At 32.0% G+C, this 57671-nt stretch carries 51 protein-coding genes and 3 tRNA genes (1 of these 54 cut by a window edge); 17 read left to right on the top strand and 37 right to left on the bottom strand.

Going from position 1 to position 57671, the window contains the following annotated elements; genetic code table 11:
* Positions 1–917, bottom strand: the 5' end (the start) of a protein-coding gene (locus tag ABWP78_RS02125) for an Ig-like domain-containing protein (RefSeq protein WP_353168485.1). The gene continues 1153 nt to the left of window position 1, outside the view; the window shows 917 of its 2070 coding nt (coding positions 1–917); the start codon lies at positions 915–917; its stop codon lies off the left edge, out of view.
* Between the two features lie 32 nt (positions 918–949).
* Positions 950–1483 (bottom strand): RNA methyltransferase, encoded by a 534-nt coding sequence (locus ABWP78_RS02120; protein WP_353168483.1) that lies wholly within the window; start codon positions 1481–1483, stop codon positions 950–952.
* 308 nt (positions 1484–1791) lie between these two features.
* On the opposite strand from ABWP78_RS02120, the gene mutS reads away from it, so the two are divergent.
* From mutS to ABWP78_RS02100, 4 genes are all read left to right on the top strand, one after another.
* On the top strand, positions 1792–4359 hold the full coding sequence (gene mutS, locus ABWP78_RS02115) for a DNA mismatch repair protein MutS (protein ID WP_353168556.1): 2568 nt from the start codon (positions 1792–1794) through the stop codon (positions 4357–4359).
* 136 nt (positions 4360–4495) lie between these two features.
* Positions 4496–4568 (top strand) — tRNA-Gly (locus tag ABWP78_RS02110).
* 107 nt (positions 4569–4675) lie between these two features.
* Positions 4676–4761: transfer RNA gene (locus tag ABWP78_RS02105), tRNA-Leu, on the top strand.
* A 74-nt stretch (positions 4762–4835) separates the two neighbouring features.
* Positions 4836–5201, top strand: a complete 366-nt coding sequence (locus ABWP78_RS02100) for a DUF1508 domain-containing protein (RefSeq protein WP_353168482.1) — start codon at positions 4836–4838, stop codon at positions 5199–5201.
* A 266-nt stretch (positions 5202–5467) separates the two neighbouring features.
* Here the strand turns inward: ABWP78_RS02100 and ABWP78_RS02095 are convergent, their stop codons facing one another.
* The 6 genes from ABWP78_RS02095 to ABWP78_RS02070 form a co-directional block, all read right to left on the bottom strand.
* The gene (locus tag ABWP78_RS02095; RefSeq protein ID WP_353168481.1) at positions 5468–5680 is read right to left on the bottom strand and encodes a hypothetical protein; all 213 of its coding nucleotides are present in this window, start codon (positions 5678–5680) and stop codon (positions 5468–5470) included.
* A 138-nt stretch (positions 5681–5818) separates the two neighbouring features.
* The gene (locus tag ABWP78_RS02090; RefSeq protein ID WP_353168479.1) at positions 5819–7984 is read right to left on the bottom strand and encodes a S46 family peptidase; all 2166 of its coding nucleotides are present in this window, start codon (positions 7982–7984) and stop codon (positions 5819–5821) included.
* A gap of 4 nt (positions 7985–7988) precedes the next feature.
* The gene (locus ABWP78_RS02085) at positions 7989–8327 is read right to left on the bottom strand and encodes a HepT-like ribonuclease domain-containing protein (protein WP_353168476.1); all 339 of its coding nucleotides are present in this window, start codon (positions 8325–8327) and stop codon (positions 7989–7991) included.
* Positions 8317–8625, bottom strand: coding sequence for a nucleotidyltransferase family protein (locus ABWP78_RS02080; RefSeq protein ID WP_353168474.1), 309 nt, complete (start codon positions 8623–8625; stop codon positions 8317–8319). Before ABWP78_RS02080 ends, ABWP78_RS02085 begins: the two co-directional genes overlap by 11 nt.
* Positions 8626–8631: 6 nt before the next feature.
* Positions 8632–9081: a GNAT family N-acetyltransferase gene (locus tag ABWP78_RS02075; protein ID WP_353168472.1), complete on the bottom strand. Its 450-nt coding sequence runs from the start codon at positions 9079–9081 to the stop codon at positions 8632–8634.
* A gap of 2 nt (positions 9082–9083) precedes the next feature.
* Positions 9084–10334 (bottom strand): 3-deoxy-D-manno-octulosonic acid transferase, encoded by a 1251-nt coding sequence (locus ABWP78_RS02070; protein ID WP_353168471.1) that lies wholly within the window; start codon positions 10332–10334, stop codon positions 9084–9086.
* Between the two features lie 270 nt (positions 10335–10604).
* Between ABWP78_RS02070 and ABWP78_RS02065 the strand changes: the two genes are divergently transcribed.
* Positions 10605–11732, top strand: coding sequence for a DegT/DnrJ/EryC1/StrS family aminotransferase (locus ABWP78_RS02065; protein ID WP_353168469.1), 1128 nt, complete (start codon positions 10605–10607; stop codon positions 11730–11732).
* 70 nt (positions 11733–11802) lie between these two features.
* Entirely contained in the window at positions 11803–12816 is a 1014-nt protein-coding gene (gene galE / locus ABWP78_RS02060; RefSeq protein WP_353168467.1) for a UDP-glucose 4-epimerase GalE, read from the top strand.
* Here the strand turns inward: galE and ABWP78_RS02055 are convergent.
* Together ABWP78_RS02055 and fabD are read right to left on the bottom strand one after the other, a co-directional pair.
* Complete coding sequence (locus tag ABWP78_RS02055) at positions 12813–13490, bottom strand: peptidoglycan DD-metalloendopeptidase family protein (RefSeq protein WP_353168464.1); 678 nt, start codon at positions 13488–13490, stop codon at positions 12813–12815. The two genes, galE and ABWP78_RS02055, sit on opposite strands and share 4 nt — an antisense overlap.
* Positions 13491–13568: 78 nt before the next feature.
* Positions 13569–14441: an ACP S-malonyltransferase gene (fabD, locus tag ABWP78_RS02050; RefSeq protein ID WP_353168462.1), complete on the bottom strand. Its 873-nt coding sequence runs from the start codon at positions 14439–14441 to the stop codon at positions 13569–13571.
* A 228-nt stretch (positions 14442–14669) separates the two neighbouring features.
* Between fabD and ABWP78_RS02045 the strand changes: the two genes are divergently transcribed.
* Positions 14670–16298: a hypothetical protein gene (locus ABWP78_RS02045; protein ID WP_353168460.1), complete on the top strand. Its 1629-nt coding sequence runs from the start codon at positions 14670–14672 to the stop codon at positions 16296–16298.
* Between the two features lie 48 nt (positions 16299–16346).
* Here the strand turns inward: ABWP78_RS02045 and ABWP78_RS02040 are convergent, their stop codons facing one another.
* The 8 genes from ABWP78_RS02040 to ABWP78_RS02005 form a co-directional block, all read right to left on the bottom strand.
* On the bottom strand, positions 16347–16559 hold the full coding sequence (locus ABWP78_RS02040; RefSeq protein ID WP_353168459.1) for a putative antibiotic biosynthesis monooxygenase: 213 nt from the start codon (positions 16557–16559) through the stop codon (positions 16347–16349).
* 1 nt (position 16560) lies between these two features.
* A complete protein-coding gene (locus ABWP78_RS02035) occupies positions 16561–17274 on the bottom strand; it encodes a pirin family protein (protein WP_353168456.1) in 714 nt (237 codons plus the stop codon).
* A gap of 8 nt (positions 17275–17282) precedes the next feature.
* Positions 17283–17612, bottom strand: a complete 330-nt coding sequence (locus tag ABWP78_RS02030) for a DUF6370 family protein (RefSeq protein WP_353168454.1) — start codon at positions 17610–17612, stop codon at positions 17283–17285.
* Between the two features lie 15 nt (positions 17613–17627).
* Positions 17628–19493, bottom strand: a complete 1866-nt coding sequence (locus tag ABWP78_RS02025; RefSeq protein WP_353168452.1) for a peptidase U32 family protein — start codon at positions 19491–19493, stop codon at positions 17628–17630.
* Positions 19494–19641: 148 nt separating this feature from the next.
* A complete protein-coding gene (purT, locus tag ABWP78_RS02020; RefSeq protein WP_353168449.1) occupies positions 19642–20811 on the bottom strand; it encodes a formate-dependent phosphoribosylglycinamide formyltransferase in 1170 nt (389 codons plus the stop codon).
* An 11-nt stretch (positions 20812–20822) separates the two neighbouring features.
* On the bottom strand, positions 20823–21431 hold the full coding sequence (locus ABWP78_RS02015; protein WP_353168446.1) for a hypothetical protein: 609 nt from the start codon (positions 21429–21431) through the stop codon (positions 20823–20825).
* A 48-nt stretch (positions 21432–21479) separates the two neighbouring features.
* Complete coding sequence (locus ABWP78_RS02010) at positions 21480–22667, bottom strand: pyridoxal phosphate-dependent aminotransferase (RefSeq protein ID WP_353168444.1); 1188 nt, start codon at positions 22665–22667, stop codon at positions 21480–21482.
* A 58-nt stretch (positions 22668–22725) separates the two neighbouring features.
* Positions 22726–23823: a fatty acid desaturase family protein gene (locus ABWP78_RS02005; protein WP_353168443.1), complete on the bottom strand. Its 1098-nt coding sequence runs from the start codon at positions 23821–23823 to the stop codon at positions 22726–22728.
* 108 nt (positions 23824–23931) lie between these two features.
* On the opposite strand from ABWP78_RS02005, the gene rsmG reads away from it, so the two are divergent.
* Positions 23932–24561, top strand: a complete 630-nt coding sequence (gene rsmG / locus ABWP78_RS02000; RefSeq protein ID WP_353168441.1) for a 16S rRNA (guanine(527)-N(7))-methyltransferase RsmG — start codon at positions 23932–23934, stop codon at positions 24559–24561.
* 57 nt (positions 24562–24618) lie between these two features.
* Here rsmG and ABWP78_RS01995 read toward each other — a convergent pair whose 3' ends face one another.
* The 6 genes from ABWP78_RS01995 to ABWP78_RS01970 form a co-directional block, all read right to left on the bottom strand.
* Positions 24619–27921 (bottom strand): PA domain-containing protein, encoded by a 3303-nt coding sequence (locus tag ABWP78_RS01995; protein WP_353168439.1) that lies wholly within the window; start codon positions 27919–27921, stop codon positions 24619–24621.
* 89 nt (positions 27922–28010) lie between these two features.
* On the bottom strand, positions 28011–29354 hold the full coding sequence (locus tag ABWP78_RS01990; protein ID WP_353168554.1) for a deoxyguanosinetriphosphate triphosphohydrolase: 1344 nt from the start codon (positions 29352–29354) through the stop codon (positions 28011–28013).
* Between the two features lie 76 nt (positions 29355–29430).
* A complete protein-coding gene (locus ABWP78_RS01985; protein ID WP_291241755.1) occupies positions 29431–29652 on the bottom strand; it encodes a hypothetical protein in 222 nt (73 codons plus the stop codon).
* Between the two features lie 83 nt (positions 29653–29735).
* Complete coding sequence (locus ABWP78_RS01980) at positions 29736–32165, bottom strand: ribonucleoside-diphosphate reductase subunit alpha (RefSeq protein ID WP_353168437.1); 2430 nt, start codon at positions 32163–32165, stop codon at positions 29736–29738.
* Positions 32166–32332: 167 nt separating this feature from the next.
* The gene (locus tag ABWP78_RS01975; protein ID WP_353168435.1) at positions 32333–33310 is read right to left on the bottom strand and encodes a ribonucleotide-diphosphate reductase subunit beta; all 978 of its coding nucleotides are present in this window, start codon (positions 33308–33310) and stop codon (positions 32333–32335) included.
* Between the two features lie 267 nt (positions 33311–33577).
* Complete coding sequence (locus tag ABWP78_RS01970) at positions 33578–34144, bottom strand: DUF3109 family protein (RefSeq protein WP_353168433.1); 567 nt, start codon at positions 34142–34144, stop codon at positions 33578–33580.
* A gap of 101 nt (positions 34145–34245) precedes the next feature.
* On the opposite strand from ABWP78_RS01970, the gene ABWP78_RS01965 reads away from it, so the two are divergent.
* From ABWP78_RS01965 to ABWP78_RS01955, 3 genes are read left to right on the top strand one after another with little or no spacing between them, the layout of a single operon-like run.
* Positions 34246–34818: a MarC family protein gene (locus ABWP78_RS01965; RefSeq protein WP_353168432.1), complete on the top strand. Its 573-nt coding sequence runs from the start codon at positions 34246–34248 to the stop codon at positions 34816–34818.
* A 53-nt stretch (positions 34819–34871) separates the two neighbouring features.
* On the top strand, positions 34872–35066 hold the full coding sequence (locus tag ABWP78_RS01960; protein WP_291241761.1) for a hypothetical protein: 195 nt from the start codon (positions 34872–34874) through the stop codon (positions 35064–35066).
* 1 nt (position 35067) lies between these two features.
* The gene (locus ABWP78_RS01955; RefSeq protein ID WP_353168431.1) at positions 35068–35676 is read left to right on the top strand and encodes an NAD(P)/FAD-dependent oxidoreductase; all 609 of its coding nucleotides are present in this window, start codon (positions 35068–35070) and stop codon (positions 35674–35676) included.
* A 4-nt stretch (positions 35677–35680) separates the two neighbouring features.
* Here the strand turns inward: ABWP78_RS01955 and ABWP78_RS01950 are convergent, their stop codons facing one another.
* The 5 genes from ABWP78_RS01950 to fbp form a co-directional block, all read right to left on the bottom strand.
* On the bottom strand, positions 35681–36391 hold the full coding sequence (locus tag ABWP78_RS01950) for a BamP family beta-assembly machinery protein (RefSeq protein ID WP_353168430.1): 711 nt from the start codon (positions 36389–36391) through the stop codon (positions 35681–35683).
* Between the two features lie 85 nt (positions 36392–36476).
* The gene (locus tag ABWP78_RS01945) at positions 36477–38066 is read right to left on the bottom strand and encodes a S41 family peptidase (RefSeq protein ID WP_353168427.1); all 1590 of its coding nucleotides are present in this window, start codon (positions 38064–38066) and stop codon (positions 36477–36479) included.
* Positions 38047–38487, bottom strand: a complete 441-nt coding sequence (locus ABWP78_RS01940; RefSeq protein ID WP_353168426.1) for a deoxycytidylate deaminase — start codon at positions 38485–38487, stop codon at positions 38047–38049. Before ABWP78_RS01940 ends, ABWP78_RS01945 begins: the two co-directional genes overlap by 20 nt.
* A gap of 147 nt (positions 38488–38634) precedes the next feature.
* Positions 38635–39225, bottom strand: a complete 591-nt coding sequence (locus ABWP78_RS01935) for a HupE/UreJ family protein (RefSeq protein WP_353168424.1) — start codon at positions 39223–39225, stop codon at positions 38635–38637.
* 79 nt (positions 39226–39304) lie between these two features.
* Complete coding sequence (gene fbp, locus ABWP78_RS01930) at positions 39305–40312, bottom strand: class 1 fructose-bisphosphatase (RefSeq protein ID WP_353168422.1); 1008 nt, start codon at positions 40310–40312, stop codon at positions 39305–39307.
* A 234-nt stretch (positions 40313–40546) separates the two neighbouring features.
* Here fbp and ABWP78_RS01925 point away from each other — a divergent pair, with 234 nt between their 5' ends.
* The 4 genes from ABWP78_RS01925 (at position 40547) to ABWP78_RS01910 (ending at position 44308) form a co-directional block, all read left to right on the top strand.
* Positions 40547–41035, top strand: coding sequence for a GNAT family N-acetyltransferase (locus ABWP78_RS01925; RefSeq protein ID WP_353168419.1), 489 nt, complete (start codon positions 40547–40549; stop codon positions 41033–41035).
* 51 nt (positions 41036–41086) lie between these two features.
* Entirely contained in the window at positions 41087–42337 is a 1251-nt protein-coding gene (locus ABWP78_RS01920; protein ID WP_353168416.1) for an aspartate kinase, read from the top strand.
* 135 nt (positions 42338–42472) lie between these two features.
* Positions 42473–43300: a UDP-2,3-diacylglucosamine diphosphatase gene (locus tag ABWP78_RS01915; RefSeq protein ID WP_502905441.1), complete on the top strand. Its 828-nt coding sequence runs from the start codon at positions 42473–42475 to the stop codon at positions 43298–43300.
* 6 nt (positions 43301–43306) lie between these two features.
* On the top strand, positions 43307–44308 hold the full coding sequence (locus tag ABWP78_RS01910) for a glycosyltransferase family protein (RefSeq protein WP_353168413.1): 1002 nt from the start codon (positions 43307–43309) through the stop codon (positions 44306–44308).
* A gap of 142 nt (positions 44309–44450) precedes the next feature.
* Here ABWP78_RS01910 and bioB read toward each other — a convergent pair whose 3' ends face one another.
* From bioB to ABWP78_RS01870, 8 genes are all read right to left on the bottom strand, one after another.
* Positions 44451–45533 (bottom strand): biotin synthase BioB, encoded by a 1083-nt coding sequence (gene bioB, locus ABWP78_RS01905; RefSeq protein WP_353168410.1) that lies wholly within the window; start codon positions 45531–45533, stop codon positions 44451–44453.
* A 127-nt stretch (positions 45534–45660) separates the two neighbouring features.
* Positions 45661–46596 (bottom strand): bifunctional riboflavin kinase/FAD synthetase, encoded by a 936-nt coding sequence (locus ABWP78_RS01900; protein ID WP_353168407.1) that lies wholly within the window; start codon positions 46594–46596, stop codon positions 45661–45663.
* 76 nt (positions 46597–46672) lie between these two features.
* Positions 46673–48754 (bottom strand): T9SS type A sorting domain-containing protein, encoded by a 2082-nt coding sequence (locus ABWP78_RS01895; protein ID WP_353168405.1) that lies wholly within the window; start codon positions 48752–48754, stop codon positions 46673–46675.
* 87 nt (positions 48755–48841) lie between these two features.
* Positions 48842–49408 (bottom strand): aminoacyl-tRNA hydrolase, encoded by a 567-nt coding sequence (pth, locus tag ABWP78_RS01890; protein ID WP_353168548.1) that lies wholly within the window; start codon positions 49406–49408, stop codon positions 48842–48844.
* A gap of 158 nt (positions 49409–49566) precedes the next feature.
* Positions 49567–51672 carry a peptidylprolyl isomerase gene (locus tag ABWP78_RS01885; protein WP_353168403.1) on the bottom strand — a complete coding sequence of 702 codons (2106 nt, stop codon included), beginning with the start codon at positions 51670–51672 and terminating at the stop codon, positions 49567–49569.
* Between the two features lie 278 nt (positions 51673–51950).
* On the bottom strand, positions 51951–52493 hold the full coding sequence (lptC, locus tag ABWP78_RS01880) for an LPS export ABC transporter periplasmic protein LptC (protein WP_353168400.1): 543 nt from the start codon (positions 52491–52493) through the stop codon (positions 51951–51953).
* Positions 52494–52497: 4 nt separating this feature from the next.
* On the bottom strand, positions 52498–53751 hold the full coding sequence (bamG, locus tag ABWP78_RS01875; protein ID WP_353168397.1) for a BamG family beta-barrel-assembly machinery protein: 1254 nt from the start codon (positions 53749–53751) through the stop codon (positions 52498–52500).
* Entirely contained in the window at positions 53744–54478 is a 735-nt protein-coding gene (locus tag ABWP78_RS01870) for a type III pantothenate kinase (protein WP_353168395.1), read from the bottom strand. The genes bamG and ABWP78_RS01870 overlap by 8 nt, the downstream gene beginning before the upstream one ends.
* A 121-nt stretch (positions 54479–54599) precedes the next feature.
* Between ABWP78_RS01870 and ABWP78_RS01865 the strand changes: the two genes are divergently transcribed.
* Positions 54600–54672: transfer RNA gene (locus ABWP78_RS01865), tRNA-Phe, on the top strand.
* Positions 54673–55067: 395 nt separating this feature from the next.
* A partial coding sequence (locus tag ABWP78_RS01860) for a hypothetical protein (RefSeq protein WP_353168393.1) occupies positions 55068–57671 on the top strand: 2604 nt, incomplete at its 3' end.

Genomic DNA, 57671 nt, shown 5'->3' with positions numbered 1-57671 from the left:
ATCGGGATAGTAATACTAGTAGTTGTGGAAATTTGTAAAACAGGATCGCCAGGCATCCCTCCATATTCTACAATATAGCCTTTTGGTTGGTAATCCCCACTGGATGCACCAAAATTAGTCATATCATTCCAAGATCCAGGTTGTCCTACAACTGGTGCAGTAACATGAGCATAATCTTCATCACCTTGGTTGTTAGGTTCATTTGTGTTCCAAAAAGCAAAATTTGGAGAACTCCCATTTATACCGCCATTCCAAAAGGTTGTTCCTAATTCTGGACCTGTAACCCATTTCCAAACACCTTCATTCACTTCGTCTGAACCACCAATCCATCCGGCTCCAGTAACCTGAACACCAGATATTTGAACTTCTTCAACAGTAGTAATTGTAGCCAAATAACCTTGTAAACCATAATAAGTTGATGCAGCAGCTGCATTTTTAGCATTTGTCCAACTAATCCCAGTATTAGGAATATATTGATAGTAATGATCTGTAGATTCTAAATAATTTGCTTGCCCGACTGTAATAGAAAAAATACGTTGTCCGCTTGGACTAACTGCTGAATTTGTAAAGACAACCGATTCAATAGCGGTTATAAATTGCAAATAAGTAGGATTGCCACTTACACCACTTAAGGTTAATTTTCCTTCTGTTGCATTCCAAGAAGAAGTTATCGTAGGATGAATTCCGGTTAAAGTTAGCACATCTTGTCCAAAAACATAGCCAGACGAAATTTGAATGTACATAGCCGCAATTCCAACATCGTCAGGATCTGTAATCGACATATTAGTGACAATTGGCAAAGAAGTTTGAGGGCAATATATTTGATTTCCAGTTGCTTGTAACACAGGGGCTACATTTTGAGCAATTGCATTAGAAATTAAAAAAACCGAAATAAATGTTGTAATAATTTTATTCATCTTTCAAAGGTACTATAAGAAGGTAAAAATTATTAGTTTTTTAACATTTTTTGAAATAAATCCCAAATTACAATTCCAGCACTTACTGAAATATTCAAAGAGTGTTTGCTTCCCAATTGTGGAATTTCTATAACCCCATCAGAAGTATTAATAGCTTCTTGAGAAACACCTTTGACTTCATTGCCAAAAATTAATGCATATTTTGTTTCCTGTTCTGGTTGAAAATCATCTAACATAATTGCATTTTCGGTTTGTTCTATAGCATAAATTTTGATGTTTTCCGATTTTAATTTCGCTACAACTTCTAAAACCTCTTTCGCATATTCCCAAGTTACTGTATCTGTTGCGCCCAAAGCCGTTTTATGAATTTCCTTATTTGGTGGAACAGCCGTAATACCACATAAATAGATTTTTTCAATCAAAAATGCATCGGAAGTTCTAAAAACAGAACCAATATTATGCAGACTTCTAATATCGTCTAACACAATAATTAATGGTGTTTTTTTTGCTTCCGCAAATGCTTCTTTACTTATTCGATTTAATTCGGCGTTGACTAATTTTCTCATCTTACAAAAGTAATAATAATGTTCAGTTTTTCAATATGTCAATTTGCCAATTTTGAAAAAGCTATACAGATTTAAAAGGTGAAACGGATTTTTGACATACTTGTTTTTCAACGCAGATTGGAGAAATTTCTAAAATTTATCTAATTTTTTAGATCTGTATTCCAAACTTTTCAACTTAAAATTAAATTTTGAGATTCTAATTGCTATTGAATTTTGAATTTACTAACTTCGCCTTCACTAAATTTTACGTTGTGGCTAAGAAATCAGCATCCGAAATAAAAGATTCTACTCCAAAAGTATCTCCATTAATGCAGCAATACAATACCATTAAGGCAAAATACCCTGATGCGTGTTTGTTGTTTCGCGTGGGCGATTTTTATGAAACATTCGGTGATGACGCCATTCGAGCTTCTAGAATTTTAGGGATAACTTTGACCAAACGTGGAAATGGAAGTGAAAGTGAAACCGCTTTAGCCGGATTTCCGCATCATTCTATTAATACGTATTTACCAAAATTAGTCAAAGCGGGACTACGAGTTGCCATTTGTGATCAATTGGAAGATCCGAAAATGACAAAAACTATTGTAAAACGAGGCGTTACCGAATTAGTTACTCCTGGAGTTTCATTTAACGATGATATTTTACAATCGAAATCTAATAATTTTTTAGCGGCTGTATTTTTAGGTAAAAAAACCAATGGAATTACTTTTTTAGATGTTTCAACAGGTGAATTTTTAACCGCTGAAGGAAACGAAGAATACATTGACAAGTTGCTTCAAAATTTCAGACCAAGTGAAGTCTTAGTTTCAAAACAACAAAAGGCAGATTTCAAACAGCATTTTGGCGAAGATTTTCACGTGTTTTACTTAGAAGATTGGATTTATAAAGAAGATTTTGCTTTTGAAAGCTTAACCAAACATTTTCAAACGAATTCATTAAAAGGTTTTGGTATAGATGATTTCAATGAAGCCGTGATTTCTTCAGGTGCGATTTTATATTATCTATCAGAAACGCAACACAATAAAATTCAACATATTACAAACATTCAACGAATTGCAGAAGACGCTTATGTTTGGATGGACAAATTCACAATTCGTAATTTAGAATTATATCTTAGTTACAATCCTAATGCAGTAACTTTAATTGATGTGATTGATAAAACGCTTTCGCCAATGGGTTCGCGTTTGCTGAAACGTTGGTTGGCATTGCCGTTGAAAGACATCAATAAAATTAAAGGCCGACACGAAGTGGTAGCGTATTTAAAAGAAAATTCAGAAGAATTACACCAAATTCAACATCAGATAAAACAAATTTCCGATTTAGAACGTTTAATTTCAAAAGTAGCTACTGGAAAAGTTTCCCCAAGAGAAGTCATTCACTTAAAAGATTCGTTAGAGGCTATTATTCCGATTAAAACGTTGGCTTTACAATCCAAAAATGAAGCATTAAAAACCATTGGCGATAGTTTGCATTCTTGCGAATTGTTACGAGAAAAAATAGGAACAACTTTAAATCCTGATGCGCCAGTAGCCATTAACAAAGGAAATGCAATTGCAGTTGGAGTAAACACAGAATTAGATGAATTACGAACCATTTCTTCAACAGGAAAAGGCTTTTTAGAAGCGTTGGAAAAACGCGAAAGCGAGACTACAGGAATTCCATCTTTAAAAATCTCGTTTAATTCTGTTTTCGGATATTATATTGAAGTACGAAATACACATAAAGATAAAGTGCCTTCAGAATGGATTAGAAAGCAAACTTTAGTTAATGCAGAACGATATATTACAGAAGAATTAAAAGAATATGAATCGAAAATTTTAGGAGCAGAAGATAAAATTTCGCAACTAGAAAGCATGCTGTACGAACAATTGGTCAATTGGATGGCAACATATATCAAACCCGTTCAGTTAAATGCCGCATTAATCGCTCAAATAGATTGTTTACAAAGTTTTGCACAAATGGCAGTTGAGAATAAATATGTGCAACCTGAAATAGATGAATCATTTGATTTAGAAATTAAAGAAGGACGTCATCCAGTAATTGAAAAACAACTTCCGGTAGGAACGCCTTATATATCAAACGATGTTTTTTTAGATAGAGACACCCAGCAATTAATTATGATAACCGGACCAAATATGTCTGGAAAATCGGCAATTTTAAGACAAACTGCTTTGATTGTATTACTGGCACAAATGGGAAGTTTTGTTCCTGCAGCACAAGTAAGAATGGGTGTTGTAGATAAGATTTTTACACGTGTGGGCGCAAGCGATAACATTTCGATGGGAGAATCTACTTTTATGGTAGAAATGAATGAAACCGCTTCTATTTTGAACAATATTTCCGAAAGAAGTTTGGTGTTATTAGACGAGATTGGAAGAGGAACCTCAACATATGACGGTATTTCAATCGCTTGGGCTATTGCCGAATATTTACACGAACACCCAAGTAAGTCAAAAACGCTTTTCGCTACTCATTATCACGAATTAAATGAAATGGAAGCGATTTTTACGCGTGTCCAAAATTTTAATGTTTCTGTAAAAGAATTAAAAGATACCGTCTTATTTATTAGAAAATTAGTAAAAGGAGGAAGCGAACATAGTTTTGGTATTCACGTAGCAAAAATGGCAGGAATGCCACAAACGGTAATTCAGAAAGCACAAAAAATATTAAAAAAATTAGAAAAAGACCATTCCGGAGAGGTTTTAAACGGAATAAGAGCCGAAAAAGAGGAATTGCAATTGAGTTTTTTCAATTTAGATGATCCTTTATTAGAAGAACTTAAAGAGGAAATTATGAATATTGATATCAATACGTTAACGCCTGTTGAAGCATTAATGAAATTGAATGAAATAAAAAGAATGTTAACGAAAAAATAAAATTAATATAACTTTTTCACTTTCAAATCATTAAAAAAAAGATTAGATATTTTTAGTAAAACTACTTGTGAGAATAAAAATATATATTATATTTGCACTCGCATTACGAAAGAAATGCACACGTTCCTTAAAAATTGCGAAAATAGCTCAGCTGGTAGAGCGCGACCTTGCCAAGGTCGAGGTCGCGGGTTCGAGCCCCGTTTTTCGCTCAATAGTATAAAAATACCAATTGTTGTGTTTACACAATAAAATGCTTGAGAATAACTTTAATAATTTTTTTCTAAAAATTAGCAAAAAAAATTCAAAAAGCAGGCATGCTTGAGTGGTGGAATTGGTAGACACGCTGGACTTAAAATCCAGTGGGTAGTAATGCCCGTGCGGGTTCAAGTCCCGCCTTGAGTACTAAAAGCTTCAAACTATGTTTGGAGCTTTTTTTGTTTAAAATAATATTAAACTATTATTATATCTTATATAAAATGGCAACCTTTGTAATAAGCAAAAAACCTAGCGGACATTACAAATACGAATTAACTTCTCGTAGAGGAAAAACCATTTTTATTAGCAATGCTTTTGAATTACGATTTGAATGTGAAGAGGAAATTGAAGTACTAAAAAAATCCATAGAACAATTGTTTTTTATGCGATTTCGTTCGCCGGCAGGGAAATTTTACTTTAAAATTATTTTAAACGATAAAGAAGTCGCTGTTAGCAGAAAGTATTCTACCCAATTAATGTTAGAAAAAGGTATCAATGAAATTTTAAAATATGGTGCAAAAGCCGAATATTTAGATTTTTCAATGTCGCATGAAATTTTTCCTCCAGCAGAAGATGTTTTCGGCTAACTGATACTTGTTTCGCAGAGATTCACAAAGAAACACCGAGATTTGCGAAGCATTTCATCCCATCAACTTTTCACAACGTTTGTTAGCCTGAAAGGGTCTCACGCAATCTAATTCACGTGTTAGTAGTAAAAAGAAGCTTTCAGCATTACAAGTATACGCGCAAGTATTTTAATTTATCAAGCAACTCAATTAAATTCGTTCACTTTTGAGCAAAAAAAATCCCGACTAAGTCGGGATTGATCTCTTTTCGAAAAGAAGGTCAAATATTATTTTTTAACTTCTTCTTTAACTTCTTCAGTTTTTGTAGCAGCGCTATCTGTTTTCACAGCAGCAGTGTCAGCAACAACAGCAGTAGTATCAGCTACAACAGCAGTAGTATCTACAGCAGTTGAGTCAGCAGCTGGAGTTTCATCAGCTTTTTTGTTACAAGAAACTAATACGGCAGCAACGAATGCTAAACTTAAAACAACTTTTTTCATCTTAATTTTGTTATAAAGGTTAATTATTTATGAAGCAAAGATATAAAAAAAATTAAATGACAAATACTTTTTTTAACTTTTTTTAAAATATTTTTCAATTCTTTTATAAAATCGGGTGTTACAACTAGATGCAATAGTCTATTTTCCTTTATTTTTCAATGTATTCGGTTGATTATAAATAATTTTCATTTCTTCAATTAAATTTTTAGCTCCAGCATATTTATCTATAATAAATAGAATATATCGAGTATCTACCATAATATTTCTACAAATTTCTGGAGAATAATACACATCACTCATCGTACCTTCCCAAACTCTGTCAAAATTCAATCCAATTAGGTTTCCATTAGCATCTAAAGCTGGACTTCCAGAATTTCCTCCTGTAGTGTGGTTTGTAGCAATAAAAGCCACGGGCATTTTACCATTATCACCATATTTACCAAACTCTTTTGCAGTATACAAATCGATTAATTTTTGTGGTACGTCAAATTCATAATCTCCAGGAACATATTTTTCCATCACTCCATCTAAATACGTAAACGGAGAATACACAACCGCGTCGCTTGGCTTGTAACCTTTTACTTTTCCGTAGGTTACACGCAAAGTAGAATTAGCATCAGGGAAAATTCTCGCCGATTTTGGACTTAACTCTAAAATGGCTTTCATATAAGTGCGTTGCGTAGCCATATTTTTCAAGTTAATTTCGTCATATTTTTGCGCCACATTTTTATTATATGTGTCTGCAAGGGTTTTTACAAAAGCAAAACCTTTATCTTGATTTAATCGTTCTATAACCGTTTTGGCATCTCCAGACAATAGTTCTTTTAAACCAATATAAGACGTTAACTTAGACAACTTAAAAATTTCAGTTGCTAATTGAGTCGCATCAATTCCTTTTACACTTTCAGGTAAAAACTGTTGCGGCGATTTTTTACTATAAATAGCTATTAATTTTTCGAATACTTTTTCATCAACTTGTGCATTAAAATCTTTGTATAAAGGCTCAAATGCTTCAATTAAATTCTTTTTTCTATCATTAAATGCTTGTTCACCTTTTGAATTATACACTTGCTCTAATTGAAACAAACGGTATCCAAAAGATAAAATTTCGGTATTTCTTAAAACTACTTCGGTATAATAATCTCTTGCAATAGCATACTCTTTAATAGCAGCGTAATTTGTTGCAAAATCAGATAATAAATTTCCATATTCTGCTTGTTTTCCAGCTTTGATAATTTTATCAGTTAAGTCTTTTTCAAAAACTTGCTTTGCACCAACTGCATTGGCTTTAATTAAACCTTTGCGCTCACCTATCCATTTTTTCCAATAATTGGCTACTCCGGCATATTTTGAAGCATATTGAATTTTAATTGCTTGGTCTTTTCTCATAAAACCATCTTGAACTTTTAAAGCCGCATCACGCACTTCAATTCGAGCTGGGTTTAAATCGTTTACCATTTGCTCGACAGCATAAGAAGGTAAATATTCTGTAGTTCTTCCCGGATAACCCATTACCATTGTAAAATCGTTTTCTTGGATTCCTTTTGCAGAAACCGGAAAAAAGTGTTTAGGCGTGTAAGGCACATTGTCTTTTGAATACGCTGCTGGACGATTATTTTTATCCGCATAAACTCTGAACAAAGAAAAATCTCCAGTATGACGAGGCCAAACCCAATTGTCAGTATCCGAACCAAATTTCCCAATAGAACTAGGCGGTGCACCTACTAACCGAATGTCTTTAAAATTTTCTGTAACGAATAATAAATATTGATTGCCATCATAAAAAGAGCGTACTAAAACATCTTGCCAAGCTTCTCTTACATACGATTTGTTCAATGCTGCAATATTTTCTTGAATTTTCTTCTGCTTTTCTAATTCTGAAGTTAAAGCTGCTACCCCTTCAAATACTTTTGTGGTTACATCATCAATTTTCACAATAAAAGTAACTACCACTCCAGGATTTGGAAGTTCTTCTTCCATTTTATAAGCCCAAAATCCGTTGGCTAAATAATCGTGTTCCACTGTAGAATGATTTTGTATATTATCATATCCACAATGATGATTGGTTAATAACAAGCCTTTAGAAGAAATCATTTCAGCTGTACAACCACCATCAAATTGAGGAACGGCATCTTTTAAAGATGATGTATTTATAGAATAAATTTGTTCCGCTGTAAGTTTAGAACCTAAAGCTTTCATTTCGTTCTCATTCATACCTTGTAACAAAGATGGAATCCACATACCACCTTGTTGGGCTTGAGTTTGAACAATAAATAATAGTAAAAATAGTTTTATAAGTTTCATAAATTTAGTGAATTATATTTGTTATTTCTTTTTTTAATTGAGGAAGATGATTTGTTTTAATTGCCCAAACAATGGAATCATCAATGGAATCATAAGCGTGAACTAATCTGTTTCTAAAATTAATAATTTCTTTTGAAAAAATTAAAGTTGGTTGCTTTTCCAATTTATTTTTGTCGTATTTATTAGCTGCTTCGCCAACAATTGCCAATTGTCTTTCAACAGCACTTTTGGTTTTTAAATCATTTACATAATCAGTAAAATCAATACAATTCTGTAAAAACTGATCAATTAACTCAATGGCATTTAAAATATCATATAAATATTTATTGGAATTATGCTGCATAAATTAATTTCTTTGATTTTTCAATTTCTGATTTCAATATTGGGTTTTTAATAGAATTTGAAGATAATAAATCAACTTTTTTATGAAACAACAATTCCAATTCCGACCATAATTGCATTAAATGCTCCCCTTTTTCCACAGGGTTTTCAAAGTCAATATCTACAATTAAATCAACATCACTTTTTGAATTATTAAAATCGTCTCTTAAAACCGAACCAAAAGCAAATAATAATTTTACGTTATGTTTTACACATAATGCAATTAATTTTTCTTTAATATTTTCATTTTCAAAAATCATAATTAATTAATTTTTCAATTTGTATTTTAATATTTTGCGATTATGCACTTCGAAATCGTTTGCAATATACAAATTTTGTGCGTTTTCATTATGTGTTTCTACTTCTAAATAAAGCATTTTAACATTTAATTGGAAACTTTCGTGTTGCACAAACTTAACAGCTTGCTTGCCAAATCCTTTACCTTGATGGTCGCTTTTTATGTATAATTCGTCTAAAAAAGCTAATATTCCTTTGTATTCAAAGCTAAAAATAAATGTTAGAATAACATAACCAACGATTTCCTCATCATCAAATATTAACCACGCTTTCCCCAAATTGGGTTGTGAAAGAAACATTTCAAAAAGTTGTTTAGATTTGTCAACATCCATTGGATAATTGTCTATTGCATAAAAATCTTGCATCATAGAAACGATGGAATCAATTTGACTTTTTTGTAAATTTTGAAATGTTATCATTTTTAGAATACTGCTTTTAATATTCTATCCGTCGCACCTTTATTCATTTGCACAAAAGTACTACAAATGTGTCCTTTTTCTAATCGTTCTTCCTCGTTTTGTAGTAACAAGTTGAACGCATCATTTAATTCTGATTGATTTTTTATAGAAATACAACCATTTAAACCAACTAAAGCTATCGCTTCTGCAAAATGCGAATAATTTGGCCCAATCACAATTGGAATTCCAAAAGTAGCCGGTTCTAAAAGGTTATGCACACCCGGATTTCCAAAACCACCACCAACGTAGGCAATATCTGCATAAGAATAAATCTTAGTTAAAATTCCGATTGTATCAATAATAAAAACTTGAAAATCTGCTAATTTGTCTTGCTGAACTTGTTTCAGCATCTCCTCTTTTTCAGAAAATAATAGTGTTTTCTTTGAAATTTTAGATTTGAGATTTAAAATTTGATTATGATTTATATTATGTGGTGCAATAATAAATTTTACGTTTTGAGGTGCCGATTCAATATATTGAATTAATAATTCTTCATCTTTTGACCAGCTACTTCCAATAACAATTGTAGTTTGATTGTTTTTAAATTGTTCGATAAAATCTAACGTATTGTCTTTTTCTAAAATCGCCACTACCCTATCAAAACGGGTATCTCCAGAAATTTTAACGTTTTCAAAACCTATAGACTGTAATAATTTTTTTGAGTTTTCATTCTGTACAAAAAAATAAGTAAATGTTTTCAGTGCCTTTCTATAAAATCCGCCATACCATTTAAAAAAGAGTTGCTTTTCGCGAAAAATTCCTGAAATTAAATAAGTTTTAATATTTTGATTTTTAAGTTCCTTAAGATAATTAGGCCAAAATTCGTACTTAATAAAAAACACCATTTCCGGATGCACTACTTTTAAAAATTGTTTGGCATTAGAAATCGTATCCAAAGGCAAATAAACCGTGACATCTGCAACGGTATTGTTTTTTCGAACTTCATAACCTGAAGGGGAAAAAAATGTAATTATTATTTTATGATTTGGATACTTTTGTTTGACTTTTTCAATAACTGGCAAACCTTGTTCGTATTCTCCCAGAGAGGCTGCGTGAAACCAAATCGTTTTATCAAATTCTTGAATATTATTTTTAAAAGTTTCAAAAACTGATTTTCTTCCTTCTACAAACAAGTTCAATTTCGGACTAAAAAGCGCCAAAAGTTTTAAAATTAGTTTGGCAAAAAGAATAATTAAATTATATATTTGGTACATATTTTATATTTACACATCAAAAATACAAATGTTTAATTTAATTATGACTTTATGAAACCATTTTACAAAAAACTTTTATTTTTCTTTGTTGGATTAACAACATTTTCTATAATTTCAAGTTATTTTTTGTTTGAAAACGAATCAATTTCAAAAATTCTATTTAGATCTTTTTTTAGTTCTTTGCTTTCTTGTTTAATTCTATATATTTTTGAAAGAAAAAAGCAAACTTCAAATGATAATTCGTAATTTAGTGACCTGAAAAATTCAATTATGAAAAAATTACAAATGGTTGACTTAAAAAGTCAATATGAAAAAATAAAAGACGAAGTAAATGCGTCTATTCAAGAGGTTTTAGATACAAATACTTATATAAATGGTCCTTTAGTTCACCAATTTCAGGCTGATTTAGAAAAATATTTAGGCGCAAAACACGTAATTCCTTGTGCAAACGGAACCGATGCCTTGCAAATTGCGATGATGGGATTGGGTTTACAACCTGGTGATGAAGTAATTACAGCTGATTTTACTTTTGCGGCAACGGTTGAAGTTATCGCTTTATTGCAATTGACACCAGTTTTGGTGGATGTAGATATGAATAATATGAATATTTCATTAGAAGGTATTCGTAAAGCCATTACTCCAAAAACAAAAGCCATTGTTCCTGTACACTTATTTGGTCGTGCTGCGAATATGGATGCGATTATGGAAATTGCCAACGCACATAATTTATATGTAATTGAAGATAATGCACAAGCAATTGGAGCAGATTATACTTCTAACGACGGCTCTAAAAAGAAAGTAGGAACCATTGGACACGTAGCTGCCACTTCTTTTTTTCCATCTAAAAACTTAGGTTGTTACGGCGATGGTGGTGCGATTTATACCAACGATGACAATTTAGCACACATTATTAGAGGAATTGTAAATCACGGAATGTATGAAAGATATCATCACGATGTGGTTGGTGTAAATTCTCGATTAGATAGTATTCAAGCAGGCGTTTTAAAAGCAAAGTTACCGCATTTAGACAAGTATAACAGTGCACGTCAAGATGCCGCAAGAAAATATTCACTTGCATTAGGTATAAATAAAAATATCGTAGCACCAACTATTTGCGAAAGTTGCGATTGTCACGTATTTCATCAATATGTAATACGAATTACCAATGGAAAACGCGATGGATTATTAGCGCATTTACAAGAAAAAGGTATTCCTTGTGCTATTTATTATCCAATTCCATTACATAGTCAGAAAGCGTATGCAGATACTCGTTATAAAGAAGAAGATTTTCCAGTAACCAATCAGTTATGTAAAGAAGTTATTGCGTTACCTATGCACACGGAATTAGACGATGAACAAATTAAATTTATTACCGACACGGTTTTAGAATACGTTTAAATTAGTTTTCAGTTTATGCTTTCAGTAGTTTAGCTGTTAGCTATTAGCTGTTAGCCATAAGCTAAAAAATATGAAAATAGTAGTTACTGGAGGATTGGGTTTTATTGGATCGCATACCGTAGTAGAATTGCAGAATGAAGGTTATGAAGTAATTGTAGTTGATAATTTATCAAATTCTTCTACGGATGTTTTAAATGGTATCGAACGAATTACTGGTAAAAAACCAATTTTTGAATCTATCGATTTACGAGAAAAAGCGGCTGTTCAAAATTTCTTTGCAACATATACTGATATTTCTGGAGTAATTCATTTTGCAGCAAGTAAAGCCGTGGGTGAAAGTGTTGAAAATCCGTTATTATATTACGAAAACAATATTAGTGCCTTAATTTATGTTTTGCAAGAACTTACTAAATTACCGGCTGCAAATTTAATTTTTAGTTCTTCTTGTACCGTTTACGGTCAAGCCGAAAAAATGCCGATTACAGAAGATGCACCAATTCAAACCGCTATGTCGCCCTACGGAAATACAAAGCAAATTGGTGAAGAAATTATTACCGACACCTCAAAAGTAAGTGCATTAAATGCTATTTTATTGCGTTATTTTAATCCGATTGGTTCCCATCAATCGGCTGAAATTGGCGAATTACCTTTAGGTATACCTCAAAATTTAGTGCCATTTATTACACAAACCGCTATGGGGTTACGAAAAGAACTTTCCGTTTACGGAAATGATTATCCCACATCTGACGGAACAGCGGTTAGAGATTACATTCATGTAGTCGATTTAGCAAAAGCACATGTTATTGCCATGCAGCGTTTGTTGAACAAAAAAAATATAGATTCTGTTGAAACTTTTAATTTAGGAACTGGAAAAGGAAGTTCGGTTTTAGAAGTCATTCAATCTTTTGAAAAAGTTACTGGACAAAAACTAAATTATAAAATTGTAGGAAGACGAGAAGGCGATATTACAGAAGCTTATGCTAATACAGACAAGGCAAACGCCGTTTTAGGTTGGAAAGCGCAATCGTCTTTAGAAGAAGCTTTAGCGAGTGCGTGGAAATGGGAATTAAAGATAAGAAGTTAAATTATTTTTAACAATAAATTTGGATTAGGACAGTTATTCTTATAAAATTCAAGCTTTTTTTCAGAACAAACACCAGGGTAATCTCCAGTTTTTTCTTCCATATCTATGATGATTTGAAAATGCAAATGTGGTGCATAATCGCCATTAATGGGTGGCAATCCTAAAGTAGCAATTTGTTCTCCTATATTTACTACTTCGCCCACTTTTTTACCAATCAAACTAGCTTCACTTAAATGACCATAAAGAGTATGGAAAACAAAACCTTGTATTTCGTGCTCTAAAATTATTGTTGGACCATAATCTCCCAAAGCTGTATTGTTTTGAAAGCTATGAATTTTTCCAGCTAAAGCAGCATGAATCGTTGCCGCTTCATTAATCCATAAATCCAATCCAATGTGAATGTTACGTTCATCCGTGATTTCATTTTTAAAAACAGCACTCCTTTTATATAAGTTTCTTATTTCAATATAGCCGCCAAATGCAATTTCCCCTTTATTTTTATTTAAATATTTTTGAATAAAAATTTCGTAGTCACTTGCGGTTTCTAATTTATGATTGTGTAATTCAAGGTTCGAAACAGATAAGTCTAAAGGTATGTAATCCTTATAATCAATATTGGGAGCGATTACTTTTGCCGCTTCAATTGAACTGAATATTTCAATTATTTTTATCATACGTTTTTTCTTGATATTCAAAGATAAAAAATCCTCATAAATTTCTTTATGAGGATTGTAATTTTGATTTTAATATAATTAAGCCGAAATAGTTTCTACTTCTCTATCAATTTTATTTACCAATCCAACCAATACTTTTCCCGGTCCAACTTCTGTAAAACTTGAAGCCCCATCAGCAATCATTTGATTTACAGATTGTGTCCATTTTACGGGTGCTGTTAATTGAATAATTAAATTTTTCTTAATTTCATTAGGATCAGAAACCGCGCTCGCTGTTACATTTTGATACACCGGACAAATAGGCGTTGAAAAATGTGTCGCTTTAATCGCTGCCGCTAATTCTTCACTTGCTGGCTCCATCATTGGTGAATGAAAAGCACCTCCAACAGGTAAAATTAAAGCGCGTTTGGCTCCAGCTTCTTTCATTTTTTCGCAAGCTACTTCTACTGCTTTATATTCGCCTGAAATTACCAATTGCCCTGGACAATTATAATTTGCCGCTACTACAACGCCATCAATAGAAGCACAAATGTCTTCAACAATTTTATCTTCTAAATTTAATACAGCCGCCATAGTCGACGGTGTAATTTCACAAGCTTTTTGCATCGCCAAAGCTCTTTTAGAAACTAATAAAAGTGCGTCTTCAAAAGATAAAGCACCATTGGCAACTAACGCAGAAAATTCACCTAATGAATGACCCGCAACCATTTCTGGTTTAAAATTATCTAAGGTTTTTGCTAAAATTACCGAATGTAAAAAAACCGCTGGTTGTGTCACCTTGGTTTCTTTTAACTCTTCCGCAGTTCCTTCAAACATAATATCTGTAATTCGGAAACCTAAAATATCGTTCGCTTTTTCAAATAATTCTTTTGCTAAAGCTGATGTTTCATATAAATCTTTACCCATACCAGTAAATTGCGCTCCTTGACCAGGAAAAATGTAAGCTTTCATATTTATTTGTTTCAAGTTTATTGTGCTACGTAAAACACATAGACACATAGTTTATAGTTTAATTTTAAATGGTATACAAGAACACATAGCTAAGATTTATTTATTGATTTAGAAACCAATCGATTTAAAATCTATGTGCCTATGTGTTTAAAAAAAACAAAAATACTTATTTTGTAACAATCTTATCAAATTAATGACTAATATTTACAACATCTAAATTAAATTAAAATGAAAAAAATTCTTCCAATAGTACTAGTGCTACTAGTAACGCTTTTCTTTTTTTATGTAACACTTCCTGTAATAAGTTATGGTTTTTCAGGAATAACTGTTTTATTTATAATAATCGCAGCCTTATTATTTTTTACTTTTTCTAAATTCACAATTAGTTCAGATGGAAAAAGTTACAAACCAGTTCAGGTTTTTTGGAAGATTCCAGCTTTATTAATTGGTATTGCAATTATATACTCATTTGTATTGCCTTTTTTTACTTCGCACCCTGTTTTTAGAAATGAAGAGTATAGAAACTTGATTGGAAAAGTAACAAATGGCGATAAATTAACCAATCATATTGCTCCAATTTCTATGAATGAAATTCGAGTTGTAGATGAATCTTTAGCGTATTTATTAGGTGAAAAAATATTGGGAAGTCAACCAGCATTGGGAAGTCAAGCGCAATTAGGTGAATTTTTTATTCAAAAAGTAAACGGAAAATTATATTGGATTGCCCCATTAGAACATTCAGGATTTTTTAAATGGTTGAATAACAAAAAAGGAACAACAGGATATGTTATGGTTTCTGCTACGAATGAAAGAGATGTAAAATTAGTACAAGAAGTAAATGGAAAACCCATTTTTTTAAAATACCAACAAGAGGCTTATTTTCAAAGCAATTTACATCGCTATTTATATTTTAACGGATATAATACAGTTGGTTTAACTGATTTTTCTTTCGAAATCGACGATACAGGAATGCCTTTTTGGGTGGTTACTAAATACAAAAAACAAGTGGGCTTTTCTGGAAATGATGCCACAGGCGTTGTTGTGGTAAATGCTCAAAACGGAGATATTAAAGAATACGGCATTAAAAACACTCCGACTTGGGTAGATAGAATTCAACCGATTTCATTTATTAAAGATCAATTAAACGATTGGGGCGAATATGTAAAAGGGTATTGGAATTTTTCTAATGAAAACAAGCTCCAAATTACGGAAGATTTAACTTTAGTGTATGGAAAAGATAATAAATCATATTGGTATACGGGAATTACTTCGGTGGGAAAAGACGAATCTGCTGTAGGATTTGTTTTAGTTGACACTCGAACTAAACATACTACATTTTACAAACAAAGTGGCGCTACAGAAATTGCAGCTCAAAGTTCAGCACAAGGAAAAGTACAAGAAAAAGGATTTGTGGCTTCGTTGCCTATTCCGTATAACATTAACAACATTCCGACTTATGTAATGACGTTAAAAGATAATGGCGGATTAGTAAAAATGTATGCTATGGTTTCTATTTCAGATTATACGATTGTTGGTACTGGAAACACTATGCGAGAAGCATTAACAGCATACAAAACGGCATTTAATTCATCTGGAAATAAAATAAATTTAGATAGTAAATCGGCTAAAAAAGTTATAGAATCAACTATTATTAGAATTCAAAACGATGTGAAAAACGGAAATAGTTTTTATTATTTTACAGTAAAAGATTATCCAAATATTTTTGTTGGTTCTTCACAAATATCAAATCAATTACCATTAACTGTTGTTGGTGATAAGGTAAAAATTTCATTTGATTTAGATACTGAAGAAATTATTGATGTTTCACAATTTGAAAATTTAAATTTGAAAAAGTAAAATTAAAAAAGGGAAGTTTCTAAATTGAAATTTCCCTTTTTTTATCTTTTATCTATGAAGCCAATTTCCTAAAAGTTTTCTCAAGAAAGGAAGTAAAATAAAAACCATTAACGGAACTAAAATTCCAGTCATTAGTAAAGTTTTTAATGGTAAAGGCCAACTTTTTATTGCATCTCCAATTATATAGCTAACTAAAGTTATTGTAGGATAGATTGCTAACCATACCACTATTGCGAATTTCCATTTGGGTGGTTGTTTCATATTATTCCATTGGAATTTCCATTAATAAAAACTTCGCATCAATTGTGGCTGTAAATTCCAATTTTTTAAAATTCCAAATTCCAAAACCATCTCGGGTTTCTAATTCTTGACCATTAACCGTAATTGTACCTGAAATCACAAACACATACAAGCCATTTCCAGCTTTTTTTATTTCGTATGTTTTAGAAAAATCTTTTTCAAAATCCGCTAAATGAAACCAGGCATCTTGATGAATCCATACGCCTTCATCCTCTTCGTTTGGCGATAAAATTTGAGCAAAATTATTTTTTTGTTTGGCAACATCTAATGTAATTTGTTGGTAACGAGGTGTTACGTTTCTCGTTTTTGGGAATAACCAAATTTGAAATAATTTTGTTTGTAAATCAGCATTCGGGTTGAACTCACTATGTTGAATTCCAGTTCCAGCACTCATAACTTGGACATCGCCCGTTTTGATAATAGATTCATTTCCCATACTATCTTTATGTGCCAAATCGCCTTCCAATGGAATGGTGATAATCTCCATATTATCGTGTGGATGCGTGCCAAAACCCATTCCTGCTGCAACTGTGTCGTCATTTAAAACGCGCAACACTCCAAATTGTACCCTTTCAGGATTGTACCAGTTTGCAAAACTGAAACTATGGTAGGCATTTAACCAACCGTGATTGGCGTGACCTCTTGTGTTTGCTTTATGTAAAACTGTATTTTCCATAGATTTTTCTATAATTTAGGTAGCTGTATGGGCATTAATTTAAAATACGTTACAATAAATAAATTATCTTTTATTTCTCCAACAACTTCTGCCTTTCTTATGCAGGTACAAAATCCATCTTTGTCGTGGGCATCGCCATGAGAATCAATTGAAGTTCCTTTTACAAAATAAGATTTACCTTCAATTCTTACAGCTAAATCGCAACCTTTTTCTTCCATTCCAAATTGACATTGGCCACAGGATGCTTCTACAATTTGAATTTTCGAAGTTTCATTTTTTTCTTGTGCAAAAATAATTGTGCTGTTACATATCAATAAAAACAATAGTAATTTTTTCATAGTTACGGTATTAAATTAATCTTCCTCTTCAATTTCAAATTCGGCATCTTTTTCCCAAATTTCCATTTCGCAAGGTTTACAATTGAATTTTAGTTTGTATTCTAATTCGCCTTGTTTTAAAACCAAAGGTTCTTTTACTTTTTTATCTCGATGTTCTGGATGGTATTTTGGGCAGCGTTCTAACTCGTATTTAATACAATATTTGGTAGTCATAACACGAGATTTTCCCGGATCCCATTGTAATTCGAATGCTTTTTCAATTTCAGTTACTCCGTGACGTTCGTAAAATTTTCGAGCCGTTTTATTAGAAACATTGTACATAAAATCCAATTTTGTTTCCGGATAAGAATGTGATGTTTTTACCATTTGATGCTCTTTTCGAACATAATTATTTAAACGAATTTCCGATAATTGTTCGAAAACGGTTCTTCGCATTTCGTTTATTTTCGATATTGGTAAAAACCAATTTTGAGAAAATTCAATCGTAATTTCATCGGCATTATAGGGTGTGAAACCAGTTTTTGCCAAATTAACTTTGAAATTTTCTGCAATGGATTCGTTATTTTTTGTAATTTCTTTTTGGTGAACCAATTTAGAAATACTTACATTACCATCCTCATCGGTAGCAATTAATTCAAAACCTAATTCGTTTTCTTTAAGTACTAAAGTCGTGCTTATTTTTCTTATCGCACTATCTTCTCTTTCTACGATTTTAATGAAAGCGGCGTCGTTATTTCTGTAAATGAACGTCCCTTCAGCAATTTCTTTTAATACATTTGGATATACAAAACCATTTTCGGCACGATTTACGTAAATTCCTTCTGCTTCATTATCAGAATTAATAAAACACAATCCGTCTCCATTATTTAGTAACGCTCCGTTTTCAATTTCGTAGGAATTTCCAACCGTTTTGATTAATTTCCCAATATATTGTCCTTTTGATTTTGGACTTTCCCAAGAACCAATCGCCTGATGTCTTTCATTTACGAAATAATCGGTATAGCCACGATTAAAACTTCTATCTAAAGAAGAATCGAATAGAAAAGTACATTTTCCAGACGAAGCTTTGGTATATTTTTCGGGATTTTCAGCTAAGAAAGCATCTAATTTTTGTCGTAAATAGGAAACATTGTTTTTTACATATACAATATCTTTCAAACGCCCTTCAATTTTAAAAGACGAAATTCCTGCTTCAACTAAATTTGGAATTTGATTGGAAACATCAAAATCTTTTATAGAAAGTAAATGACTGTTTTTTATTAATGTATCGCCATTTCCATCAATTAAATTATAAGGTAAACGGCAATTTTGCGCACAAGAACCTCTATTTGCTGAACGTTCACCGTTTGCCACACTCATGTAGCAATTTCCGCTAAACGAAACACATAAAGCACCTGTTACAAAAAACTCTAATTCTACATCAGACGCTTCGCTGATTTCTTTAATTTGACTTAAATTTAATTCTCTAGCTAAAACGACACGCTTGATTCCGGCATCGGCTAAGAATTTAATTTTATCTGCATCCCGATTATTGGCTTGTGTACTGGCGTGAAGTACAATCGGCGGTAATTCCATTTCCATAATTGCCATATCTTGAATAATCAAGGCATCGACATGTATATGGTACAATTTCCAAATCATTTGACGACAAGATTCTAATTCATTATCGTACAAAATGGTATTAATAACCACAAAAACTTGTGCATTAAATAAGTGTGCGTATTTAACCAATTCGGCAATGTCTTCAATAGAATTGGTAGCATTGGATCGGGCACCATACAAAGGCGCGCCAATGTAAACGGCATCTGCCCCTGAATTGATAGCAGCTATTCCTTGTATTAAATCTTTAGCTGGTGCTAAAATTTCAATCTTTTTCTTCATTTATGAAACTTGTATTTTGTTTATATCTGAATTAAGCGGTTTTGGTGATTTTACTTCACATCTTCTGGGACCACAACCCATACGCTTTGGCCCGCACGAAGCTAAGAACAAGCAACCAAAAACAAGTAGTATTATTTTTTTCATTTTCTTAAATGTTTACTGTTACTAAAGTAGCTATTTTTTTTGCTCTATCAACAATTTCTTCCACTGGTGTATCCAATTTATCATAATTTAACACCACGCCCATTCTTCTGTAAGGTCGAGACGTTGGTTTTCCAAAAAGTCTGAAATCTGTTTTAGGTTGAAACGCTACGTTTTCAATTCCAGAAAAAGTGGGATTATTAGAATCTCCTGAAGCTAAAATTACTGCGCTTGCTCCTGCTCTTTCTTGTGTAATTTCGAAAATTGGTAAACTTAAAATAGCACGTAAATGCAATTCAAATTCGTTAAAATTTTGCGTATTGGCTAATGTTACCATACCTGTATCGTGAGGTCTTGGAGATAATTCTGAGAAATATACTCCCTCATTAGTTAAGAAAAATTCTACTCCAAAAAGTCCTGCACCACCTAAAGCTTCAGTTACTTTTTTTGCCATTTCTTGTGCTTCCAAAATATCTGCTTCTGAAACTTGGGCTGGTTGCCAACTTTCCTGGTAATCACCTCGTTCTTGTCGGTGACCAATTGGTGCACAAAAAAGAGTGGGCAAATTATTATTTTGAGTTACCGTTAAAAGCGTTATTTCCGAATGAAAATTTACAAATGCTTCTACAATTACTTCTACAATATCGCCACGTGAACCTTCAACTGCATAGTTCCAAGCTTTTTCAATGTCTTCATTTGATTTTATTGTAGATTGACCTTTTCCAGATGAACTCATTAATGGTTTAACGACACAAGGCATTCCTACTTCGGTAACTGATTTTTGTAATTCTTCGAAAGAAGTAGCATATCGATAATTAGCCGTTTTTAAACCTAATTCTTTCGCTGCTAAGTCTCGAATGGCTTTTCTGTTCATTGTAAAATTAGCTGCCTTTGCTGATGGCACTACAGTAATTCCTTGTTTTTCATAGTCATAAAAGCGCTCAGTACGAATGGCTTCTATTTCAGGTACAATAAAATCAGGTTGGTGCTTGGCTATAATTCTGTCTAATTCGCAGCCATCAAGCATATTGATTACCTCAAAACCGTGAGCAACTTGCATTGCTGGTGCGTTTTCGTAACTATCTACAGCAATTACGGTTTGTCCGATTCGTTGTGCGGCAATTACAAATTCTTTTCCAAGTTCACCAGAACCTAATAGAAGTATTTTTTTATTCATAAGATTTTAAATTATTTAATATCGAATTGTTTAATCATCCAATGGTTCTTATGGTTTTCAATTAAATCCTTTTTTAGACTATTATCACTTGATGATAGATAAAAATAAACTTTTAATGGAATTGAATTAGGATATTTCTTGAGTCCTTCAAAAAGGATTCTTTTAGATTCAGACTCATTATCATTTGCGCTTAAAGCTTCAAATTTATAAATATAAATTAAAGCTGGAATTTTTGAATAAATTGCATTAATCTCATTTTCTAAGAGATTGACACAAGCTATTTGATATTCTGAATTTATTCTTTCATTATTATGTAATGCCTGTGTGATATGTTCTTGATACATTAAAAATAATACCAATAAATGATTGTTTGGAATTTTATCCTTTACTATATAAGTTTCGATTTTTTTCGAAGTTTCTTCAGTTAATTCAACATTATCTGATTGAAGAACCTCATTATAAAAACTTTCTAGTAAATCATATGCTCTAAAATCTTTTGAATCGATTTTACTTTCTTTTTTTAATTCAACTATAGTTTTATCTAAGAATTCTTTATGCAAATTTTGTGAAAAAGAAAAGTAGATAGAGAAAAATGCAAATACAAAAAACAATTGTTTCATAGTCAATTAGTAAGTTAAAAAAGCCCCAAGTTTCCAAGGGGCGATATATTAAATTAAAGCGTCTTTGATTCTTTTGATAGCTTCAATAAGAAGTTCTTCGCTTGTTGCGTAGGATAGTCGTAAACAATTTGGACTTCCGAATGCTTCGCCAGTTACGGTTGCTACGTTGGCTTCGGCTAATAAATACATAGCAAAATCTGTAGCGTCTTTAATTTCAGTTCCTCTTACTGTTTTTCCAAAGTAATAAGAAACATCAGGAAACACGTAAAAAGCTCCTTCTGGATTGGTTAATTTGAAACCTGGAATATCTTTCATTAATCCGAAAACTAAATCGCGGCGTTTATGAAAAGCATCTACCATATATTTTATTTGAGAAGGATTTGCTTGTAATGCCGCAATTGTTGCTCGTTGTGCAATTGAATTGGCACCACTTGTTACTTGTCCTTGTATTTTTGTACAGGCTTTTGCTATAAATTCTGGAGCACCGATGTAACCAATTCTCCATCCTGTCATCGCAAATGCTTTTGCCACACCATTTACTGTAATGGTATTGTTTTCCATCCCTTCAATTGAACCAATTGAACAATACTCGTTAGTATAATTAATATGTTCATATATTTCATCTGAAACGACGTAAATATTTGGATATTTTTTTAAAACGGAAACTAAAGCAGTTAATTCTTCTTTGCTATAAACTGAACCTGAAGGATTACAAGGCGAACTGAACCACATCATTTTTGTTTTTGGTGTGATGGCTGCTTCTAATTGCTCGGCTGTAATTTTGAAATTTGTTTCAACTGAAGTTGGTACTTCAACTGGAATTCCTCCAGAAAGTTTGATGATCTCAAAGTAAGATACCCAAAAAGGCGCTGGAAGTATAACTTCATCACCATCGTTAAGCATTACTTGTGCAATATTGTATAAAGATTGTTTTGCACCTGTTGAAACAACTACTTGATTTGGCGTATAGTTTAGATTATTATCTCTTTTAAATTTTGCACAAATGGCTTCTTTCAAATCTAAATAACCATCCACAGGTGAATAGGTTGAATAATTATCATCGATGGCTTGCTTGGCCGCATCTTTGATAAAATCTGGCGTGTTGAAATCTGGTTCGCCTAGGCTTAAACTAATTATGTCTTTTCCTTGTAGTTTTAGTTCTCTTGCTAACGCTGCCATTGCCAACGTTTGAGATACGGAAAGATTATTAATTCTTTCTGATAAAATAGTATTCATATTAAATTGTTAAATATGGTATAAATGAAGAAACGCGATAAATCGCGTCTCAGTTTTCTTAGGCTATATGTGGCTGTTGACCAAGTTCTTTCAAATGTCTGAAATGAGCTATAACCGCACTTCGCATAGTTTGATATTCGAAATAAGGTAACTCGCATTCGGCTGCAGTTTGTTTTACGAATTCTGCAATTTTGCCATAGTGAATATGGCTTATATTTGGAAAAATATGGTGTTCTATTTGATGATTTAGTCCGCCAGTATACCAATTAACAATCCAATTTTTAGGAGCAAAGTTAACTGTAGTTAAAAGTTGGTGTATGGCCCAAGTATTTTCGATTTCACCTTCTTCGTTTGGATGTGGGTTAATGGTGTCTTCTGTAATATGTGCTAATTGAAAAACAATACTTAATATCATTCCAGCTGTATAATGCATTATGAAAAACCCAATTAATATTACCCACCAACTGGCAACACCAAAAACTAAAGGTAATACAATCCAAAAACTAAAATATACTATCTTAGAAATTACTAAACCTGTCCAAAGTGTTTTTGGATTTGGTGTATTACCATAAGATAATTTTCTTTTTAAATAACCCCCCATTTGTTTAAAATCTGTAGTTAAACACCAATTAATGGTAAGTAATCCATATAAAAATATAGAATAATAGTGTTGAAAAGCATGAAATTTATACCAAGTAGCTTCCTTAGTGAAACGGATAACTCTTCCTGCATCTAAATCTTCATCATGACCAGGAATATTAGTGTAAGTGTGGTGTAATACATTGTGCTGTACTTGCCAATTATACACATTACCAGCTAAAATATAGATACTTCCACCCATTATTTTATTTAACCAAGTTTTAGAAGAATATGAACCATGATTTCCATCATGCATTACATTCATTCCGACGCCGGCCATACCAATACCTATGATAATTGATGCCAAAAGATATACTAAAACAGGAATTTCAATGAAAAATATTAGAAAAAACGGGATAAAAAATAAACTGAACATAATGCACGTTTTAATGTGTAACTTCCAGTTCCCTGTTTTATCAATATTATGTTCTTTAAAATAGTCGTTAACTCTTTTATTTAGTGTTCTAAAAAATTGATTTTTATCTGTTCTTGAAAAAGTTAGTGTTTGCATTTTCATCTAAATATTTTAAATTAATTCACAAATGTACTACTATTTATCGAAAAGTTATTATGATAAATATCATATCATATAAAAATTGTATTTTTGTAAAAAATAAACAATAATTTGGAACTGATATTAAAATATTTCCCTGATTTAACCCCAATTCAGATTGAACAATTCACAAAATTATACGATTTGTATATTGATTGGAATTCGAAAATTAATGTAATTTCAAGAAAAGACATAGACGAGCTATATTCTAGACACGTGTTGCATTCTTTAGGCATAGCAAAAGTAATTGATTTTCAGCCTGGTGCATCAATTTTAGATGTAGGAACAGGAGGAGGTTTCCCTGGAATTCCATTGGCTATTTTATTTCCTGAAACACAATTTTATTTGATAGATATTATCGCAAAAAAAATAAAAGTGGTTCAAGAAGTAGCAAAAGGTTTGGGTTTAAAGAACGTTAAAGCAGAACAAAAAAGAGCTGAATTAGTTAAAGAAGAGTTTGATTTTATTGTAAGCCGAGCGGTAACTAATATGCCTGATTTCGTAAAATGGACAAAAGACAAAACTAAGAAAAATTCTGTTCACGAATTAAAAAACGGAATTTTGTATTTAAAAGGTGGTGATTTAACAGAAGAGTTGGCCGCATATAAAACGGTTCAACTGTATAATTTACCAGAATTTTTTGAAGAAGAATTTTTTGAAACTAAGAAAGTGGTGTATTTACCATTAAAGTATAAATCATAATAACTAAAAAAGCCTGTTTGATAAACAGGCTTTTTTTATGTTAGTTTAAAATTTTTTTTATTCTAAAATAATTTTTTCAGAATAATTTAAACCTTCACCGGTTAATTTCAATATATAAATCCCTGATGCAAATCTAGAAAGTTCTACAGCATTTGAACCGTTGAAATTAGTAATATTTTGATTTAATACTTCTCTTCCGTTAACATCAATAATTTTTACCGAAATCTCACCAGAAAAATCTTTAATATTTATATTTAAATTATCTTTAACTGGATTTGGATATGTGGATACATTTTTATTGTTAGTAAACGTTTCATTAGTTAAAACTGCATTAGTAAATGAACCAGAGAAAATTCCTCTTCCATAAGTAGCAGCAAAAACCACATTATCATTTCTTAAGTCTAAATCTGTAACTTTCACATTACGCATTCCGTTATAAGATTGATACCAAGTTGGACTAGCTGCGTTAAAATTATTTGTAAACCAAACTCCTAAATCTGAACCTATAATTACTTCTGTAGTTGGCAATAATGGGTTTTGAAGAATACATCTAACAGGAATGTCAGGGAAATTCCCTTCTTTGTTTACCCATGTTGGAGTTGCAGCTGTGCCGTTAGAAGTATACCAAATACTTGTAACGTTATAGTTACTCATGGTTACAAAAATTTCGTCATTAGAGGTGCCATATTCAATATCTGATATTGTTCCTACAAAAGCCGATGAAGATATATCAGTCCAAGTTGGGGTTGTATTAGCATTGGTGAGTCTTAAAACTTTTCCATTTCTAGTACCAACAAGTAATGTAGTTGAGCTAGTTGTATATTTAGAGACGGCGAAAGCAGAAGGTGAATTTGTTAGCAGTGCATTTGTTAAAATAGTTTTTACTACTGTACCAGTTAACCCAACATTAGTATATCTTCTAATTTGATAGGTTGTACCTGAAGAATAATCGGAATATAATATATCTAGACTTGAATCTAAAACCATTGGGCAAATGAATGCTCCATTAGTTGTTGATTCACTATTTATTACTTTTAGAGTTCCATCTGTAGTTCTTCTATTTATACTGCGATTATAAACATAATTTGAAATAAAATATTTATTTGCTCCTTGATCAAACATTGTAAATGCTCCGTCGCCACCTTGAGCTGTTACACTTGTATTTAGACCCGAAGGAACAGATGAAAAATATTGTGTGCCGTTGTCTTGAGCCCCTGCAGCAAAATAGTCATTAAATAAATTTCCACCAACTGCTCCTACAGGTGCTACACCCACACTATAAAATTGGGTTACATTAAATCCGTTATTTCTTGAAGTTGTTAAGAAACCTCCATCTGGAGAATAGTATACTCCGCCGTCATTACCAAATACTATTTTAGAATTACCTGAAGGGCCATTTCCAAATGCTAAACCATGTTGATCTGCATGAACATCTTGATAACTAAAACCGCCATACCAATGAGAAAGTTGCATATAAGAAGTACCTCCATTTGTTGACTTAAATAAATCTATACCTCCTAGATATAGTACTTCATCATTTACCGGGTCAGCAGCAATCAATAAATCATAAAAAGCTTGTCCTCTAGTGAAATCATTTGAAGGGATTCCAGTATCAGCATCAACTGGTAAAGCTAAATTGGTTGTAGTGGTAAAACTATTAAGCGTTTTTACAATTACTACCGAGTTTGGTATTTCAGCTAAAACATACACCTTGTCAGGATTTATTTTAGAAACTGCAATTTGAGTTCTTTCACCAGATGGGATACTATGTTTTAGTTGAAAGGTGACACCATCTGTAGAAGAAAATATTCTACCGCCACCAAGTCCATATAAAGAATTATTAGTTGATGACAACCATATTTTTCCGCCAGATGTAATTTCTATATCATTTGGAGCTGTTTTGCTTCCATTGCTTGTTAGTGGTAAAGCAACTTCCGTCCAAGTAGTACCATTATTCGAAGACTTGTATAAACCATATTCATAGCCCCCTAAAAGTGCCCCAGCAGTTGGTGTTGAAGCAGCGGCTACATATATTTCTGAAATCCCTGCATTATTTCTAATCGCAACATCATTAATATGTTGAATACCTGGAACAAAATTTGCAGTAAGAATAGAAGAATTTAATGGGTTTAAGGTAACATTTACGGGTCCATTCTCTAGTGCAGTAATTAATGTATTACCATCTTGTTGTGAAATTGCAACTGACGGAATTGTAACCGATCCAAAAGTATCCACACCACCCATAGCAGCGGGAATCCCTGATACATTATTAATCACAATTACGGCTATAGCTCCGGCATTAACAGCATTAGTACATTTTTGAATAAACGGACAAGTTCCTCTTTTTATCAATGCAATTTTACCATTAACAGATGCAGCATTTATAAACGGTCCACAACCTTCATTTGGAAGCGTTGTGCCATCATCTACCAAAACAATATTTGATGTTATAGCTGTTGTAATTGGCACGCCAAAATCAGTTGTTTCAATTGCAGAAAATGAACTTGTAATCGGTGAATTCACGGTAATATTAGAGCCTGATTGATAAAACGTAAGAGCCGAAACACCTCCTAAAACTTTTATCCAATTACTTCCCCCATTTGTTGATTTCCAAAGTCCATCACCTGTTACGTCACCTCCAACATAAGATTCCCCTGTTCCAGCATAAAAAATACTTGGATTGTTTGGATCAACCGCAATACAAGTAACATTTAAATTATCTGGAATATTTACACGAGTCCATTCAGAATTTTCATTAGAAATATTTGTATTTTTCCAAATTCCTCCGCTTACACCTCCAGCAAAAACGGTTTCATTTGTTGAATCATTTGGATCAAAAATTACGGCTCTTGTTCTACCACCAACATTTGTTGGACCTCGTTCAACCCAGCTATTGTCAGTTCCGTCTCCAGGAGTTCTATTTAAAGCTAAATCTTCAATTTGCTGTTTTTGAAGTTTTTGTCTTAATAGTTCAAGTTTCTCAGGAGTAGGACGTCCAATTGCTGGATCCATTGTTGCTTCCCAGTCACTTTCGTAATATTTATTTGGCGGAAGCCCTAAAGCTTGTCTTTCAATTTTTGATTTTTTAAGGGTTTCTTTATATGGGCTTTCAGACAAATAACAAGCATGTAAAGCCATTATATCATCAAATTTAGAAATTGGCTTTACTGAAACTAGTTGTAAATTCTCAACTGAGTTTGTCTTAATTTTCGGTAAAATTGAATAATCTTTTGATTTTTTAAATGCAGTATTTCTTACAGATACTACTTTTTTAACTTTTGAGTTAAGTATTTTTGATTCAGTGCAACTGATAAAATTAAATAAAGAAATTCCAATAACTAATAGTAAGTACTTTTTCATAAACAGTTTGGGTTACATAATAAAGCTCAAAATTAATCTATAAATGAGTAAAACACAAAAAAATTAATATTCTTTTTTATTTTGTTCAATTATATTTTAGTTGCATTGATAATTTTGTAAATTTCGATTGCTTTTCCGTCAGTTAATAATGAAACAAATTGACAAATGTTCAATAATTTATCGTACATCGTTTCTTTATTTGTTTTGTATTTTTCTGGAAGGATATTCATTATTAATTTATCAAAATTTGAACCCGAATTAGTTGATGTGTTTATGTGAGCTTGAATAAAAACATCTAAAAGTGTATGAATTACTCGATAACCAATAATTTCTTTTTCAATTACTTCTTTTGATTGATAGATGTTTTTGACGCTAATTTCAATAATATCAGAAATTTGAGCTTTATACTGACTTTTATCCATTAAAGAAACTGAAAATTCTCCTTTCAATATGGCTGTTTCATTTTCCATAAATACAGAAACTGCATCATTTATTAAGCTTCCAATAGCCAATGCTCGTAAATAACTAATTCGGTCTTCTTTGGTTTTAAGTTCGTTATATTTTTTAGAATCAATAGATTTTTGGACCAATTTTATTAAATATTCTAAGGCAAAATCTTCATTAATTAACCCAAGTTTTATACCATCTTCAAAATCAATAATTGTATAGCAAATATCATCCGCAGCCTCCACTAAAAAGGCTAAAGGATGACGAAAATATCCTACATCAGGATTCGATTTGTTTGAAATCATGCCCAACTCGGAAGCTACTTCTTGAAAGAATTGTTTGTCTTGTTGAAAAAATCCGTACTTTTTATCACAAATATTTGAAGTTGGCTTTTTAGGCAAACTTTCTTTCGGATATTTCATAAATGTTCCTAAAGTGGCGTATGATAATCGTAACGCGCCTTCTACTCCTTCTCTAGTTGATGTTAAAATAGAAAAACCATTTGCATTTCCTTCAAAATCAACAATATCTTGCCACTCTTTTTCCGTTACATCCGACTTGTATTTCTGTCCACTTCCTGAAGAAAAATATTCTCCAATTGCTTTTTCTCCAGAATGTCCAAATGGGGGATTACCAATGTCGTGCGACAAGCAAGCTGCTGCAACAATAGCTCCAAAGTCGTTTAATTGATAGCCGTGTATTTCTTGTAAATGTGGGTATTTTTCTAAAATTTTTTTTCCAACCAATCTTCCAATGGAACGACCAACAACAGAAACTTCCAAACTATGTGTCAAACGCGTATGCACAAAATCTGTTTTAGAAAGCGGAATTACTTGTGTTTTGTCTTGAAGCAAACGAAATTCTGAAGAAAATATAATTCTATCGTAATCTACTTCAAAACCTAAACGGGTATCGTCTTGCTCTTTTCGTAATCTTTTACTCGTGTCGCCTTGTCGTTTTAAAGACAAAAGTTGTTCCCACTTCATCATTGTGTTAAGTTTTAGAAATACGAAGATAGGAATTTAGAAATAAAAAAATCCTTCGTATTGAAGGATTTTAAATTTACTCTTTTAAATTAGATAAGAAAAACAAACTTGATTTTTTTGGATACTTATCATAACTTTTATCGCTTGGATTTTCTATAACGGTTTTCAAATTAACCTCATCGCCAATTTTAAACTTTGAAACCACTAATTTATAATCTAACATATAGGGCCCACAGAAAAAATTTCCGTCGGCGTCTTGTTCAATTAATCCTGTATAAACTCCTTTTTCTTTTGCCATGATTTTATTTTTTTCAAAGGTATAAAAAAACAGGCATTAAAAATAATGCCTGTTTTGAAAAACTATTTCAATTTATTTTCTAATTATGAACCACACATTTCGCAATCTTCTGGACCCGCATTTTTAGCCAATTCAATCATAGCTTTGTACTCTTCCGCAGACATAGTTTCATTTACTGGCTCCACTGCTGCTTCCACCACTTCTAATTGTTCTTTGGCTTGAATATTTTGTATGGGTTCTGCTTTTTTATCGTTATTTAAAGTAAATTTAATCGCATCAACTGCCGCTTTTGTTCTTAAATAATACATTCCCGTTTTTAAACCTGATTGCCAAGCGTAAAAGTGCATAGACGTTAATTTTGCGTAATTTGCATTTTGCATAAATAAGTTTAACGACTGCGATTGATCTACGAAATACCCACGGTGACGCGACATATCAATAATATCTTTCATTGACATTTCCCAAACCGTTTTATATAATTCTTTTAAATCTTGAGGAATATTTAAATTTTGAACCGATCCGTTTTCACGCATTAATTCTTGTTTTAAATCTTCTGTCCACAAGCCTAATTTTACTAAATCTTCCAGTAAATGTTTGTTTACTACTATAAACTCTCCAGATAATACTCTACGTGTGTAAATGTTTGAAGTATACGGTTCAAATGCCTCGTTATTTCCTAAAATTTGAGAAGTAGACGCCGTTGGCATTGGCGCCACTAATAACGAGTTTCGTACTCCAAATTCCATCACTTCTTTTCTTAAACTAGCCCAATCCCAACGACCAGACAAATCCGAATCTTGAATTCCCCAAAGGTTGTATTGGAATTCTCCTTGAGAAATTGGAGAACCTTCAAAACTAGAATACGGCCCTTCTTCTTTTGCCATTTCCATAGAAGCAGTTACTGCTGCAAAATACATAGTTTCAAAGATTTCTTGATTCAATGTTTTTGCTTCATCACTTGTAAAAGGCAATCGCAACATAATGAAAGCATCGGCTAAACCTTGCACACCTAGTCCAATTGGTCTATGACGCTTGTTAGAATTTTCTCCTTCAATTACTGGATAATAATTTCTATCAATTACTTTATTTAAGTTTTTAGTTACACGTTTGGTAACGGTGTAAAATAAATCGTGATTAAATACTCCATTTTCAACAAACATAGGTAATGAAAGTGATGCTAAATTACAAACAGCAATTTCATCTTTAGAAGTAAATTCCATAATTTCGGTACATAAATTCGAAGAACGAATGGTACCTAAATTTTTCTGATTTGATTTTCTGTTTGCCGCATCTTTGTACAACATGTATGGTGTTCCAGTTTCAATTTGCGATTCTAGAATTTTTTCCCATAACTCATGTGTTTTAATGGTTTTTCTACCTTTTCCTGCTGCTTCATACGACGTGTAAAGTGCTTCAAATTCTTCACCATGAACATCATATAAACCTGGACATTCATTCGGACACATTAACGTCCAAAGCCCATCTTCTTGTACACGTTTCATGAATAAATCTGATGTCCACATAGCAAAAAACAAATCACGAGCACGCATTTCTTCTTTACCTGTATTCTTTTTCAAGTCTAAGAAATCGAAAATATCGGCATGCCAAGTTTCAATGTAAATGGCAAAACTTCCTTTTCGTTTTCCACCACCTTGATCTACGTAACGCGCAGTATCATTAAACACACGTAACATAGGGACAATTCCGTTAGATGTTCCGTTTGTACCACGAATGTATGAACCTGTGGCGCGAACATTGTGAATTGACAATCCAATTCCACCGGCTGATTGTGAAATTTTTGCAGTTTGTTTTAAGGTGTCGTAAATTCCATCAATACTGTCGTCTTGCATTGCTAAAAGGAAACAAGATGACATTTGCGGTTTTGGGGTACCTGCATTAAATAATGTTGGTGTAGCGTGTGTGAAGAATTTTTTCGACATTAAGTCGTATGTTTCCAACACTGCTGGTAAATCATTTAAGTGAATTCCTACAGAAACACGCATTAGCATGTGTTGCGGACGTTCTACAATTTTACCGTTTATTCTTAACAAATACGAACGCTCCAAAGTTTTAAAGCCGAAATAATCGTAATTAAAATCTCTATTATATATGATATGAGAATTTAAAAATTCTGCATTTTCTTGAATTACTTTATGCACTTCTTCAGATAAAAGCGGTGCTTCTTGATTGGTTCTTGGATTTACATAATGGTACATTTCACTCATCGTTTCCGAGAAGGATTTGTTGGTATTTTTATGTAAATTTGAAATGGCGATACGAGCTGCCAATTGTGCGTAATCTGGGTGAGCAATGGTCATTGAAGCGGCCGTTTCAGCTGCTAAGTTATCTAATTCTGAAGTAGTTACCCCATCGTACAAACCTTCAATAACTCGCATAGCTACTTTTACAGCATCTACTAAATCGTTTAAACCATAGCACAGTTTTTTAATTCTGTCTGTGATTTTGTCAAAACTTACTGGCTCTTTATGGCCATCTCTTTTAATTACGTACATAGTTTTTGTTTTTTTGAAACAGCAAATCCCTTTACTGATTCGGGTTATTTGTATTACTTATTTTTTGGCCAGTAAGTAGGGCTTGCCGCTTTTTAAGAACAAAAGCGACTTACATTTAGGAAAAGTTAATGCAAGAATTTGGGAATTCTGTATTGTAAGTTTAAAACTTAAAAAGCAGCATCAAAAGTAATTTTTTGTGCTTCGGTGTCTGTATTCATAACACCTGCTTTTTGATATTCGGCAACTTTTTTCTCAAAGAAATTTGTTTTTCCTTGTAAAGAAATCATATCCATAAAATCAAACGGATTTGAAGTATTGTATTCTCTATCGCATCCTAATTCTACTAATAATCTATCGGCTACAAATTCTAAGTATTGCGTCATTAAACCGGCATTCATTCCAATTAATGAAACAGGTAAAGATTCTGTAATAAATTCTCTTTCGATAGTTAACGCATCAACAATAATGGTTCGAATACGATCTTTTGAAACTTTATTAACTAAATGATGATTGTGTAAGTGTACAGCAAAATCGCAATGTACGCCTTCGTCACGAGAAATTAACTCGTTAGAAAAGGTTAAGCCTGGCATTAATCCACGTTTTTTCAACCAGTAAATAGAACAAAATGCTCCTGAGAAGAAAATTCCTTCTACAGCTGCAAAAGCAATTAAACGTTCGGCAAAAGAATCCGATTCAATCCATTTTAATGCCCAATCTGCTTTTTTCTTGATAGCAGGAAACACATCTAAAGCGTTAAATAAATCGTTTTTTTCTGCTTCATCCTTTACATAAGTATCAATTAAAAGCGAATAAGTTTCTGAATGGATATTTTCCATCATAATTTGGAACCCATAGAAAAATTTAGCTTCCGCATATTGTACTTCATTTACGAAATTTTCAGCTAAGTTTTCATTTACAATTCCATCAGAAGCTGCAAAAAAGGCTAAAATGTGTTTGATGAAATATTTTTCATCGGGAGATAGCTTGTTATTCCAATCATTTAAATCTTGAGACAGATCAATTTCTTCAGCTGTCCAAAAACTAGCTTCCATTTTTTTATACCATTCCCAAATGTCGTGGTGTTTGATAGGAAAAATTACAAATCTGTTTTTATTTTCTTGTAAAATTGGTTCAACGATTGACATAAGTAATTGATTTTTATATTTTAAGTGAAATAGATTCTCTTAATTATTAACTTTACAAATTTCAATAATTCCATTGAATAATAAAAGCCAAACTTATTCACAATTTGAAGAAGTTTTTAACAATCGTGCCTAATTGTAAAATTAAAAATAATTTTTATAAATTATTGATTATCAATGTATTAAACAACGTTAAACAAAATAAAAAATTCGGGTTAATCAGCTGAAAACACAACTACTAACACGATTTTTAAGATGTTTTTTTGGGACTTATTTTTTTAAATCTTTGGCTACTTTTTCTAATTCTTCATACCATTCTATTCCAAATTTTCTAACCAAAGCTTCTTTTACAAATTTATAAACAGGTACTTGTAATTCCGCTCCTAAAGCGCAAGCGTCTGAACAAATATGCCATTTGTGATAATTTACCGCTGAAAAATCCGAATATTCTTTTACTCGGATAGGATATAAATGACACGAAACTGGTTTTTTCCAACTTACTTCTCCTTGATTATAGGCTTGTTCAATCCCGCAAAGTGCCGTTTTTTTGTCAAAAATTACATACGCGCAATCTTTCCCATCAATTAGTGTAGTTTCTAATTCGCCATCCGTTCCAATAACGTGCGTTCCTTGTGCTTCAATTGCGGCAATACCTTCTTTTCGTAAAAATGGTTTTACTTTTGGATAAATATCAGCTAAGATTTGAGTCTCTTCTTGGGTTAAAGGGGCACCAGCATCGCCATCTACACAGCAAGCACCTTTACAAGCCGCTAAATTACATACAAAGTCTTTTTCTAAAATTTCTTCGGAAACTATGGTTTTTTGAAGTTGAAACATACATTTTTTGTTTAAAGTGCAAATGTAGTGATTATAAATCTCAATTTTTAATTAACCATCGTGCCAATTGAACTTAATCCGTATCTTTGTAAAAAAGATTTATGATTGACTGGAAAGAAGTTTTTACCATATCGATAATATTATTTGCAGTAATTGATATTTTAGGGAGTATTCCTATTATTGTAGATTTACGAAGTAAAATTGGACATATACAATCGGAAAAGGCAACTATAGTTTCGGCTATTATTATGATTGCTTTTTTATTTGTAGGAGAAGAAATATTAAAATTAATTGGTATTGACGCCAATTCGTTTGCTGTTGCAGGTTCGTTTGTGTTATTTTTCTTAGCTTTAGAAATGATTTTAGGGGTACGATTATATAAAGAAGACAACCCAACAACCGCTTCTATTGTGCCAATTGCCTTTCCTTTAATTGCTGGCGCTGGAACTATGACAACTTTATTATCTTTACGTGCTACCTATGATAAAATTAATATAATTATTGCCATTATAATAAACGTTATTTTGGTATACGCTGTTTTAAAATCGTCTGGAAAAATTGAAAAATTATTAGGCGTTAACGGATTGGGTATTATTAGAAAAGTTTTTGGCATAATTTTGTTAGCCATTTCAATCAAGTTATTTGCCGCAAACGTCAAAGGATTGTTTGTATAATTTAGAATAAATTGTTGCCATAGAGAGCCTCAGGCAATTTAAAAAAAATGAAAATGAAAATATTTAGTTACATTATTATCGCATTATCTGTAATCACAATTATTTTTAATGCTACAAAAATTGATTTTGAAAAACCATTTGAAGGTGAAAGCACGATTGCTATAATTGGAATTATTGCTTCGTTTTGCGCTATCCTTATAGTAACACTTTTTAGAGTTGCGAAAAAAGTAGTAGAACAAACAAAATAATATGTTTGATATTTTAATAATAGGCGGCGGTGTTTCTGGAATTTCTGCTGCTTTAATTTTTGGTTCAGCTAAAGAGAAATCTTTTATAGCTGATAAACAAATTGGCATTGTTGCACATCAAAAAAGTTCTTCTTTACAAAACGCTATATTTAATAATGCATACGGAATTGCACCTGGAACTTTAGGGCGTAATTTATTAAATAGTAGTTTGGAACATTTACAAAATTTATATCCACAAATTTTACAAATTGAAGGCGAAAAAGTTGTAAGAATTTCTGGTGAATTTAATAACTTCACAATTACTACAAATAAAAACACCTATCATTCAAAACTAATTATGATTGGTATTGGCGCTGGAAATCCGTTTACGATTGAAGGTTTGGAAAACTACATTATTCCACACAAAAAATCGGCTCCAGAGAAAAACAGAATTCAGTTAGAAAATAACGATCATTTGGTAACTGAAGGTATTTATGCTATCGGAACTTTAGCTGGACATAGAAGTCAACTTGTAATTGCTGCTGGAAGTGGCGCAAGTGCTGCAACCGATGTGTTGACTTTATGGAATGATGGAAAACCTGTTCAGATTCACGATGCTGTGAAAGAATAGGTTGTTATTTTTGATATAGTTTTTTAAATTCTTCAGATTTTTCAATTAAAAATTGAAGCAAGGTAATTCTATTCATATTTTCAACTGCTTCTTTTGATTTGGAATCAAAACTACAATAATTTAGAAATTCTTCAATTTCTTCTTGTTTTAATTTCAAACTCTTCATTAAGAACTCATTATTGTAACTTTGAGCAGTAAACGTTCTGAATTGAACAGGCTCTTTTTCTTTTATCCTTATTTTATCTATATTTTTAAACAATCCAATAATCATTTTACCAATTGCTATAAAATCCATCCCATTTGGAATAGAACCATCATTAAAACTCACGCTTGGTTTATTATAGGGAATTACTGGCATTCCTGTTTTCAATCCTTTTAAAAAAGGTTGTTTTTTTTCAACCAAAACTTCTTCAATCTTAATTGATTTTTCGGATAATTTAATTTCTAAACTTTTAGAGTAATCAAACAACGAATCCACATATATTTTTACGACATCGTAATTTTTATGATAAAATGTAATCCAATTTCCTGTTGCAGCTTTGATTTCGAAAGCACCTTCTTGATTTGTATTTATAACTTCTTTGCTATTTATATTAATTACCTCAACTTTATTTATTGGCAAATTATTAGCGATTACTTTTCCTGTAATATTTTGGGAAATACAATTTTGAAACCAAACAAAGCAAAAAAGAAACAGCGTAATTTTAATTTTCACACCATAATTTTAGAAAATCAAAAAAAGACTATTTAAAATATCCATCTGTTAAGCAAAATACAAAGTGTGTAAAGGTTTTCTTAAATTATCTCTGTTTTTCTAACACTTTATTTATCATTTTATCTTTTGGAAGTACAATTTGATAATACGAAGTGTCGTTAAATAATTGTTTTGAAAATTCAGCATATAAATACGTTAGCACCTGTTCCTTTTGATTGGATATAGTAAAAAGCAAGCCATTTGAAGTGATATATTCTTTAAATTGAGTAAAATATTTGTCTTTATTGAACAATTCGTTTTTTAATTGTGTCGCATTCATTTTACTGAAAAATGCTCGATTTTCATCTAATTTTTCAAAGGCATAATAGCTCATTATTTCCGATTGCAGAAGTAATTCTAAACCTTCTTTATTGTGATTTTTTTCAATCGGTACAAATACATCAGGGATAATTCCGCCGCCGCCGTAAACAATTCTGCCTTTTTTGGTTTTAAATTTTAAACTATCGGCTACTTTAATGCTATCTGCTTCGTATAATTCGCCACTTAAAAAACGTTTTTCAAATTCGTTAAAATACTTTTCGCCTTTGTCTTCATAAGGTTTTTGAATACTTCTTCCAGATGGTGTATAATATCTTGCAATGGTTAATCGTACTGCAGAACCATCATTCATTTTCATTTCGCGTTGCACCAATCCTTTTCCGAAAGAGCGACGCCCAATTATAGTTCCTCTGTCGTTATCCTGAATGGCACCAGCAAAAATCTCACTTGCCGAAGCACTATTTTCATCAATTAATACATACAAACGCCCTGTTTCAAAAACACCTTTTGAAGTAGCGTAAGACACATCTACATTTCCTTTTTTATTTTTTGTTTTAACGATTACTTGCTTGTCTTTTAAGAATTCATCGGCCATTGCAACCGCCATTTCTAAGTAACCGCCACCATTTTCTCTTAAATCAATAATTACTTCTTTACTTCCTTGCTTTTTTAAAGAAACTAAGGCGTTATGAAATTCATTATAAGTTGTTTCGGCAAATCGATTTACTTTAATATAACCTGTTTTATCGTTAATTTTTGTGGCAACATCTATACTTTTAACTGGAATTAAATTTCTAACAACAGTTACTTTAAATTTTTTGTTTTCAGATTTTCTATACACTACCAAATTAACAGGCGTATCAATTTCACCTTTTAAAATTGGAAATAAATTTTCTGATTGGTATTTTTTTTTGAAAAGTTGCTTGTTATTGGCGAATAAAATTCTATCTCCTGATTGTATTCCTGCTTTTGCAGAAGGGCCGTTTGGAATGGGTTTAATAACCGTTAACGTATCATTGTACATATAAAAATTTACGCCAATGCCTACAAAATTTCCTTCCATACTTTCATTAACCGATGCCAATTGTTCTTTTGGAATGTAAATAGAATGTGGATCGAGATTTTCTAAAATTCCGGAAACGGTTAAATCTACAATGGAATCGGTATTAATTTTATCTACATATTCCGTATCAATAAAATCAATTAGCTGATTTAATTTTAATTTTCCTTTTGTTTTAGCACCAATATTTACTTGATTTAACGCGTCTAATTTACTGCCTAAAAGCAATCCGCCAGCAAATGATAAGGCAATGAATATAGGAATAAAAATATAGTATTTACTTTGTTTTTTGCTCATCAACTACATGTAAATGTTCGGCTTCAACACCTGCTTTTTTTAAAAAATCTACACCAGAAGTGTCTTTATATTCATTTAAATACACCACGCGTTTTATACCGGATTGATGAATTAATTTGCTACATTCTTTACAAGGCGAAAGCGTAATATACAAAGTTGCACCTTCACAAGATTGTGTAGATCGCGCCACTTTTAATATAGCATTTGCCTCTGCGTGAAGCACATACCATTTTGTTAGATTTTCTTCATCTTCACAACAATTTTCAAAGCCACTTGGTGTACCATTATAGCCGTCAGAAATTATCATTTTATCTTTAACAATAATAGCACCAACTTGTTTGCGTTTACAATAAGATAATTTTCCCCATTCGGTTGCGATGCGTAAATAGGCTAAATCGTATTTTAATTTTTTTTCTTTCATAATAAATTTACCGCAAAGAAACGCAAAGGTCCTCGCTAAGGTTCGCAAAGTTTTTATTTTTTAATACTTTTAGAACATATTATATGGAATTAATACTAATTTTGTGTTACTCTGCGAACTCTTTGTGTAGCTCTGTGAAAATAACTTCTATTTAAAAATTTCGCTTTGTAATATCATTGGCAAAACTACACCAATTATACATCCTGACAATACCAAAGCCCAATCTCTTTTTGAAAAACGGAAAAAAGTTTGAAGAATATAGGCAATAAGCAATACGGCAAGAACCACTATTAGTTGAGCGGCTTCTATTCCCAAAGCAAATTCTAATAAAGGAACTAACTTATTCATTCCTGAACCTACCATTATGGTATTAAAATAATTTGAAAATCCAAGTCCGTGAATTAATCCGAAACACACAGTTACAAAAGCTACAAACGTAATCGTATCTTTTTTTGCCGATTTGCCAGCAGTAAATAAATGATACAAAGCAGTGATTAAAATAGTAATTGGAATAAGGAATTCTACAACAGTTACCGAAATAGAAACCACCCCAAAAACAGATAAAATTAAGGCTAATGTATGTCCTAAAGTAAACAAACTAACCAATAAAAACACGCGTTTCCAATCTTTAAAGGTATACGGAATTAGTAACGCAATTAGAAAAACGATATGGTCATAAGCCGTGATATCTAACACATGCTTTAATCCCATATTGAAGTAGATTAAAAATTCTTGCATACCATTTCATTTAAAAGGTTTTTCAAACTTACAGAATTTTTAGGAAATAAAAAAGCGACATTTCTGCCGCTTGGTGTTTTTATTTTGCTTGTTCCATAAATTCCTCGGCTTTTTCCACCATATTTTTTACGCCGCAGAAAAACGGAACGCGTTGATGTAATTCGGTTGGGATAATTTCCATAGTTCTTCCAAACCCATCAGAAGATTTTCCTCCTGCTTGTTCGGCAATAAATGCCATTGGATTGCATTCGTATAACAAACGTAATTTTCCTTTAGGGGATTTAGAACTGGTTGGATAAATATAAATGCCTCCTTTAATCATATTTCTATGAAAATCAGATACTAAACTTCCTATATATCTTGAGGTATATGGTCGGTCGTTTTCTTCTAATTGGCAATATTTTATGTAATTTTTCACCCCTTGAGGAAAATGCACATAATTTCCTTCGTTTATAGAATAAATACTGCCATTTTCAGGAAATTTCATATTGGGATGCGACAAATAAAATGTTCCGATAGCTGGGTTTAAGGTAAATCCGTTAACGCCACAACCGGTTGTATACACCAACATAGTTGACGTACCATAAATAACATATCCTGCCGCTACTTGATTGATTCCTGGTTGTAAAAAATCTTCTAAAGTTACTGGCGTTCCAACTGGCGTTATTCTTCTGTAAACTGAAAAAATTGTTCCAACAGATACGTTCACATCAATATTTGAAGAGCCGTCAAGCGGATCCATTAATACTATATACTTGTTATTATGACTTTTATCTGAACCTGCAACCGTAATAAAATCGTCATTCTCTTCGGAAGCTATACCGCAAACAATTTCTCGGTTTATTAATGTTTGAATAAAAACTTCATTGGCATAAACATCCAGTTTTTGTTGGTCTTCACCTTGAATGTTTTGATCTCCAGCGGCACCTACAATATCTACCAAACCTGCTTTGTTTACTTTGTAGTTAACTACTTTTGCTGCTAAACGGATGGAGTTGATAATTCGGGATAATTCGCCAGACGAATATTGAAATGCATTTTGATTTTCGATGATGTATTCACCTAAGGTTTTGTTGCTTTGTTCCATTACGAAATCGATTGAGTAGAATTGTTGTGCAAATATCGTTATTTTTGTGATAATGCGAAATTAATTTAGAAAGTTGTTTGTGTATATGTATTTTTGCAAAAGAATGTATTGAAAAACAGATGTAAAATAGCCCTGATTGTAACGACATCCTTTTTATTTTATGTTGACTGAGGTTCTCGAAGGCAACATAAAATAAAAAGATATAGTGGAAAGCAGGAAATAGCTTCAAAAAAAATGATTATAAGAAAAGGAATACCAGAAGATATGCCAGAAGTTTTGGCTTTAATTACAGAATTAGCTATTTTTGAAAAAGAACCGAATGCTGTGGTTGTAACTATAGAAGATTTAGTGCGAGATGGCTTTTCTGAGAATCCTTTATTTTATACTTTTGTAGCAGAAGTGCAAAATGAAATTATTGGTGTAGCTTTGTATTACTATCGATTTTCAACTTGGAAGGGAAAAACCATTCATTTAGAAGATTTAATTGTTAAAGAAAAAAACAGAGGAACTGGCGCAGGTTATGCGTTGTATACCGAAATTATAAAACAAGGCAAAAAAGATAACGTAAGACGAATAGAATGGAACGTGTTAGATTGGAACACACCTGCTATTGAATTTTACAAAAAAAGCGGGGCATCTGTTTTAGGTGATTGGCGCGTGGTTCATATGGATGAAATAGGAATAGACACATTTATAAATAATATAGAAAAAACAACTCATTAAAATTCAATAACCAATTGGGATTTGAAATTTTAATATTGTAATTGAAAAGTTATGAAAATATTTAAATTTGGGGGCGCTTCTGTAAAAGATGCTGCAGGAATAAAAAACGTATTTAATGTATTACAAACTGTTGGATATGAAGATGTATTGTTAGTGATTTCCGCTATGGGGAAAACTACAAATGCGCTTGAAGTAGTAATTAAAAATTATTTTGAAAAGTCTAATGAATTATATGCTTCTTTACAAGACATAAGAAAATATCACAATCAAATTTTATTAGATTTATTTGATGATGAGGAGCACGAGGTGTTTTTTGACGTAAATACGCATTTTGATGATTTAGAATATTTTGTAAGAAGTAACAAATCGCCAAACTATCCCTTTGTTTACGACCAGATAATAAGTATTGGAGAAATGGTTTCTACCACTATTGTAAGTCATTATCTAAATGCTGCAGGGATTCAAAATCAATGGTTAGATGTGCGTCAGTATATAAAAACCGATGCCAATTACAGAGATGCTGATGTAAATTGGGAATACACTCAAAAATTGATTTCTAAAATAAATAGAAAAAAATCGTTATTTATTACCCAAGGATTTATTGGTTCAGATGAAAACAACTTTACCACAACGTTAGGTCGTGAAGGATCTGATTATACGGCTGCCATTTTTGCCTACTGCTTAGGAGCTGAAAGTGTAACAATTTGGAAAGACGTACCGGGTGTTTTAAATGCCGATCCAAGGTATTTTGAAAATGCAGTGTTGCTGAATCAAATTTCGTACAGAGAAGCAATTGAATTGGCCTTTTATGGCGCAAGTGTAATACATCCAAAAACCTTACAGCCTTTACAGAAAAAAGAAATTCCACTTTATGTGAAATCATTTATAAACCCAACGCTACCTGGCACAAAAGTAGGCACTGGTGTAGATTTAGAACCAAAAACTTCATGTTTTATTGTAAAGAAAAATCAAATTTTAGTATCGCTTTCCTCAATAGATTTTTCATTTATAATGGAAGAAAATATTAGTGAAATATTCGCTTTATTTCATAAATATAAAATCAAAGTAAGTTTAATTCAAAATACAGCCATTAGTTTTTCTGTTTGTATCGAAGATACTTTTGATAAATTTAAAGATTTGAAAACCATTTTATCAAAAAAATTCAAAGTTTCTTTCAATGAGAACGTTTTATTATACACCATTCGTCATTTTGATACCATTTCTGCAGAAGTGATTGAAAAAGACAAGAACGTTTTAGTGAAACAAATTAGCCGCGAAACGTTGCAAATTGTAACGCAGTAAATACCAAAAACTTCACGAGAGACCCTTTCAGGATGACAAACGTTGAAGTGTGTTTTATAGCGATTTCTTAATTTTCTGATGTCATTTAGTTAACAAACAAGCTGTTACTTTGTCTAAACAATACAGAATCGTATTATGGCAAGAGCAGTTGATGTTGTAGTTATTTCCGATACCCATCTGGGTACATATGGCTGTCAAGCAAAAGAACTTTTTACTTATTTAAAATCTGTTTCTCCAAAAACATTAATCATTAATGGCGATTTTATAGACATCTGGCAATTTAGCAAAAGTTATTTTCCAAAATATCATTTAAAAGTGATTAAAAAAATTATTGATTTGGCCTCAAAAGGGACTGAAGTAGTTTATATTTTAGGAAATCATGATGAATTTTTACGTCGATTTGCAGATACATCTTTCGGAAATATTGAATTGACGAATAAAAAAATAATGACCCTTGATGGTAAAAAAGCCTGGTTTTTTCACGGCGATGTTTTTGACGCATCCGTACAACATTCTAAATGGATTGCCAAATTAGGCGGTATTGGGTACGATTTTTTAATTCGTTTAAACGTATTATCTAATTGGTTTTTAACGCGAATAGGAAGAGAGAAATTTTCGTTTTCTAAAAAAATAAAAAACAACGTAAAAAAAGCACTGAAATTTATTAGTGATTTTGAAAATGCCGCAACAGAATTAGCCATAGAAAATGAATTTGACTATGTAATTTGTGGACATATTCATCATCCTCAAATTAGAGAAGTAGAAAGTAAAAACGGAAGATGTGTGTATTTAAATAGTGGTGATTGGATTGAAAACTTAACCGCGTTAGAATATCATAACAAAAACTGGAAAATATATACCTACGACAAAAATGATTTTAAAGAAGAATTAGATTTCGACCACCAAGATGTTGTTTTGAAAAATATTGATGAATTAATTAAAGAAGTTGTTTCATTTAACTAAAAGAATATGAAAATATTATATGCCGTACAAAAAACTGGAAATGGTCATTTAGCAAGAGCTCAAGAAATTATTCCATTATTAGAAAAATATGGCGAAGTTACCGTTTTAACAAGTGGTAGTCAATCGCAAATTCAATTGGGCTTTCCTGTAGCTCTGGATTTTAATGGGATTTCTTTATTTTATGGAAGTAACGGAAATGTATCTTTCTTGAAAACGCTATTTAAAAATAATTACGTTCAATTTATATATCAAGTCTTAAAGTTAAACGTACATCAATACGATCTAATTATTAACGATTACGAACCCATTTCAGCTTGGGCTTGCAAATTTAAAGGAGGAAATATTGTGGCATTATCACATCAATCATCTTTATTTTTTAATGAAACACCAAAACCTAAAAAAATTAAATGGTTGAGTTGGAAAATTTTTAAAAACTACGCACCCGTTGTTAAGAAATATGGATTTCACTTTGAAGAATACAATGAGCAAATTTTTAAACCGGTTATCAGAAAAAAAATAAGCGACTTAAAAACTTCAAATGCCGGGCATTATGTTGTGTATTTGCCGTCATTTTCAGATATAAAAATAATTAAAGAGTTGAAAAAAACATCTGCTAATTGGATTATATTTTCAAAAGCTGCCACTTCGTCTTACACGGCAAATAATTGCACGGTATTTCCAATTGACGAAAACGAATTTTTAAAATCAATAGCAAATAGTGCTGGCGTTTTATGTAATGCAGGATTTGAATTACCTGCCGAAACGCTATTCTTGAATAAGAAACTATTTGTTATCCCTATCAAAAAACAAATTGAACAAGAATGTAACGCCTTCGCATTGAAAAAAATGGGTGTATTAACAGCTAAAAACTTGGATTTCAATTTAATAGAAATGTGGGTTTTATCTAATAGAATTATACCTGTAAATTATACTAGCAATATTGAAGATATAATTGAAGACGTTATTTTAGAAAACACACAAACTAATAACGAGTTAATATTTGTATAAATTGGACAAAGGGTGACAGAAAGTAGTTTTTTCTCATTTTATTTGGTTGGTAAATAGTCGCTCTTTTCCTTTTTATAACTTAAAAAATCCCATATCTTTTCAGATATGGGATTTTCTATTTCTATGGAATATTAAATAAAGCTTACTTTTTACCAGAAGCTTCTAAATTTCTTTCAATTTTATGTTCTGGTCGGCTCCATTTTGGTTTCTCGCCTAAAGCTTCAAATTTAGAATCTTGTGCTTCTACTGTTTCAGGTTGCATTTTTTTAATGAATGGTTTTTGCGGATTTAATCCAAGCATTTCAAACATTTTCATATCTTCATTTACATCAGGATTTGGTGTAGTAAGTAATTTATCACCTGCAAAAATAGAATTGGCACCTGCGAAGAAGCACATCGCTTGTCCTTCTCTACTCATATTAGTTCTTCCTGCGGATAATCTTACTTGTGTTTCAGGCATTATAATTCTAGTAGTGGCAACCATACGAATCATTTCCCATATTTCAACTGGTTTTTCATCTTCTAATGGCGTACCTTCAACCGCAACTAAAGCATTAATTGGCACTGATTCTGGTTGCGGGTTTAATGTAGAAAGTGCTACTAACATTCCTGCTCTATCTTCAATACTCTCACCCATTCCAATAATTCCACCGCTACAAACTGTAACATTGGTTTTTCTAACGTTTTCAATAGTTTCTAGTCTGTCCTCAAAACCACGAGTTGAAATTACTTCTTTATAATATTCTTCTGATGAATCTAAATTGTGATTGTAAGCATACAAACCCGCTTCTGCCAAACGATGTGCTTGATTTTCGGTAATCATACCTAAAGTACAACACACTTCCATATCCAATTTATTAATAGTACGAACCATTTCTAACACTTGATCAAATTCTGGTCCATCTTTAACATTACGCCAAGCCGCACCCATACAAACACGAGATGAACCGGAAGATTTTGCTCGTAACGCTTGTGCTTTTACTTGTGATACAGACATTAAATCATTTCCTTCAACATCCGTATGATATCTGGCAGCTTGCGGACAATACCCACAATCTTCAGGACATCCACCTGTTTTAATTGATAATAGTGTAGAAACTTGAACCGTATTCGGATCGTGATGTTCTCGGTGAATTGAAGCGGCATCAAACAACAAATCCATTAATGGTTTATTGTAAATAGCAATTATTTCTTCTTTCGTCCAATTATGTTTGGTAACACTCATAAAATCATAAATTAATGCTTCAAAAGTACTAATTTACATTTGAAGAAAAAATTTATGCGCTAAGTTTTTATAAATTTTAATAACCAAGAAGCGGATTTTAATAACGGAAAATTGAGTAACTAATTAGTTACGAGTTTTCATTTTTAAAATAGTGAAGCGTATTTTTTTTATCTATTTCTAATTGTGATTTAAGGGCTTCAAATGTTTCAAATTTTTGTTCATCTCTAAGTCGTTCCATCAGATTTACTTGAATTTTTTGATCATAAATATCTTCTGAAAAGTCTAATAAATGTACTTCAATAGATGGAACATTATCCCCTAAAGTAGGTTTAATTCCGATATTCATCATCCCAAAAATAGTTTGATTATTTACTAATGCGGTTACAATATAAACCCCATTTTTCGGGATTAGTTTATAGTTTTCTGAAATTTCAATATTAGCTGTTGGAAACCCAATTGTTCTTCCCAATTGATTGCCTTTCACAACAATTCCAGACAACATATAGGAATATCCAAGATATGCGTTTGCTAATGAAATATTACCTTCTAAAAGCGAATTTCTAATTTTTGTTGAACTTACAGAAACTTCATCAACTTGTTTTGCAGGAATTTCTTCCACTTCAAAGCCAAACTCTTTACCAAAAGCAATTAAATCATTGAAATCGGCAGCTCTGTTTTTTCCAAACTTATGGTCGTATCCAATAATAATTTTCTGAATATTTAGTTGTTTTACCAAAATTTGTGCTACAAATTCTCTTGGTGATAATTCAGAAAACAACTTATCAAATGGATGAATTATAAAGTTTTGAATGCCTTTTTGTTCTAACAAAATAGCTTTATCAGACATCGTATTTAATAATTTAATTTCCGAATCATTATTTACAACAAACCGTGGATGTGGAAAAAAAGTAAGCAAAACACTTTCTAAATTTTCTTGTTTGGCTATGTTACAAATTTTATCTAAAATTGCGGCATGTCCCAAATGAACGCCGTCAAAAGTTCCAAGAGTAACAATTGTTTTTTTAGAGGGCTTAAATTCGTTAAGAGATTGATATATTTTCAAAGTCAGTTATATATTTATGCAAAAATAAAAAGGATTGGCAAAAACCAATCCTTTTTATGGAAAAATATTTTAAAAATTACTCTTTTATAAAACGTAGTGTTTTTGAGAATTCTCCTAAGGTTAAGTTAATAAAATACATACCTGCTTGATAGTTATTTGTATTAATTGTTAAATCATTTTCTGAAGTTATTTTTTTAGTTGTAACTTTTTGACCAATTGTATTATACACATCAAAACTTCCTGAAACTTCTATGCCTTGTGGAATAGAAATTGTAACCCTGTCTTTTGCTGGATTAGGATATAAAGAAACCGAATCAAATATTTCAAAAGACTCAGATTCTAACGCAACATTATTTGTAAAATAACTTAGTCTAGAAACAAGCGTGTTTGCTGGATTTCCTAAAACAACAAAATCAGTAACATTTACAACAGTTGTAGTTCCGGCCGTAATAGTATAGGAACCTTGACTCACACCATCATACAATCCGTCTCCATAAGAATCATTAACTGATAAATAATAACATCCATTTGCGGGTAGCGTCCAAACTTCTGCATTTACTAAAGTTTGTGTACCTGTAGTAATATCTGAATAAGGACCTCCACTATATAATGTTGTACCAGCTTGATTTTTTAATGACCACGTTGTTTCACTTCCATAAGAATCACCAATAAGAGTAAAGGTAAACGAAGTTGAATTTGCATAACCTAATGTGGATCCAAAAGTTTTTGTTGCAGTATTATTAGAAGCCCTTTGGTCAGCAACACCGTTAGCGGCTGTTACAGTAACTGTTAGCAATCCATTAGCTATAGAATTAGGTAAACTAATTTTTGCGTATGCATTTGGCACCAAATTTCCTATCCAGTTGTGTGTGTAGTTAGTTCCACCGTTAAAATTATAGCTAAGAGTAGCAGAGGTTAAATTGGAAGTTCCTCTATTGTATAATAAAATTATTTTTGAAGGTGAACTTGGATTTGTATCTGTACAAGTTGCCCCTGAAGTACTACATAGATTTTCTATTTTAACTTCTGCGTCAATAGCAAATAATGGTATCGCAACATCTTTTACTGATGTCTTTAAAGTAGATCTTCTAGGAGAATTATTTAAAACAGTAGTAATTCTTGCTTTTTGTCCTGTTGTAAAAATATTCATACAGGTATCATCGCTATAATCCATATAATTTTCAATCATATCATTTCCAGGATTTCCTGTACAGGAATTTGTACCAGGAAGGCAGCCATAATTTGCGGTACTAGCTGCAGGTGTATCTGCCACAAAATCTTTATCGTTGACTGTGTTTGTGGCTGGACAGGCAGAATTGTCTCCCCAAATATGTCTTAATCCTAAAAAATGTCCTACTTCGTGAGTCATCGTTCTGCCTTTGTCATAGGGCTGAGCAAAACTACCAAAAACTAAATCTGAACTTCCAAAAGTAGTATAATTAGCCACAACCCCATCTGTAAGTGGGTTTTGCGCTGTTGTAGCCATTCCAGCTAAACTAGATTCTGGAAATTGTGCATATCCTAATAATGATGTATCTGTAAAATTAATTGACCACATATTCATATATTGTGTTGGATCCCAAATTGTTGTGGGTTTAACAGTAGAATTTATTGCAGTGGTAGACCAAGTTGCTTGACATAAATTAACCCTATTAATTCCATTTGTAGGATTTCCATTTAAATCTACTTTTGCTAAAACAAACTCAACTTGCGTGTCAGCTCCTACCGCATTTGAATTATATCCAGGGGTTCCCAATAATTTCCTGTAATCTTGATTCATTACTGTAATTTGAGATTGCACTTGCTCATCTGAGATATTTTCATTGACACCATAAGCATCACCATTATGAATAACATGTACAACAACTGGAATATAAATAATACCTCCAATTTGAGAAGCTACTTCTTGTAATGATTGTTGTTCTTTTATTTTTTTATTAATCCATTTTTCAAAAAGGGCTATAGATTCTGTTTTTGGATTTTGCTCTCTTAAATACTGATCGTATTCAGATGAAATGCATCTAACATGACCTGAAGGTGAAATAAATTCAGGATTAATTTTTTTCCCGAAAACAGTTTTTTCTTTCTTATCAATTTGAGCAAAAGCAATAGTGCTGAAGCAAACTAAAAACGAAAGGAGTAAAGTAATTTTTTTCATTTTATTTTAATAATTTGGTTAAATTGGTAACAAATATAACAAAAAAACAATAATTATGTTATGTAATAGTAATGAAATCCAGTATTATTATTTACCATTATACATATTCATTGTATTGTTCAAACCAGCCAAGACAAATGATTTTATTATTTCAGAGGAGAGACTTAATCTTTCTTTTAAAGCTTCTTTTTCTTCTGTTGACCATTCGCCTAAAACGTAATCTACTTGTTTGCCTTTTTTGAAAGCATCACTAATTCCAAATCTAAAACGTGGATATTCTGTGGAATTTAATAAAAGTTGTATGTTTTTTAAACCATTATGTCCGCCGTCAGTGCCTTTTGTTTTGATTCTAATACTTCCGAAAGTTAAGTTTAAATCGTCTGTAATTATTAATAGATTCTCCTTTTCAATATTTTCTTTTTCCATCCAATATTTAACCGCTTTTCCACTTAAGTTCATAAAAGTGTTTGGTTTTAGTAAAATGGCTGTTCGACCTTTAATTTTAAATTCAGTTACATCGCCTAATTTTTGTGTTTGAAAAGAGATACTTTCTTGATTGGCAAAATAATCCAATACCTTAAATCCAATATTATGTCTAGTATTTCCATATTCCGAACCTATATTACCTAAACCAACTATTAAAAATTTTTTCATTTTTGGAGAATTAGTTACCGTCTTTTCACTTGTTTGAATGTTAGATTTTAAACCTAAAATTTTACATAAAGATTGTATTAATGACATATTAACTTTTTACAAAAATAAAAAAAGGGCTGAATAAATCAGCCCTTTTTTTATTTTTCAATTTATATTTTTTAGAATTTACCTCTATTGTCTTCAATTTTAGCTTTATCTTTTAAACCTTGAACGATTCTGTAAGATGCAGAACCTTTTGTTTGTTGGTTTAATTGATCAATTTGTGTTTTAAAATCTTTTACAACAGGCGCTTTGGTAAGTGTTTTGGTTCTTACCATAAATAATCCTGAATTTCCTTCAATCACTTTAGATGTTTTTCCTGAAGCTAAACCTAATGCAGTTCCTACCACTTTTGGTTCATAACCTAAATTAGGAATTACTGGAGATGCCATAGTTACGCCAATAGCTGGAGCTATTGTTGATCCTGTAGCTTTAGAGATTGCTTCTAAAGTACTACCTGTCATTTTCTTTTTAAGAATTGCCGTTTTTTTCTCGTTTTTAATTAATGGTTCAACTTGCTGTTTTGCTACTTCTAAAGGTAAAAGACCTTCGTCATTTTTCGATTTTAATTTTACTATAGCAAATCCTTGATTCACAATATCAAAACGTTTTACGTCATTTATATTTGTGTCTTCGTTGAATGCCCAAGTTACAATTTGTCTTTGTAAACCTAAATTGGCTACATTTTCATCGTATGCTTTTACACTAGTAACTGGTGCAATTTTTAAACCTGCTGTTTTCGCTGCTTTTTCAAGACCACTAGCTGTAGCATCAGATTCTAGTTTTAATGCTTTGTTATAATTTACTTCTTCTGTTTGTTCTGATGGTTGAATTTTTAAAGCTACTGTAGCTAATAAAACCGCATCATTTTTTCCATCCACTTTCATTACGTGGAAACCAAAATCAGTTTCTACAACTCCTGTTTTCCCAACTGGATTACCAAATAAGAAATCGTCAAAAGGTTTAACCATTTGTTTTGGTGCCACATTATCATATACTCCACCATTTTGTTTTGAACCTTGGTCATCAGAGTTAACCATAGCTAACATGGCCATACTTGAAGGATTTGCATTAACTTGCGCCAATAAACCTTCTGCTTTAGCTTTAGCTTCTTCTTTAGTTAATTTAACTGTTGGAGCAGCTTGCATAGCGCCTTTATAAGCAACTAAAATATGACTAACTTTTGCAGTAGCGCCAGATTTTCTTCCAGCTACTCTTGATAATTTTGAATACCCATTATCAGTATAAGGACCAAAAACTTGTCCTGGTGCTAATGCATATAATTGTTCTGCAAATTGAGGATTAATATCTTTTTTCGCTAAATAAGTAGAGTCAAATTTAATTTCTGAATATTTATTTACATAAGCGGCTACATTTGTTGCTGTACGAAATGAAGCAATAGTATCGTTTACACCATTTTGGAATTCAATTTTTCCATTTAAAAATCCATCTGTTTTAGATTTCATTACTGCTTCATCAGCTGCAGATGGTTTGTTTTCAACTAAAACATATTCTACAGATCTAGTATTATCTGATTTGAATTTTTTAGGATTTTTCTTCATATAAGCCATAATTTCCTCGTCAGTTACCTTAACTTGGTCGTCACTAACTGTAGAAAATGCTAACGCTACATAATCAAAATCAACTTTATTATTGTCTCTTTCGTATTTTAATTTTCCTTCGGACTTAGTAGTATACACACTTGATTTAATCAACGTATTATATATTTGCTCTTTAGCAAAATCTTCAATTTGAACTTCATATGTTTTCCAGTTGTTCCATTGTGTTTGGTCTGGAGCACTTTGTAAAGAATTGATGTATTCCGCAAATTTTTTATCGTCAAATTTACCTGCAGCATTTAAAAACTGTGGTGATTGAGACAATTGTGGGTCGTTTTTAATAACCGCCATTAATTGCTCTTTTCCTAACAATAAACCAATTTTATCGTATTGATCCGTTAATAATGCTTTTCTAACTTCTTGTTCCCAAACTGAATTTAAAGCTTGCGTATTAGAAGCCCCTTGTTGCGATTTTTGAGCGTTAGCTACCTTATTCATAAATTCTTGGTATTCAAACTTAGTTCCATTCACTGAACCAATGTTATTTGAACCACCACCAAATCCACCGCTTTTAATTACATCTGCTAATACAAATGAAAATAATGCTAATGCTATGATTAAAACTAATAAGATAGAACGTTGTCTAATTTTTGATAAAATTGCCATTTTTATATTGATTTTTTTTATTCAGAGGGCGAAAATACAATTATCTATTTAATAATAAAATAGTATTGTCGATTTTTTATAAGTTTTTTTTGTTGTTTTCCGTTTTTTTAACAAAACTGCGGCGCACAAAAAACATTATAGCGAATCCTACAGCAATAATTGCTTGTAAATTAAAATCTTGTTTATTGATTGCTTTATAGATTACAGATATCAAAAAAAGCAGTGATGCTATTAAATATAAGTATTGGGTGTATTTAAAATATTTCATAGTAGTAAAATTACATATTATTGACTTCTCCGTTGTTGTTTTGCATATTAAAGATTTTAAAATCTTTACTAAAATCAATTCCTATTCCTTGAAGATAACTTCCGTCAGCATCTTTAAAAGTAAATGCTTCTTCTGTAAAAAACCATTCGTTTTTTTGATCAAAATACAATTGATTGGTTTGTAAAACTTTTCCATCGTAAGTTTGAATTTTTACATTTCCAACTAAATCGATTACTTCTGTTTTTTTATACGAAATGGCTTTGTCTGCAACTACTGTTGTTTTATTTCCATTGGCGTCAATAAGCGTTACTAAAACGGCTTTTGGAAATTCAACAAACGGATTTTTTGCGGTAGAATAATCAATCATTTTTAAACTCTGTAAGATTGACTTTACTTTTCCAGAATCGGTGTATTTCAAGTTAATTGAATCGGCTTCACCTGTTGGAACAAATGATGTTTTATAAATGCGTTGAACATCTTTTAAGTTACTTTCGCAACTTTGCAGAAACAAAATCGCTACAAGAATAGCAATATTTTCAACACCTTTTCTCATTATATTAGTTATATAATGTTTTTCTGAACCATTTATCGTTAAATAATAAACCAATATTTATTGAAAAATAATCTTCTTTAATTAAACCGTTACGTGTTGTTCCTCTTGAACCATATTCGATACCTAAATTCATACTTGAAAAAGTTCCAGAAATAGGCAATCCAAATCCTAAAGTAACAGATTTGTCTTTGATGGCCGTATTATTAATTACAAGTCCTGTATTTTCAAATTTGAAACCACCACGGTAAGTAACTCTTTGAAAATAGTTATTATACGAATCAAATTTTGGAATTATAAAACCTCCTACAGCCACTTTTACACCATTTTCAAATGAAACATTTGAGTAATTTTCAAAACGATTGACTTGATTGCCTGATCCTGAAAAAGCTATATCTCCACCTAAAAACCATTGTCTGTTTCCTAAACCGGCACCAATAGCTAATTTAGAAGGGACTATTAATTTAGTATCGGCTACATTTACTTCCGTATCAAGTGAGGCTGGAACAATAGATCCGTTTGCCAAAGCTGATACCAAAGATACATTTCTAGTATTATCTGAATTTAATTTTGCTTCTGGAGCGTACGTTAGACTTGAAAAGAAATCTAATTTACTGGTAAACTTCGTTTTGAAATTTAATCCTGCGTTTACAGCAAGACCGGAAACGGTGGACTCATTAATTTCTCTTGAACCATAAATAATATTTTGATTTAACACATCGGATTGCGTATTTATAATTCCAAACAAATATTGAAAATCCATACCTACACTTAACTTTTGACTTAATTTGTATCCTGCGCCAAAAAATACTTTATTTACACCACCTTTCCCTTTATATTGTTTTACAAAACCATCTACTGATCTAGTATCTGCATTTAACCTATATCCTACTGCGCTATGAGGTAAAAGTCCAACAGAAACTCCTACTTTTTTCGATACAGGGAAACCCATTACCACATAATCAAATGTAGTTTTTTTAGCTTGTTCTTTAGCAGAAGCGGTACTTAGATTATAAAAACTAGACGTCATTCCCACTTGAAAAGTAGTAACAAATTGATTAGAATAAGAGGCGGGATTTAATACATTAATATGTATACTATCTGAATATACAGAAATTCCACCCATAGTAACAATATCATTAGTTCCTTTAAATCTAGCGCTTCCTATTCCGTAAAAAGAATAAGGTGAAGCTGTATTTTCCTGAGCAAAACCAAAGTTTGCAAGTAGTATCGTAATTAATAAGACAATTTTTTTAATCATTTTGTAAACTATAAGTGTATAATTGGTGTAAACTTTTTAATAAGAAATTTTCATCGGCAAATATGGTGCTTTTTAATCGATTCGCCAAAAAAATAGCGTCTCCGCCTGTTAAAATTATTGTAAATTGTTTATTTTTAACAGAAAATTCAGAAATAAAGCCCTCAATTTCATAACATAATCCGTTTACAACTCCAGAATGAATAGACGCATCTGTGCTGTTCCCTATATAATTATCTGGCGAATTATTTTGTAATAAAGGTAACTTAGCTGTATAATCATTAAGCGCATTATAACGCAAACGAAGTCCTGGTGAAATGGCACCTCCTAAATATTCTTTTTTATTGGTAACAAAATCGTAAGTTACACAAGTTCCTGCATCAATAATTAAAACATCTTGGTTTGGATAGTGTAATACGACACCAGATGCTAAAACCATTCTGTCAATACCTAAAGTAGTTGGAGTAGTATATTTGTTTTTGAAAGGAAAAATAGAATCTACATTTATTTCAATTACTTCAATTTGATTTTTCAACCATACACTATCCTTTTCATCTAACATCGAAACGGAAGCTACTACTGCTTTAGTAAGATTTGGATGCTTTTTAAAAATTATTTTGAAATTATTTTGAAAACTATTTTTTTGGAAAACAAACTTGTCAATAATGTTAAACTGCTTAAAAACAGCAACTTTAACATTTGTATTTCCCACATCAATTGTAAGTATCATATAGTATTATTAGAAATGCAAATGTACGAAAATGATTTTTTTTAATAATTGTTTTGGAAAATATAAAATAGGTTCTATATTTGCACCCGCATTGAAAAGGTAGCAATACCTAAAATCGCAAGGTACCTTAGCTCAGATGGTAGAGCAATGGACTGAAAATCCATGTGTCCCTGGTTCGATCCCTGGAGGTACCACAAAAACCCTTAATTATCTTATGATTTTTAAGGGTTTTTTGTTTCTTTACACTTAAATATGATTTCTAAATCATAAAAAATTAGTGATTTCTTATAAAATCATATAATAACAACAATTATTCTTAATAAAAACGTTTTTTTAATGTAGAATTTGTTCTACAAACAGCTAAATCAGCGATTTTTTTGTAGAACCTAAAAAATACTTGACTTGCAATAATTAGAATATTAAATACAACATAATTAATTGATTATTAGTATTTTATAAAAAAACACATCAAATCTGATTTACAATAAATAATTTTTTTTTCAAATTTACGTGTTCTGAACAAAAGTAATTTTGTAACCTAATAACAACCAGTTAAATACTAACTTAACTGTACAAAAAATTATTTTTTATGAACAAAATTTTTACTCGTCTTTCGGACACGATTAGGAAAACTAAGTATTTGTTTTTCCTAATGCTTGCGAGTTCCGCAACGCAAGCCCAGACCAATTGGTATGTAAATGACAGCTCCACGAGTGGAGACATTTATACAACCGCAATTGGTAACGATGCCAACGCAGGAACCTCTGCTAGCGCACCAAAATTAACTTTAGGCGCTGCTTTTACAGCTGCCGCTGCTGGAGACATTATTTATGTCGACAAAGGAACCTTTACAGGTTCAGGTAACATAATGTTTACCTTTAACAAAGCCATAACCATTATTGGTGCAGGAACTGGAAATACGATATTTACCAGCCACACTAATAATCGTTTTGCTACAATTGCCGCAAACAACGTAACTATTCAAAACTTACAGTTGTATGACTTTTTCCTAGCATCAGGAAATGGACAAGCCTTGTTAGTAAATGCTAACATTACTGGTTTTAAATTGACCAATGTAGTAATGAAGAAAAATTTCGGTTCAAGTACAACTGGAGAAAGTATTTATTTAACTAGTGGTTCAAGCTCAACTTTTGACGGCTTATTTTTCAGTTGTTCAGGATTTAATGGGGCTTCGGGAGGAGCTATTAAAGTGAATTCTTGTAATCTAATCGTTAAAAATTCTGCGTTTTCACAATCACGTGATGCAGATGGAAAAGGAGGAGCAATTGAAATCTCTGGAACAACTTCTGTAGTTACTGTAGATAATACTTCTTTTGATGGCAACTCGGCTCGCGCCGGAGGTGCTATTGCGCAAAATGCAGGAAAACTAACTGTAACTAACTCGTGTTTTAACAGAAATTACTGCCAAGGTGATTCTAGTGCAAACACAAATGGAGGAGGTCATTATTATGCTGCGAGTACAGATGTTAATTTATTAGCAAGCTTTACCAATTGTAAATTTCAAGGCGCATTCTTTTGTGCTACTACAAACCCAACTGGTTATTTTTGTGAAGCAAGTTCAAACATTTCAAATGATGGTGCAGCAATTTCTTTAAGAGGAAGTGTAGGTACATATTCATTTGATACCTGTTTATTTGACAATTCAAATATGCCAGCATATAATTTTGACAATGGTTTAGATTTTTATGTGCAACCTAACGGGGCCTTATTATTGACCATTAATAATAGTAAATTTGCAAATGACTTAACAAATTTTCATTCAGATGCAAAAAATATCTATATTTCAGGTACTTTAAATAATACTTCTCAAAAAGTAATTGTTACTAATTCTGGAGCTTCTGCCACTGCAAATCGCGATGGAATTACAGGTAATAACTTTTCATTATTTGGAACATTAACTACTGGAAGTAATTCATTGACAGCTACAGCAGACGCAACAGCTAGTTGTGGTACAACCATTGCTGGATGTACAATTGCAGTAAACTGTGCTACTGAAGCCAATGCACCAGTAATTACAGCTTGTGCACCAAATCAAACGTTGTCTTCTTGTTCGGGTACATTACCAGATTACCGTCCATCAATCGCAGCTTTTGATGATTGTGATTTTACAATTTCTCAATCTCCAACTCCTGGAACGTCATTAAGTTCTTTAGGAAATGGAAATCATACCATAACTTTTACAGTAAGTGACCAAAGTCCAAATAGCCCAAATGCTACTTGTACAATGGTTCTTTCTTTAAGTGGATGTTATACTTGTAACCCAACTTTATCATATCCAAATTCTGGAGTTTGTTCTGCAAGCACTGCTGTTACACCTACATTCAGCCCTGCAGGAGGAACATTCACAAGTACTTCAGGATTAACAATTGATGCTGCTACTGGAGTAATTACTCCATCAACTTCTACAGGTGGAACTTACACGATTACGTACACCCCTAATGCCTCATTTCCAACTTGTACTACAACAAGTACATTTACCATTACGGCTGCACCAGCGCAACCAACAATTGCTTGTTACCAAACTGCAACGTTAAACGCTGCTACCTGTACTTGGGATGTAACTGGTACGCAGCCAGCAAAACCAACAGTAGCTTGTTACCAAACGGCAACGTTTAACACAACTACTTGTACATGGGATGTAACGGGGACACAACCTGCTCAACCTACTTTAGCATGTTATCAAACTGCGACTTTCAACACAACTTCTTGTGCTTGGGATGTAACGGGTACACAACCAGCTCAACCTACAGTAGCTTGTTACCAAACTGCAACGTTCAACACAACTACTTGTACATGGGATGTAACGGGGACACAACCTGCTCAACCTACTTTAGCATGTTATCAAACTGCGACTTTCAACACAACTTCTTGTGCTTGGGATGTAACGGGTACACAACCAGCTCAACCTACAGTAGCTTGTTATGAAACTGCAACATTCAACACAACTTCTTGTACTTGGGATGTAACGGGGACACAACCTGTTCAACCTACAGTAGCTTGTTACCAAACTGCAACATTCAACACAACTACTTGTAATTGGGATGTAACTGGAACGCAACCAGCTCAACCTACAGTAGCTTGTTACGAAACTGCAACATTCAACACAACATCTTGTGCTTGGGATGTAACTGGAACGCAACCAGCTCAACCTACAGTAGCTTGTTACGAAACT

The sequence above is a fragment of the Flavobacterium sp. genome (assembly GCF_040402955.1).
Taxonomy (GTDB): domain Bacteria; phylum Bacteroidota; class Bacteroidia; order Flavobacteriales; family Flavobacteriaceae; genus Flavobacterium.
The sequence above is the reverse complement of the archived record's forward strand: the minus strand, read 5'-3'. Positions and strand labels throughout refer to the sequence as shown.

Bases quoted from the DNA above. Each gene is read 5' to 3' on its own strand.
- ABWP78_RS02120 (WP_353168483.1), bottom strand. From the start codon at position 1,483: ATGAGAAAATTAGTCAACGCCGAATTAAATCGAATAAGTAAAGAAGCA.
- mutS (WP_353168556.1), top strand. From the start codon at position 1,792: ATGCAGCAATACAATACCATTAAGGCAAAATACCCTGATGCGTGTTTG.
- ABWP78_RS02100 (WP_353168482.1), top strand. From the start codon at position 4,836: ATGGCAACCTTTGTAATAAGCAAAAAACCTAGCGGACATTACAAATAC.
- ABWP78_RS02095 (WP_353168481.1), bottom strand. From the start codon at position 5,680: ATGAAAAAAGTTGTTTTAAGTTTAGCATTCGTTGCTGCCGTATTAGTT.
- ABWP78_RS02090 (WP_353168479.1), bottom strand. From the start codon at position 7,984: ATGAAACTTATAAAACTATTTTTACTATTATTTATTGTTCAAACTCAA.
- ABWP78_RS02085 (WP_353168476.1), bottom strand. From the start codon at position 8,327: ATGCAGCATAATTCCAATAAATATTTATATGATATTTTAAATGCCATT.
- ABWP78_RS02080 (WP_353168474.1), bottom strand. From the start codon at position 8,625: ATGATTTTTGAAAATGAAAATATTAAAGAAAAATTAATTGCATTATGT.
- ABWP78_RS02075 (WP_353168472.1), bottom strand. From the start codon at position 9,081: ATGATAACATTTCAAAATTTACAAAAAAGTCAAATTGATTCCATCGTT.
- ABWP78_RS02070 (WP_353168471.1), bottom strand. From the start codon at position 10,334: ATGTACCAAATATATAATTTAATTATTCTTTTTGCCAAACTAATTTTA.
- ABWP78_RS02065 (WP_353168469.1), top strand. From the start codon at position 10,605: ATGAAAAAATTACAAATGGTTGACTTAAAAAGTCAATATGAAAAAATA.
- galE (WP_353168467.1), top strand. From the start codon at position 11,803: ATGAAAATAGTAGTTACTGGAGGATTGGGTTTTATTGGATCGCATACC.
- ABWP78_RS02055 (WP_353168464.1), bottom strand. From the start codon at position 13,490: ATGATAAAAATAATTGAAATATTCAGTTCAATTGAAGCGGCAAAAGTA.
- fabD (WP_353168462.1), bottom strand. From the start codon at position 14,441: ATGAAAGCTTACATTTTTCCTGGTCAAGGAGCGCAATTTACTGGTATG.
- ABWP78_RS02045 (WP_353168460.1), top strand. From the start codon at position 14,670: ATGAAAAAAATTCTTCCAATAGTACTAGTGCTACTAGTAACGCTTTTC.
- ABWP78_RS02040 (WP_353168459.1), bottom strand. From the start codon at position 16,559: ATGAAACAACCACCCAAATGGAAATTCGCAATAGTGGTATGGTTAGCA.
- ABWP78_RS02035 (WP_353168456.1), bottom strand. From the start codon at position 17,274: ATGGAAAATACAGTTTTACATAAAGCAAACACAAGAGGTCACGCCAAT.
- ABWP78_RS02030 (WP_353168454.1), bottom strand. From the start codon at position 17,612: ATGAAAAAATTACTATTGTTTTTATTGATATGTAACAGCACAATTATT.
- ABWP78_RS02025 (WP_353168452.1), bottom strand. From the start codon at position 19,493: ATGAAGAAAAAGATTGAAATTTTAGCACCAGCTAAAGATTTAATACAA.
- purT (WP_353168449.1), bottom strand. From the start codon at position 20,811: ATGAATAAAAAAATACTTCTATTAGGTTCTGGTGAACTTGGAAAAGAA.
- ABWP78_RS02015 (WP_353168446.1), bottom strand. From the start codon at position 21,431: ATGAAACAATTGTTTTTTGTATTTGCATTTTTCTCTATCTACTTTTCT.
- ABWP78_RS02010 (WP_353168444.1), bottom strand. From the start codon at position 22,667: ATGAATACTATTTTATCAGAAAGAATTAATAATCTTTCCGTATCTCAA.
- ABWP78_RS02005 (WP_353168443.1), bottom strand. From the start codon at position 23,823: ATGAAAATGCAAACACTAACTTTTTCAAGAACAGATAAAAATCAATTT.
- ABWP78_RS01995 (WP_353168439.1), bottom strand. From the start codon at position 27,921: ATGAAAAAGTACTTACTATTAGTTATTGGAATTTCTTTATTTAATTTT.
- ABWP78_RS01990 (WP_353168554.1), bottom strand. From the start codon at position 29,354: ATGAAGTGGGAACAACTTTTGTCTTTAAAACGACAAGGCGACACGAGT.
- ABWP78_RS01985 (WP_291241755.1), bottom strand. From the start codon at position 29,652: ATGGCAAAAGAAAAAGGAGTTTATACAGGATTAATTGAACAAGACGCC.
- ABWP78_RS01980 (WP_353168437.1), bottom strand. From the start codon at position 32,165: ATGTACGTAATTAAAAGAGATGGCCATAAAGAGCCAGTAAGTTTTGAC.
- ABWP78_RS01975 (WP_353168435.1), bottom strand. From the start codon at position 33,310: ATGTCAATCGTTGAACCAATTTTACAAGAAAATAAAAACAGATTTGTA.
- ABWP78_RS01970 (WP_353168433.1), bottom strand. From the start codon at position 34,144: ATGTTTCAACTTCAAAAAACCATAGTTTCCGAAGAAATTTTAGAAAAA.
- ABWP78_RS01965 (WP_353168432.1), top strand. From the start codon at position 34,246: ATGATTGACTGGAAAGAAGTTTTTACCATATCGATAATATTATTTGCA.
- ABWP78_RS01960 (WP_291241761.1), top strand. From the start codon at position 34,872: ATGAAAATATTTAGTTACATTATTATCGCATTATCTGTAATCACAATT.
- ABWP78_RS01955 (WP_353168431.1), top strand. From the start codon at position 35,068: ATGTTTGATATTTTAATAATAGGCGGCGGTGTTTCTGGAATTTCTGCT.
- ABWP78_RS01945 (WP_353168427.1), bottom strand. From the start codon at position 38,066: ATGAGCAAAAAACAAAGTAAATACTATATTTTTATTCCTATATTCATT.
- ABWP78_RS01940 (WP_353168426.1), bottom strand. From the start codon at position 38,487: ATGAAAGAAAAAAAATTAAAATACGATTTAGCCTATTTACGCATCGCA.
- ABWP78_RS01935 (WP_353168424.1), bottom strand. From the start codon at position 39,225: ATGCAAGAATTTTTAATCTACTTCAATATGGGATTAAAGCATGTGTTA.
- fbp (WP_353168422.1), bottom strand. From the start codon at position 40,312: ATGGAACAAAGCAACAAAACCTTAGGTGAATACATCATCGAAAATCAA.
- ABWP78_RS01925 (WP_353168419.1), top strand. From the start codon at position 40,547: ATGATTATAAGAAAAGGAATACCAGAAGATATGCCAGAAGTTTTGGCT.
- ABWP78_RS01920 (WP_353168416.1), top strand. From the start codon at position 41,087: ATGAAAATATTTAAATTTGGGGGCGCTTCTGTAAAAGATGCTGCAGGA.
- ABWP78_RS01915 (WP_502905441.1), top strand. From the start codon at position 42,473: ATGGCAAGAGCAGTTGATGTTGTAGTTATTTCCGATACCCATCTGGGT.
- ABWP78_RS01910 (WP_353168413.1), top strand. From the start codon at position 43,307: ATGAAAATATTATATGCCGTACAAAAAACTGGAAATGGTCATTTAGCA.
- bioB (WP_353168410.1), bottom strand. From the start codon at position 45,533: ATGAGTGTTACCAAACATAATTGGACGAAAGAAGAAATAATTGCTATT.
- ABWP78_RS01895 (WP_353168405.1), bottom strand. From the start codon at position 48,754: ATGAAAAAAATTACTTTACTCCTTTCGTTTTTAGTTTGCTTCAGCACT.
- pth (WP_353168548.1), bottom strand. From the start codon at position 49,408: ATGAAAAAATTTTTAATAGTTGGTTTAGGTAATATAGGTTCGGAATAT.
- ABWP78_RS01885 (WP_353168403.1), bottom strand. From the start codon at position 51,672: ATGGCAATTTTATCAAAAATTAGACAACGTTCTATCTTATTAGTTTTA.
- lptC (WP_353168400.1), bottom strand. From the start codon at position 52,493: ATGAGAAAAGGTGTTGAAAATATTGCTATTCTTGTAGCGATTTTGTTT.
- bamG (WP_353168397.1), bottom strand. From the start codon at position 53,751: ATGATTAAAAAAATTGTCTTATTAATTACGATACTACTTGCAAACTTT.
- ABWP78_RS01870 (WP_353168395.1), bottom strand. From the start codon at position 54,478: ATGATACTTACAATTGATGTGGGAAATACAAATGTTAAAGTTGCTGTT.